General features: G+C 62.0%; 52 protein-coding genes and 1 pseudogene (2 of these 53 only partly in view). 32 read left to right on the top strand and 21 right to left on the bottom strand.

Going from position 1 to position 56,644, the window contains the following annotated elements; all coding sequences use genetic code 11:
• Positions 1–376, top strand: the final stretch of a protein-coding gene (locus RLCC275e_RS30210) for a methyltransferase family protein (RefSeq protein WP_130728452.1). 887 nt of this gene lie to the left of the window's left edge; 376 of the gene's 1,263 nt are visible here — the last part of the coding sequence; its start codon lies beyond the left edge, outside the window; its stop codon occupies positions 374–376.
• A 68-nt stretch (positions 377–444) separates the two neighbouring features.
• On the opposite strand, the gene RLCC275e_RS30205 is transcribed toward RLCC275e_RS30210, so the two are convergent.
• On the bottom strand, positions 445–2,052 hold the full coding sequence (locus tag RLCC275e_RS30205; RefSeq protein WP_033183856.1) for an NHL repeat-containing protein: 1,608 nt from the start codon (positions 2,050–2,052) through the stop codon (positions 445–447).
• A gap of 260 nt (positions 2,053–2,312) precedes the next feature.
• On the opposite strand from RLCC275e_RS30205, the gene RLCC275e_RS30200 reads away from it, so the two are divergent.
• The 8 genes from RLCC275e_RS30200 (at position 2,313) to RLCC275e_RS30165 (ending at position 14,034) form a co-directional block, all read left to right on the top strand.
• Positions 2,313–2,903, top strand: coding sequence for a hypothetical protein (locus RLCC275e_RS30200; protein ID WP_003553371.1), 591 nt, complete (start codon positions 2,313–2,315; stop codon positions 2,901–2,903).
• 290 nt (positions 2,904–3,193) lie between these two features.
• A complete protein-coding gene (locus RLCC275e_RS30195; protein ID WP_033183902.1) occupies positions 3,194–3,571 on the top strand; it encodes a hypothetical protein in 378 nt (125 codons plus the stop codon).
• 210 nt (positions 3,572–3,781) lie between these two features.
• Entirely contained in the window at positions 3,782–5,740 is a 1,959-nt protein-coding gene (locus tag RLCC275e_RS30190; RefSeq protein ID WP_033183857.1) for a DUF4384 domain-containing protein, read from the top strand.
• A 23-nt stretch (positions 5,741–5,763) separates the two neighbouring features.
• Entirely contained in the window at positions 5,764–7,380 is a 1,617-nt protein-coding gene (locus tag RLCC275e_RS30185) for a caspase family protein (protein WP_033183858.1), read from the top strand.
• Positions 7,377–9,908 (top strand): trypsin-like serine protease, encoded by a 2,532-nt coding sequence (locus RLCC275e_RS30180; protein ID WP_033183859.1) that lies wholly within the window; start codon positions 7,377–7,379, stop codon positions 9,906–9,908. Before RLCC275e_RS30185 ends, RLCC275e_RS30180 begins: the two co-directional genes overlap by 4 nt.
• 13 nt (positions 9,909–9,921) lie before the next feature.
• Positions 9,922–11,106: a serpin family protein gene (locus RLCC275e_RS30175; RefSeq protein ID WP_130708055.1), complete on the top strand. Its 1,185-nt coding sequence runs from the start codon at positions 9,922–9,924 to the stop codon at positions 11,104–11,106.
• Positions 11,107–11,148: 42 nt separating this feature from the next.
• Positions 11,149–13,554 carry a protein kinase domain-containing protein gene (locus tag RLCC275e_RS30170; RefSeq protein WP_033183861.1) on the top strand — a complete coding sequence of 802 codons (2,406 nt, stop codon included), beginning with the start codon at positions 11,149–11,151 and terminating at the stop codon, positions 13,552–13,554.
• 168 nt (positions 13,555–13,722) lie between these two features.
• Positions 13,723–14,034, top strand: coding sequence for a DUF982 domain-containing protein (locus tag RLCC275e_RS30165; RefSeq protein ID WP_011655309.1), 312 nt, complete (start codon positions 13,723–13,725; stop codon positions 14,032–14,034).
• A gap of 208 nt (positions 14,035–14,242) precedes the next feature.
• On the opposite strand, the gene RLCC275e_RS30160 is transcribed toward RLCC275e_RS30165, so the two are convergent.
• Positions 14,243–14,428, bottom strand: a complete 186-nt coding sequence (locus RLCC275e_RS30160) for a 4-oxalocrotonate tautomerase (RefSeq protein WP_003553363.1) — start codon at positions 14,426–14,428, stop codon at positions 14,243–14,245.
• A gap of 125 nt (positions 14,429–14,553) precedes the next feature.
• Between RLCC275e_RS30160 and RLCC275e_RS30155 the strand changes: the two genes are divergently transcribed.
• The 3 genes from RLCC275e_RS30155 to RLCC275e_RS30145 all read left to right on the top strand — a co-directional run bounded on the left by RLCC275e_RS30155 (position 14,554) and on the right by RLCC275e_RS30145 (position 16,965).
• Complete coding sequence (locus RLCC275e_RS30155; protein WP_033183862.1) at positions 14,554–15,438, top strand: LysR substrate-binding domain-containing protein; 885 nt, start codon at positions 14,554–14,556, stop codon at positions 15,436–15,438.
• 233 nt (positions 15,439–15,671) lie between these two features.
• Positions 15,672–16,514 carry a dienelactone hydrolase family protein gene (locus RLCC275e_RS30150; RefSeq protein WP_033183863.1) on the top strand — a complete coding sequence of 281 codons (843 nt, stop codon included), beginning with the start codon at positions 15,672–15,674 and terminating at the stop codon, positions 16,512–16,514.
• A 73-nt stretch (positions 16,515–16,587) separates the two neighbouring features.
• Entirely contained in the window at positions 16,588–16,965 is a 378-nt protein-coding gene (locus tag RLCC275e_RS30145) for a VOC family protein (protein WP_033183864.1), read from the top strand.
• A 200-nt stretch (positions 16,966–17,165) separates the two neighbouring features.
• Here the strand turns inward: RLCC275e_RS30145 and RLCC275e_RS30140 are convergent.
• The 3 genes and pseudogenes from RLCC275e_RS30140 to RLCC275e_RS30130 all read right to left on the bottom strand — a co-directional run.
• Positions 17,166–17,357: pseudogene (locus RLCC275e_RS30140) on the bottom strand (FHA domain-containing protein); the annotation flags it as partial.
• 210 nt (positions 17,358–17,567) lie between these two features.
• Positions 17,568–18,710: a helix-turn-helix transcriptional regulator gene (locus tag RLCC275e_RS30135; protein ID WP_033183865.1), complete on the bottom strand. Its 1,143-nt coding sequence runs from the start codon at positions 18,708–18,710 to the stop codon at positions 17,568–17,570.
• A 9-nt stretch (positions 18,711–18,719) separates the two neighbouring features.
• Entirely contained in the window at positions 18,720–19,613 is an 894-nt protein-coding gene (locus RLCC275e_RS30130; protein ID WP_033183866.1) for a helix-turn-helix transcriptional regulator, read from the bottom strand.
• A gap of 156 nt (positions 19,614–19,769) precedes the next feature.
• Here RLCC275e_RS30130 and RLCC275e_RS30125 point away from each other — a divergent pair, with 156 nt between their 5' ends.
• Genes RLCC275e_RS30125 through RLCC275e_RS30115 form a run of 3 tightly spaced genes read left to right on the top strand, consistent with a single transcriptional unit; the run spans position 19,770 to position 23,792 of the window.
• Positions 19,770–19,928 (top strand): hypothetical protein, encoded by a 159-nt coding sequence (locus tag RLCC275e_RS30125; RefSeq protein ID WP_165418943.1) that lies wholly within the window; start codon positions 19,770–19,772, stop codon positions 19,926–19,928.
• A gap of 56 nt (positions 19,929–19,984) precedes the next feature.
• Complete coding sequence (locus tag RLCC275e_RS30120; RefSeq protein WP_033183867.1) at positions 19,985–23,179, top strand: M10 family metallopeptidase C-terminal domain-containing protein; 3,195 nt, start codon at positions 19,985–19,987, stop codon at positions 23,177–23,179.
• A gap of 7 nt (positions 23,180–23,186) precedes the next feature.
• Positions 23,187–23,792 carry a LysE family transporter gene (locus RLCC275e_RS30115; protein WP_033183868.1) on the top strand — a complete coding sequence of 202 codons (606 nt, stop codon included), beginning with the start codon at positions 23,187–23,189 and terminating at the stop codon, positions 23,790–23,792.
• A gap of 125 nt (positions 23,793–23,917) precedes the next feature.
• Here RLCC275e_RS30115 and RLCC275e_RS30110 read toward each other — a convergent pair whose 3' ends face one another.
• The 11 genes from RLCC275e_RS30110 to RLCC275e_RS30060 all read right to left on the bottom strand — a co-directional run bounded on the left by RLCC275e_RS30110 (position 23,918) and on the right by RLCC275e_RS30060 (position 34,343).
• A complete protein-coding gene (locus RLCC275e_RS30110; RefSeq protein ID WP_033183869.1) occupies positions 23,918–24,796 on the bottom strand; it encodes an FHA domain-containing protein in 879 nt (292 codons plus the stop codon).
• A gap of 2 nt (positions 24,797–24,798) precedes the next feature.
• Positions 24,799–25,701, bottom strand: a complete 903-nt coding sequence (locus tag RLCC275e_RS30105; protein ID WP_171816986.1) for a type II secretion system F family protein — start codon at positions 25,699–25,701, stop codon at positions 24,799–24,801.
• The gene (locus RLCC275e_RS30100; protein WP_033183871.1) at positions 25,701–26,564 is read right to left on the bottom strand and encodes a type II secretion system F family protein; all 864 of its coding nucleotides are present in this window, start codon (positions 26,562–26,564) and stop codon (positions 25,701–25,703) included. Before RLCC275e_RS30100 ends, RLCC275e_RS30105 begins: the two co-directional genes overlap by 1 nt.
• 112 nt (positions 26,565–26,676) lie before the next feature.
• Positions 26,677–28,575, bottom strand: a complete 1,899-nt coding sequence (locus RLCC275e_RS30095; RefSeq protein ID WP_033183872.1) for a TadA family conjugal transfer-associated ATPase — start codon at positions 28,573–28,575, stop codon at positions 26,677–26,679.
• Between the two features lie 20 nt (positions 28,576–28,595).
• A complete protein-coding gene (cpaB, locus tag RLCC275e_RS30090) occupies positions 28,596–29,534 on the bottom strand; it encodes a Flp pilus assembly protein CpaB (protein WP_003553340.1) in 939 nt (312 codons plus the stop codon).
• Positions 29,531–30,469, bottom strand: a complete 939-nt coding sequence (locus RLCC275e_RS30085; RefSeq protein ID WP_033183513.1) for a hypothetical protein — start codon at positions 30,467–30,469, stop codon at positions 29,531–29,533. Before RLCC275e_RS30085 ends, cpaB begins: the two co-directional genes overlap by 4 nt.
• Position 30,470: 1 nt before the next feature.
• Entirely contained in the window at positions 30,471–31,151 is a 681-nt protein-coding gene (locus RLCC275e_RS30080; RefSeq protein WP_033183514.1) for a TadE/TadG family type IV pilus assembly protein, read from the bottom strand.
• Positions 31,123–32,763 carry a TadE/TadG family type IV pilus assembly protein gene (locus RLCC275e_RS30075; RefSeq protein WP_003553334.1) on the bottom strand — a complete coding sequence of 547 codons (1,641 nt, stop codon included), beginning with the start codon at positions 32,761–32,763 and terminating at the stop codon, positions 31,123–31,125. The genes RLCC275e_RS30080 and RLCC275e_RS30075 overlap by 29 nt, the downstream gene beginning before the upstream one ends.
• Positions 32,760–33,557, bottom strand: a complete 798-nt coding sequence (locus RLCC275e_RS30070; protein WP_033183515.1) for a TadE/TadG family type IV pilus assembly protein — start codon at positions 33,555–33,557, stop codon at positions 32,760–32,762. Before RLCC275e_RS30070 ends, RLCC275e_RS30075 begins: the two co-directional genes overlap by 4 nt.
• Positions 33,558–33,562: 5 nt before the next feature.
• Positions 33,563–34,126 carry an A24 family peptidase gene (locus RLCC275e_RS30065; RefSeq protein ID WP_033183516.1) on the bottom strand — a complete coding sequence of 188 codons (564 nt, stop codon included), beginning with the start codon at positions 34,124–34,126 and terminating at the stop codon, positions 33,563–33,565.
• A gap of 13 nt (positions 34,127–34,139) precedes the next feature.
• Positions 34,140–34,343 carry a hypothetical protein gene (locus RLCC275e_RS30060; protein WP_003548168.1) on the bottom strand — a complete coding sequence of 68 codons (204 nt, stop codon included), beginning with the start codon at positions 34,341–34,343 and terminating at the stop codon, positions 34,140–34,142.
• Between the two features lie 468 nt (positions 34,344–34,811).
• Here RLCC275e_RS30060 and RLCC275e_RS30055 point away from each other — a divergent pair, with 468 nt between their 5' ends.
• Complete coding sequence (locus tag RLCC275e_RS30055) at positions 34,812–36,125, top strand: TadA family conjugal transfer-associated ATPase (protein WP_245485088.1); 1,314 nt, start codon at positions 34,812–34,814, stop codon at positions 36,123–36,125.
• A gap of 22 nt (positions 36,126–36,147) precedes the next feature.
• On the opposite strand, the gene RLCC275e_RS30050 is transcribed toward RLCC275e_RS30055, so the two are convergent.
• The 4 genes from RLCC275e_RS30050 to RLCC275e_RS30035 are packed head-to-tail and all read right to left on the bottom strand — an operon-like array spanning position 36,148 to position 41,183.
• The gene (locus tag RLCC275e_RS30050) at positions 36,148–36,693 is read right to left on the bottom strand and encodes a sarcosine oxidase subunit gamma (RefSeq protein ID WP_033183518.1); all 546 of its coding nucleotides are present in this window, start codon (positions 36,691–36,693) and stop codon (positions 36,148–36,150) included.
• Positions 36,686–39,643 carry a sarcosine oxidase subunit alpha family protein gene (locus tag RLCC275e_RS30045; protein WP_033183519.1) on the bottom strand — a complete coding sequence of 986 codons (2,958 nt, stop codon included), beginning with the start codon at positions 39,641–39,643 and terminating at the stop codon, positions 36,686–36,688. Before RLCC275e_RS30045 ends, RLCC275e_RS30050 begins: the two co-directional genes overlap by 8 nt.
• Positions 39,640–39,921 carry a sarcosine oxidase subunit delta gene (locus tag RLCC275e_RS30040; RefSeq protein ID WP_033183520.1) on the bottom strand — a complete coding sequence of 94 codons (282 nt, stop codon included), beginning with the start codon at positions 39,919–39,921 and terminating at the stop codon, positions 39,640–39,642. Before RLCC275e_RS30040 ends, RLCC275e_RS30045 begins: the two co-directional genes overlap by 4 nt.
• An 11-nt stretch (positions 39,922–39,932) precedes the next feature.
• The gene (locus RLCC275e_RS30035) at positions 39,933–41,183 is read right to left on the bottom strand and encodes a sarcosine oxidase subunit beta family protein (protein ID WP_033183521.1); all 1,251 of its coding nucleotides are present in this window, start codon (positions 41,181–41,183) and stop codon (positions 39,933–39,935) included.
• An 87-nt stretch (positions 41,184–41,270) separates the two neighbouring features.
• On the opposite strand from RLCC275e_RS30035, the gene RLCC275e_RS30030 reads away from it, so the two are divergent.
• The 16 genes from RLCC275e_RS30030 (at position 41,271) to minE (ending at position 56,588) form a co-directional block, all read left to right on the top strand.
• Positions 41,271–42,230, top strand: coding sequence for a GlxA family transcriptional regulator (locus RLCC275e_RS30030; protein ID WP_033183522.1), 960 nt, complete (start codon positions 41,271–41,273; stop codon positions 42,228–42,230).
• A gap of 79 nt (positions 42,231–42,309) precedes the next feature.
• Complete coding sequence (locus RLCC275e_RS30025) at positions 42,310–42,993, top strand: helix-turn-helix domain-containing protein (RefSeq protein ID WP_033183523.1); 684 nt, start codon at positions 42,310–42,312, stop codon at positions 42,991–42,993.
• A gap of 88 nt (positions 42,994–43,081) precedes the next feature.
• Positions 43,082–43,990 (top strand): class II glutamine amidotransferase, encoded by a 909-nt coding sequence (locus tag RLCC275e_RS30020; RefSeq protein WP_033183524.1) that lies wholly within the window; start codon positions 43,082–43,084, stop codon positions 43,988–43,990.
• Between the two features lie 38 nt (positions 43,991–44,028).
• On the top strand, positions 44,029–44,715 hold the full coding sequence (locus RLCC275e_RS30015) for a GltB/FmdC/FwdC-like GXGXG domain-containing protein (RefSeq protein ID WP_003548139.1): 687 nt from the start codon (positions 44,029–44,031) through the stop codon (positions 44,713–44,715).
• A gap of 14 nt (positions 44,716–44,729) precedes the next feature.
• The gene (locus tag RLCC275e_RS30010) at positions 44,730–46,058 is read left to right on the top strand and encodes an FMN-binding glutamate synthase family protein (protein ID WP_003548137.1); all 1,329 of its coding nucleotides are present in this window, start codon (positions 44,730–44,732) and stop codon (positions 46,056–46,058) included.
• A gap of 83 nt (positions 46,059–46,141) precedes the next feature.
• Complete coding sequence (gene glnT, locus RLCC275e_RS30005; RefSeq protein WP_033183525.1) at positions 46,142–47,449, top strand: type III glutamate--ammonia ligase; 1,308 nt, start codon at positions 46,142–46,144, stop codon at positions 47,447–47,449.
• Between the two features lie 97 nt (positions 47,450–47,546).
• Positions 47,547–48,431 (top strand): formyltetrahydrofolate deformylase, encoded by an 885-nt coding sequence (purU, locus tag RLCC275e_RS30000; RefSeq protein WP_003548134.1) that lies wholly within the window; start codon positions 47,547–47,549, stop codon positions 48,429–48,431.
• 173 nt (positions 48,432–48,604) lie between these two features.
• Positions 48,605–49,738 carry an aminomethyl transferase family protein gene (locus RLCC275e_RS29995; RefSeq protein ID WP_011655280.1) on the top strand — a complete coding sequence of 378 codons (1,134 nt, stop codon included), beginning with the start codon at positions 48,605–48,607 and terminating at the stop codon, positions 49,736–49,738.
• Between the two features lie 11 nt (positions 49,739–49,749).
• Entirely contained in the window at positions 49,750–50,355 is a 606-nt protein-coding gene (locus RLCC275e_RS29990; protein ID WP_033183526.1) for a dimethylamine monooxygenase subunit DmmA family protein, read from the top strand.
• The gene (locus RLCC275e_RS29985; RefSeq protein WP_033183527.1) at positions 50,352–51,317 is read left to right on the top strand and encodes a PDR/VanB family oxidoreductase; all 966 of its coding nucleotides are present in this window, start codon (positions 50,352–50,354) and stop codon (positions 51,315–51,317) included. Before RLCC275e_RS29990 ends, RLCC275e_RS29985 begins: the two co-directional genes overlap by 4 nt.
• Positions 51,318–51,348: 31 nt before the next feature.
• On the top strand, positions 51,349–52,389 hold the full coding sequence (locus tag RLCC275e_RS29980; protein WP_033183528.1) for a heme-dependent oxidative N-demethylase family protein: 1,041 nt from the start codon (positions 51,349–51,351) through the stop codon (positions 52,387–52,389).
• Positions 52,390–52,439: 50 nt separating this feature from the next.
• The gene (locus RLCC275e_RS29975) at positions 52,440–53,777 is read left to right on the top strand and encodes a trimethylamine monooxygenase (protein WP_011655276.1); all 1,338 of its coding nucleotides are present in this window, start codon (positions 52,440–52,442) and stop codon (positions 53,775–53,777) included.
• A gap of 121 nt (positions 53,778–53,898) precedes the next feature.
• Positions 53,899–54,501 carry a methyl-accepting chemotaxis protein gene (locus RLCC275e_RS34610; protein WP_033183874.1) on the top strand — a complete coding sequence of 201 codons (603 nt, stop codon included), beginning with the start codon at positions 53,899–53,901 and terminating at the stop codon, positions 54,499–54,501.
• A gap of 209 nt (positions 54,502–54,710) precedes the next feature.
• Positions 54,711–55,430 carry a septum site-determining protein MinC gene (minC, locus tag RLCC275e_RS29965; RefSeq protein ID WP_033183529.1) on the top strand — a complete coding sequence of 240 codons (720 nt, stop codon included), beginning with the start codon at positions 54,711–54,713 and terminating at the stop codon, positions 55,428–55,430.
• A gap of 85 nt (positions 55,431–55,515) precedes the next feature.
• Positions 55,516–56,331 (top strand): septum site-determining protein MinD, encoded by an 816-nt coding sequence (minD, locus tag RLCC275e_RS29960; RefSeq protein ID WP_033183530.1) that lies wholly within the window; start codon positions 55,516–55,518, stop codon positions 56,329–56,331.
• A complete protein-coding gene (gene minE, locus RLCC275e_RS29955; RefSeq protein WP_003548116.1) occupies positions 56,328–56,588 on the top strand; it encodes a cell division topological specificity factor MinE in 261 nt (86 codons plus the stop codon). Before minD ends, minE begins: the two co-directional genes overlap by 4 nt.
• A 41-nt stretch (positions 56,589–56,629) precedes the next feature.
• Here minE and RLCC275e_RS29950 read toward each other — a convergent pair whose 3' ends face one another.
• Positions 56,630–56,644: the 3' end of a DUF6481 family protein gene (locus RLCC275e_RS29950; RefSeq protein ID WP_033183531.1), read on the bottom strand. The gene runs 366 nt beyond the window's last position; 15 of the gene's 381 nt are visible here — the last part of the coding sequence; its start codon lies off the right edge, out of view — the gene reads right to left on this strand; the stop codon is at positions 56,630–56,632.

The following is a 56,644-nucleotide window of genomic DNA, read 5'->3' as shown; positions in this document are numbered from 1 at the left end:
CGTCGCGACGCTGTTCTGCACCGTCATCTATGTCTGGGCGACCGTCGCTTTCGGGCCGCGATTTTCAAACCTCACGCATCGCGGCATCATCACATCGGGCCCCTATCGCTTCATGAAGCATCCGGCCTATGTCTCGAAGAACATCGCGTGGTGGCTGGTGGCGATCCCAGGCTTCCTCGCCAGCAGCCTTGCCGAGGGGCTTGCCCGGGCCGGCATGCTGGCGATCGTCAGTCTTATCTACCTGCTGCGCGCGCGAGCGGAGGAACGCATGCTGAGCCGGGATCCCGCCTATCAGGACTATGCCGAGCGCGTCGCGGCGCATGGACTTCTGGCGATGGCGAAGCGGCGGCTGGCGTCTACAGCGCCGCGCGTCTGAAAAAACGCGCAAAGGACGCAGTAGCACTTTGAATTATGTAGTGGGCGGCGGCGTGAGTTTCCCGCCGTTCAGCCATCCAGCCCCTTGAAGCGCACCGGCTGGTAGCCGCGCATCAACAGGCTGCCGAGCGAATAGGTATTGCGGCAAACCCGGCCTTTGCAGGCATTCGGCGAGGCCTCCATCACCTCCACCTTCTTGTCGGCCGTGAAGCGCATGAATAACAGCACATGCGAGCCGGGCTTGTTCAGCGCGTCGCCCGGCTGCATCGACCAGGGGTCGGAGAGGCGCTTGGTGATCCCGGGGATGGCGCGCGTCGAAACGTGCATCTTCAGGCCCCAGGCGTCGCTGACGAAACCGGAGCAATCGACGCCGAGGATGTTGGATTGCGGCGCGCTCTTGGTGCAGACATTGCCGGCGGTCTGGCCCTTTTCCACGCCGCCGACGAAATTTTCGAGCGGCGTCTTGCAGCCCCAGCAGTAGGGAACACCCTTGACCGTCTGGCCGCGCTTGCCGATCAGGTAGATCGGGCGGCGCAGCCGGCTCATGTTGACGCAGCCCGGGCCGGGATCCTTGCCATAGGCGGTTGACGTCACCAGCCAGTTCAGCGTCTCGAAGCCGATGGCCCGCTCGATGACGTCGCTACGCGATTTCGGCACGATCGCCACCTTCGGCGTCTTGCCGGGCTTGCCGGCAGCCGGCTGCTTGGTGGGCCGAGCGACGGCAAGTTTGCGGCCGGGCTCCCGACCGTCGAGCCGCAGCACCTGCGCCCGGCTTTCCTGCGAGCGGAGATAAAGCACGTCGCCGCGCGGACCGATCGCCACGAACCGCCTGGAAAATACCGTGCCCGGTTCGATCGGCAGGTCGTAAACCCGGTCCACAGCGCCGTTCGGCGTGAAGCGCACCACCAGCATGCCGGTGCGCTCGGGCCGGTCGGCGGGTACGAGCTCGACCAGCGCATAGGGCCTGCCTGTCGTGTCGATGTCGAGAAGTTCGACGGTGCCGATCCGCCCTTCCGAGGCGAGTTGCAGCGAAAGGAAATTCTCCTCCGAGCTGCTGCGCCGCAGCAGGATTTCCGCCTTGTCGTTTGCGGCAGCCGAGACCTCAGCAACGATATCGCCGAGCCCGCGGCTCGGCACATATTGAATGACCGGCGGGCGGGCCTCGGGCCGGCTGGTGCTGCGGCCGATCTCGTCGATGATGCTGTTCAGCGGCCCGGGTGATACCGAGCCCATCGAGGCGAAGACCGAGCGGGTATAGTCGTCAGCATCGCCGCCATCGACGGCGCGCAACGTCTGCGACCGGCCGTCGGCATCGGTGGAACGCTCGAGCGGCACGACGCCGTCGGACCAGAGGTAGAGTTCGTTGTGAACGACGGCGAGGTCCTCCGGCGTGGCATTTTCCGGCAGCGGCAGGATCTCAGGCTCGGCTTGCGAGCGTTCGGCGTCGATGGCGAGCACGCGGCCGTTGTTCTGGTCGAGGATGTAGATGGTGCCGTCGTCGCCAACGGTGATCGCCGCCGGCCCGGATGCCTCCGCTTCCTCGTTGGAAGAGATGATGCCGACCGAACGCGCGCCGTCGCCGCCGCGAAGCTCGATGATCGTCGTGTCTTTGCCAAAAACCGGCGAGGCGACCGCAAGTGCCGCGGCAAACAAAATCTGCGACCCAAAACTACGCATTGCCTCGACCCCCAGAACAGGATGATTTTAGGCCGATCCGGCCAAAAACCTGAATCCTGTTCTCAATTAAGGTTAGTGCATCATGTCGTCCGAAAACCGATCACACTTTTCGGCATCATGAACTGTTACCGTCACGCTTTTCAAAAATGGTAGGCTAGATATGACTTCTCAGCAAGCCGTTGCTTTCCAAACGATTTGGAGATCTGCGCCGGCGATAGTACAAGATCATCGTCTCGAAGATTTGTCGGCAGGAAATGCTTATGCTGGAATGGAACGGTGACGAACTGGCGCTCGATATAAGCTTGCTGGAGCAGGTGCGCGCGGCGAGGATAGGTTTCTCAGACCGCGTCTGCGCCGCCTCTGCCAGCAAGGACGACAAGCATCTGGCGCAGCTGCGCTCGGAGCCGACCTATCTGATGGCCGAGTTCCTCTATTCGATGAAGGTCTTCGGCATCAACACCGCCGAGGATATCGAACGCTTCGCCGATCTGCACAATGATTATGTGGTTTCACTCACGCGCGACCCGGCCAAACTGCAGCGGCTGGGGCTTTCACAGGATCGTGCGCTCGCCTCGATGTTCACCGCCGATACCAAGCCACGGCTGATCCAGAACTGGGCTGATAAATCAGGCGCGATCGACCAGTCCAATCTCGCCCGTTTCCTTGTCGCGGTGATGTCGAGCGAGACCTGCCGCAAGACGTTGATCGATTTTGAGACGGCGGGCTTCATGCAGCGCAAGCGCTCCCCCTACGGCACCATGGTCGTCTGGTCGACCGGAATGATCGAGGAGATCTTCGGCGAGATGCTGCGCGATCTGCGCCTTGGCCTGCAGCAATTGAAGATCCTCTAACGCATGTCGCCCGGAAGTGTGCAGCGGGGTCAACGACATGCATAAAACAAAGAGCCAAATCGCCGCTGCCAGCCGATTTCAACCCTCCCAATCGATTGGCACTGTGCGCCGTTGCCTTCCTTCCGGCCTCTCCCTATTCTCGGGGCGCTTATGCATGTCGCCGGAAGGGTGCAGCGGTTCCGGGAGAACGACGTGCATAAAAACAAAGAGCGAAAGCACGTCGCATGAATCAAGTTTAATGCGACGTGCTTTTGTCGCGCAGTGGCGCCAATAGGACGGATTTGACGACGATGACGAAATCCTGGCTCATAACCTTGTCGATCGGCCTTCTGCTGGCGCTGCAGACCCCGCGGCTTGCCTATTCCGGCCCGGCCGAAGACGCGCTTGCGGCGCGAAACCCCTCGCTTGCGGCGCTACGCCATCATGACGAAAAGGCCTTTGCTTCGGCAACTGCGATCATCGCCGAACACGAACGCGCCAAGGGGCTGGCGCCCGGCGTGGCGAAGCTGCCCGATGCGACCTCGCCCGGCCGCGACATGGGCTCAGGCCCCGGCAAGGAATTCACGGTCGACAATCCGGATATTCTCTGGCTCTACAATTCCTCGCCCGAAGGAATGAGCGACCTGATCTCGATTCTGAAATCAGCCGGGCAGAAACCCAAGAACTGAACGTCTTCTCGCAGTTGAACGGACTATAACAGGCCCCGGTTATTCCAGAGCGTGAGTCTTGCTCACGTCTTTGCCTTGCCCGATTCTTAGCGGCTCCAAATAATTTGTAACCCTCCCTCAAGCAAGACAGGCAAAGCCATCCCAATTTCGCCAGTCAGTGCTATTCTCATCTTCAACACAGTGTGAGATGTTCGAAGAGGAGGTTTTCCAATGCCGAACCGCAAAGCCATCTTGGCAGCAGCCACCTTTCTTTCGTTCTTGTCGGTGGTTCCCGCCGTCGAGGCGCAGAACGAACGCACATTGACCGAAGCGCCGGCGCAGACCGGGCCTGTCAGCATCACCTTCGATCGCGCTGAAGCCAAATACGCCATCGGCGAAGTTGTCGGCCTCTTCATCCAGTCGACCGAAAATGCCTATGTCACGGTGCTGAACGTCTCGCCGAACGGCTCGGTCGTGAAGCTTTTCCCGAACAAGTACCAGACCGACGCCCTTGTCGGCGCCGGCAAGCGTGTGCAGGTGCCGGATCCGGCAAGCGGCGCCAAGCTGCAGGTTTCAGGCCCGGTCGGCCAGGAGCAGATCAAAGTCTTCTATTCCTCCAAGCCGCTGACCATCTTCGCCGATCTCGGCGGCAGCGGCGGCGGCATGTTCCGCTCGATCGACGGCGGCATGGATGCCGTTTCCCGCAGCCTTGAAGATGCTCGCAGCCTCGGCACCAAGATCAGCAGCAAGACGCTGATGCTGACGACGGTCGATAGTCCGGCCGCCATTCCGCCCGTCGCAGCCGCCCCTGCAGCAAAACCGGCCCCGGTCGAACAGGCTGCAAAGCCGCCCGTTGCGCCGAAACCTGAAGCCGCTCCGAAGCCGAAGCCGGTAACGAAACAGGAAGTCGCCAAGAAGCCGGAAACGGTGGTGGAAAAACCGAAGCCGGCGGCCCCGAAAAAGGTCGCGCCGAAGCCCGTCGAGCAGGCAACCCAGCAGCCACCGAAGAAATACAAGATCGTCACCAATCTGGCGCCCGGACAGGAGCTTGCCGCCGATGAACTGGAGCTGATCGGCCCGGCCGATACCACCTCATCCACCCGGCCGACCCAGTATAAGCAGCCGACGACGCAGTATAAGCAGCCCACCCAGACGTCCCAGACGAAGATGCCGAAACTGCCGATGCCGCAGCTCAAGATGCCGCAATTCAAGCTTCCCGGCGGTTTCAGCATCAAGATGCCGCAGCTCAACCTCGGCCGTTCCGCCGAACCTGAGCAAGCCGGCGAAGAGATCGAGGTCGCAAATGCCGATACGCCTGTTTGCACCGCCCTTCTCGACAAGCTGAATACCGCCGTCGCCGCCAAGGATATCGGTGCCGCCGCGGCTGAGGCCGATGCGATCGCCGTCAGCGCCGATTGCGGCCAGTTCCAGGTGAACGCCCAGCGCCGCGTCGCCGCCCTCAGGCTTTCCGCCGCCCAGGAGATGATGGCCGCCAACCAGCCGGTCGCCGATTATGAGCCGCTGCTTGTCGCCGCCGACAGCCCGCAGGTGCTCTGGCAGGCCTCCGCCACGCTCGGCGAAATCTATTTCTCCTCACGCCGCTTTGCCGATGCCGCCGCCGATTACCAGCAGGCGATCGAGATCATCAAGAACGAGACCCGCACGCCGAAGGCGCCCCCCGCCGAGACGATCTCCGATCTCATCCAGCGCGCCGCCCAGGCCCGCATCCTTGCCGCCAACCCGACGAACGACAATCCTGAAGGCAGCTTCGTGCCGGCCGAGAAGGATCACCGCAGCGGCGTGCTCGGCGGCATCTATTCCGAGAATGTGCGCGGCATCGTGCCGGTTTCCATTCCGGTTCCGATCACCTTCGATTTCAACAAGTCGAGCTTCACCTCGATCGGCACCGAAGCCGCTGAGGAACTGCTGGAGGCGCTGAAAGAGCAGAAGCCCGGCCGCATCATCCTTATTGGCCATACCGACCGGCGCGGCGGCGACGACTATAATCAGAAGCTTTCCGAACGCCGCGCCCAGGCCGTCGCCGACTTCCTGAAGAGCAACGGCCTCGACGCGACAATCGACGCCGAAGGCCGCGGAGCTTCCGAGCCGGTGGACGTCACCGCAACCGCAAACCTCACCGAAGACGATGTCGATGCGCTGAACCGCCGCGTCGAATGGCGCCGCGAATAGGCCGGGCGAGGAGGAATCTGGCCATGACCGCATTCGTTTCCATGGCCGCAGCACTTGCCCTCCTCACCATGGCGGCCACCGACAGCCTGGCAAGGGTGATCGAGGCGCCCGAGCGTGGTGCGGTCAGGGCCGTGCTGATCGGCATCGACCTCTACCGCAACGTTCCCCCGCTGCACGGCGCCGTCGCCGATGCCGAGGATCTTTCGCTTTCGCTGCGTTCGGTCGGCGTCGAGGACATGACGCTCTTGAAGAATGGTGCCGCCGACCGCGAGGGCATCTTCCACGCCATCGAGGCCGTGACCGAAAGGGCAGGGCCTGGCGATCTCGTCGTGCTCGGCATCGCCGGCCACGGGTCGAGCGAGCCGGAGCGCGTCAAGGGCTCGAAACCGAGCGGCCGCGACGAGGTTTATGTGCTCGCCGGCTTCGACACCCGGCTGCCGGGATCGCGCGAGCGCATCTTCGGCGACGAATTCAAGGCGCTGATTCGCAATCTTGAGGCCAAGGGCGCGGATGTCGTCTTCATCGCCGATACCTGCCATGCCGGCGGCATGACCCGCGACGTCGATCCGCGCGGCGCCGAGATCACCTGGCGTCAGGCGCCTTCCTATACGATCGAGGAGGACGACCTCGCGCCGATTTCGACCACGGCGGACGCGCTGTCCACCGGCTTCGATTTCAAGCGGCTGACCTTTCTCGCCGCCGTGGACGAAAACACCAAGTCGCCCGAGATATCAATTCCAGGCATCCCGCAGAAACGCGGCGCCCTGAGCTATGCCACCGCTCGCGCTTTCGAGGGGGCGGCCGACCGCAACGGCGACGGCGCCGTCAGCCGCCGCGAACTGTTCGAATATGTGCGCCAGGCGGTCTACCAGTTCACCAACCAGCGGCAGAACATCTTTACCGAAAGTCCGCCCGGAATCGATCTCGATCGCGCGGTCGTCTACAATTACGAAGGGGCGGGGGCCCAGGCGGCGGCGGAGAAATCAAACACTCCGCTGCCCGCCGAGCTCGCACCGATCAACGTTGCCGCCCTCGGCTCCGATCCGGTGCTGCAGGGGATTGTATCAGCCGTCACGCCGTTCAAGCTGACGGAGGGTTCCGATGCCGAACTTGTCTTCGATCCTGAAAAACACGAGGCGATTGCCGGCGGCGATGTCGTCGCCTCCGCCATCGGCGCCGGCGACATGCCTTTCGTCGTCGACCGGATGGCCGCGCTCGATGCGCTGAAGCGGCTCTCCGAGACCAAACCGCAGACCGTGCGCGTGACGCCTTCCGATACCGTCCATCGTGAAGGTGAACGCGTCGGCGTCACCGTTTCGGATCTATCAGGCCGCAAGCTCGTACTCTTCGACGTCACCGGCGATGGCACCGTGCAGTTCCTCTATCCCAACGAAAAGGAGGTCGATGCTGCGATGTCTCAGACCTTCGATCTCGATCTTTCCGTCGTCTCACCTTTCGGCACGGACCTGCTCGTCGCCGTCACCTCTGAAACCCCGATGCCCGAACTTGTGGAGTTCCTGGAGCAGAACGACAGGCGCCGCACCGCCGGCAATATCGCCAAGCGCCTCGGCGAATTCCTGCCCGAGGGCGCGCGCGTCGGATTTACGGTCCTTTATACCTCCGCCGGAGCCAAGCTATGAGCACGTCGATCAGCAGGATCCTCAATATTGCGTCCGTCATGCTGCTTCTGGCCACTCCGGTGCTGGCGCAGCAGGATACCGATTTTGCCGGCGAGGATGGCGGGCGTGTCATCGGCGGCCAGGCGGCCAAGAAGGGCGAATGGCCCTGGCAGGTGAAGATCCTGGCGCCCGATCCCGAACAGCGCGGCCGTTTCGGCGGCCATTGCGGCGGCTCGCTGATCGCGCCCCGCTGGATATTGACCGCCGCCCATTGCGTCACCAGCGGCCGCTCCGGCAAGCAGGATCTCTTCGCCCGCGACCTGCTGATCGTCGAGGGCAAGTCGAAGATCGACAAGGTGATCGCGGTCGATGGTCCCGACAAACCCGGCCTTGCCGTGGAAGACGTGATCATTCACGAGGATTTCGACCGCAAGGTCTTCGCCAACGACATCGCCCTCATCAAGCTCAGCGAGCCGGCTAAATCGAAGCCGGCGATCCTTGCCTCGGCCTCCGACGACGAGGTGGAGGCCGCCGGCCACCCGGCTGTCATCACCGGCTGGGGTTACACCAAGGCCGACCACGGCTGGGACGACAAATATCTGCCGACCGAGCTGCAGGAAGTGGAACTGCCGATCGTCCCGCGCGAGGACTGCCGCGCCGCCTATCGCGACAGCTCGATGCGCATGAACCCGATCGACGAGCGCAATGTCTGCGCCGGTTATGCCGAAGGCGGCAAGGATGCCTGCCAGGGCGACAGCGGCGGGCCGCTCGTCGCCCAGCGTCCCGACAAGCGCTGGATCCAGCTCGGCATCGTCAGCTGGGGTGCTGGCTGCGCCGAGGCGGAGCACTACGGCGTCTATACCCGTGTTGCCGCCTTCCGCGACTGGATCGCCGCAAAGACCGAAAGCGACGTACCGAATGTTGAAGGGCCGAATGTTGAAGGGCCGACTGCCGACGATCAAGTCGCGTCCACCACGACCAGTGGCGGGACGAAGCAGAGGAAGTCCGGGCAGGAAGAGGCCAATCTCGCCATCACCACCCCGCCCGCCGGCGATACGGCGCCGGCCGGCACGACCGAAACGCCCGCCGGCAATATCCCGCCGGCTGACAAACCCGTCGCCGACGAACCCGCCGTTCAGCCGGCCGTCGTCAAGACGCCGGTGATCGAAAGCTCACCCGGCGATCGCGCCCTGTTGATCGGTATCGACGATTACGAGATGCGCGAGGCGAAGCTGACCGGTTCCGCCACCGATGTGAAGGCGATGCAGGTCTTCCTCGCCAAGACACTCGCCTATCGCCCGGAACAGATCCACACGCTGACCAACCGCAAGGCGACCCGCGAGGCGATCCTTGCCGAAATCGACGACTGGCTGGTGCGCCAGTCGACACCCGGAAGCCGCGTCTTCCTCTATTTCAGCGGCCAGGGCTCAGAAGAAATGGGCGCCGAGGAAACGACGAGCCCGACACTGGTGGCCGTCGATGCCCAGCTGGTGCGCGAGGGCGGCAAGGTGACCGTCACCAACCAGATCCGCGAAACCGAGATCGCCGCTCGGCTGAACAGCCTCAAGGATCGCCGCGTCACGCTGCTGATCGATGCCTGCCATGTCGGCCCCGGCAGCCGCAGCGCGGTGGCAGCACCCTCCGGCACCGTGCGTTGCCTCGGCCCGGCGCTGGCAGGGCTCGAACCGCCGAACAAATCGGGCAAGGAAGCGAAATTCTCCTTCGGCGGCGAAAACGCCATGGTCTGGTCGGCCGTCAACGCGGGGCAGTGGGCGCTCGTCGATAGCGAGGCCAAGCCGGCGCTGGGGGTTTTCACCCGCCGCTTCATCGAAGGGGTGCAGGATGGCGTGGCGCGCGCGGCCGACAAGCCGAATGTCAGCAATGCCGCTTTGCTCGATTATGTCCGGCGCAAATCGGACGAATATTGCCGGACACATGCGGGAGACTGCCGCTTCACCCCGGTGCCGCAATTTTATGGCCAGCCGGATGCGCTCGGCCGGGATGTCATCACCGGCGAGGAGGCGAAGACGCCGGTCGCCGCCGTCGAGAATACGCTGAAGAGCGATAATGAGGCGGGCGTCGCCGTCGACGTGCTGCCCGGCACCGCCGTCAGCATCGGCGACAAGGTGGCCATGCGTGTCTCCACCAAAAAGTCCGGTTACCTGATCCTTGTCGATATCGACGCCTCCGGCAAGCTGACGCAGCTTTACCCGAACAAGCGCTCGATGGGCCTGAAGCCGACTGCCAAAAGCGGTGACAACCGGCTCGATCCGGCCCGGCCGGTCGTCGTGCCCGATGCGCGCAATCCCTATACCGGCTTCGAATATGTGGTGGAGGGACCGGCCGGCGTCGGCATGGTCGTTGCCATCCTCAGCGACAAGCCGATCGAAGTGCTCGACCTGCCCGATGTGCCGACGCCGCTCGTCGGCCAGCGCGCCGCCTTCAACTATGTCTACGATCTCGCCCGAAGCCTCCGGATCGTCGGCGACGACGAGACCGGCGCCCAGGGCAAATGGTCGTTCGATTCCAAATTCTATCGCATCCGCTGAACAGGAGCGAACCATGCCGAAATCCACTCTGCTGGCGGGTCTTGCCGCTTCTTTGATGACGTTTGCCCCGGCCGCCCATGCCGGCAACTCCGGCGACAGCAAGGCGATGCTCGCCGCACAGGCGGGGCTTGCCGCCGAACTGATCGACCGGACGCTGGCAAAGGAAGGGGCGGCCAATATCATGGTGTCGCCGGCAAGCCTTGCCGCAGCACTCGGTCTCGCAGGCCTCGGCGCTTCCGAAGAGGGCAAGGCGTCGATCGCCAAAGGCCTCGGCTTCGGCGGCGAAGTGAAGGGACCGGAGACGGTGCTCGACGCCATGACGCCGGATAAGCCGGCAGCGGCGGATGCGCCGTTGACGACGGCGGTCGCGATCGTCTTCGACGACAAGTTGTTGCTCGTCCCCGATGCGCTTTCCATGCTCGCCGGCCACCGGATCAAGCCCTCGATCGAGGATCTCGACGGACCAAAATCGGTCGAGCACATCAACGGCTGGGTCAAACAAGCAACGCGAGGCGCCATTCCTGTCATCCTGGACTCACCGCCCGGCGGCGGCTTCGTCAGCCTCGGCGCGCTCTCCTTCAAGGCGCGCTGGAAGACCTCCTTTGAGAAGGAGAGCCCGGCAAGCCCCTTTCAGCGGCCGGATGGCTCGACGATTTCGGTGCCGATGATGCATCTTGCCGGCGATGGCCAGAAATTCCGCTTCGATGAGAAATTCACCGCCGTCGACCTTGCCTATGCCGGCGAGGGCTACAGCATGGTCGTGGTGGCGGCGCGCTCAGGCAAGGGGGTCGGTGGCGCGGACCTGAAAACGCTTGCTTCCTGGCTTCAGGGCGAGAAATTCGAAGCCGCCAAGGGCGAAATCTTCCTGCCCCGCTTTTCCCTGAACGACGGGCGTGATTTGATGCCGATACTCAATGCGATGGGCGTAGCGCCCGAGAAGGCCAAGGATGCGGGTTTCCCGAGTTTCACCAAGGAAAACATCCGCTTGTCGCGCGTCCTGCAGAAGACGATGATCAAGGTTGACGAAAACGGCACGGAGGCGGCAGCAGCCACGGCTGCTATCACGGAACGCAGCATCGATCCGACGCTCGTCCGCGTCGTGGCCGATGCCCGTTTTGCCTTCGCGCTTCGCGATACCAAGACCGGCCTGCTGCTGGCCGCAGGCCTGATCGGCGATCCATTACTGGCAGGCGAATAGAGTTCGGTTTCATGAATGTTATGAATGCAGGGGGACAAGTGCATGAGAAGTGATCTGATCGCCCGCTACACGATCGGCGAGCCGGTCTATGAGAACGAGTTCATCGTCTATCCGGCCCAGGACAAGCGGATGGACCATGCGGTCTTCATCGTCGCGCCCGATATGGCGCTGAAATTGGACAAGGCTCGTTTCGAGCGGGTCTGGACCTCCATCAACGAAGCCAAATCGCTGACGGCACGGCGCTTCGTCGAGATCGAGGACCTCATCCCGCCGTCGCCGGAAGACGACAATTTCTATATCGTCGAGAAGCGGCCGTCGAAAACGCTGCACCAATATCTCGATGAAACGGAAATGGTGGCTTACGAACGCGCCGTCGAAATCGGCCGCCACATCCTCGAAGGGCTGGCGACACTGCACGGCGCCGGTTACGCCCATAATGCCCTGACGGACCAGTGCATCTACGTCTCCGAGGATTATTCCGGCCTGTCGGTCCGGATCGGCAACCTGCACCTGATCTCGAAGATCGGCGAACACATCATCCCGCCCTATGTGCCGGAATTCGGCGCGCCGGAAATCTATGCCAGCGGCACCTTCTCCGCCTCATCGGCACTCGACATCTACGCCATGGGCATGATCGCCTACAAGCTCTTCCTGCCGCGGCAGACCTATGCCAGCGTCTTCGACAGCGTCATGGTCTGGGAAGACGAGCACCAGCGCGAGCAGAGCTGGAAAAACATCCATCTCGACCCTTCCAATATCTTTCCCCGCCTCGACGTGCTGATCCCAGGATTTCCCGAGGGTCTCGCAAGCCTGGTGGAAAGGATGCTGAGCCGCGATCCGAGCGCACGACCGCGCACGGGCGCCGATACGCTGGGCGAGTTCGCCCGGGTGACGACAGGCATCCAGCCGATGTCGTGGGATCCGCGCGGCGGCATGCAACAACAGCAGGACGCCCCGAAACCGAAAAAATGGACGCCTCTCAAGATCTCGATGATTGCAGCACTGCTGCTGATCTGCATCGGCGTCGGTGCCGTTACCATTCCGAAGCTACTCCGCCCGGATCCGAAACTCGTCGCCGATGTCGGCACCTGGAAGAAGGAGGCCGAAAGCCGCAAGCAGAAGGCGATTGCCGCCAAGGCGCCGGAACGCCCTTCCGGTGACCAGGCGAAGCTCGCGTATGATACCGGCGCCGCAGCGCTGACATCGGCCGATGCCCTGCTCAAGGACGAAGACTACGAAAAAGCGCTTCCGGGCTTCCAGACGGCAGCCATCAACCTCGGCAATGCGCTGATCGGCATCTCGAAGGAGAACGCCGAAAAGGCGAAGGCTGCCGCTTCGGCCGCCGGCGGCGAAAAGGCGCCAGGTTTTGCCGAGGCAGACGCCAAGATGAAGACTGCCGCCGACGCCGCCACCGCAAAACAGATGCATGCTGCGGTCGATGCCTACGACGCGTCGAAAACGACGTTTGACGATCTCGCCAAGGCGCTCACAGCACTGGCGGCAGCCGAAAAGGACGCGGCGGCAAAACGCGAAACCGTCAATCGCATCGGCGCCAGCGATAGCCCCGACGTCAAAAAGGCGAGCGGGCTGATGACCGAGGCCAAGGCCAAAGCCGAGCAATGGCAGATGCCGGCGGCAACCACAGGCTATGGCGACGCCGCCAAACTATTCGACGCCGTCATCGCCGACGTCATGGCGGCGAAGGATGAGGCGACGGCGCTGAAGCAGAAGGTCGCCGATCTCAGCGCCTCGATCGCGACCCGCGCCGGTGCTGCCGATCCGACGCTTGCCGCACTCGCCCCGAAGATCGACGAAGCCGACGGCCGCTACACCGCGGAAGCCTATAAGCTGGCGATCGTTGCCTACCAGCCGATCCTGGCCGATCTCGAAGCGCTGTCGGCACGCGGCTTCTGCCCGGTGTCGCAGACGCTTGCCTTCGAGACCGTCCCGGCGGGAAGTTATTCGCTGGAGAATGTCCGGCTGATGACCTCGTCGATGAAGGAGCTCGGCGGCATGCTTGGCGTTGCCAACGACGCCGTGAAGATCGACAAGTCCTTCTGCATGCAGACGAAGGCCGTCACCCGTGCGGAGATGGCGGAATATTACACCGCCAATTCCGATCCCGCCGCCGCACAGGCCTATGCCGACAATCCGCAGCAGCCGGCCGATGACGTGCCGCTCGCCGTAGCGCAGAACTATACGGCCTGGCTGTCGAAGCAGTTGAACGCGCCCGTTCACCTGCCGTCGGCGACGGAATGGATGGCGAGCGCGGCGAAGATCACGCCGGAAAAACTGCCCGACAACGGCGATATCATCCTGCAATGGAGCGCCACCCCCTGCGAAGCCGGCGGCAATGTCGCCTTCATGGCGCAGGAGGGTTCGACCTTCGTCGTCTGCTCGGATGCCTCCGCCGGCGGCATCTTCCGGGTTACTGCAGAATTGCGGTAAGCGCGGCGAAAAATAGGACCGAATAGGGAAGTGTGTGCGCCGTTTCTGCTTCATTCGGCAGCTCGCGCTCAAGCCGCATCATTCAACAAATTTCAATTCCAAATTTCAAAATACGCGCGTATATTGAACTGGGGACTGCAGTATCCGTGCCTTGAGGGGTCGAGGACAATGTGCTGGAACACATCATCAGCATTCACGCCGGTTGGGTTTGCTTTGCGAGGCCCGGCATCTCGCAAGATCGTATGGACGCTGGGCGACGCGGCGCGTCTCCTGATCAACGATTGGCCTTGCGATGACGGCGAGGAATATGTGGCTGCCGTGAAAGCCTGCGTCGACGCATTGAGCGGGAAGATCGCCCCGGAACAATTCCGCGAAGCGCTTCTGCGTGCGGCCGATGAAGCGGGTATTGCTGCACTATCGCTCGTCCGGCAGGGAGTGGGAGAGCGACGACCGGACCTTCCGTCAAGCGCGCAAAGATAGTCCGAATTTCGAGGGGCTACTCGGCTTTCGACGTCACGTTTGCTCCAGTTGCACACATCGTGGCGTCTCAAACTTTTTCTATTTCTCCGTCGATTTGACCACGACCGCCAGGGATATCGTCAATACGGGGAGCCGCGTGCCGGCTCCCTGTCCAGTATCATCGCGGCGGCGTCCCGAAGTTCGAGCCTTCGACGCTGCGGGTCGTCTCTCAGGCTTCAGATTTCAGCTTGCCACCGACCGCCCACGAATCCTTGGCGATCTCCGTTATCAGGATTTCCAGCGATTCCGGCGGGCACGCCAGGGTTTCGACGGCCGCCTTGGTCGCTTCGCGCGCGAAGGCGCGTTTCTGATCGTCGGTGCGGCCGGGATGCATCTGCAGGTGAAGAATAGGCATGGTTTCTCCTTGGTCAGGTTGGTGATGTCCGTCGTCTTGGCGCGGGCATGATGACCATGTTGTAAATGCTCCGGTTGATAAATAAGCTGTTGGTATCGTCATTCGAAACCACTTGGTAGGCAATCATGGACAAGCTGGCCGGCATGGCGATGTTCGTCAGGGTTATCGACAATGGCAGTTTCGCCGCCGCCGCCGAGATCGCGCAAGTGTCGCCTGCCATGGTTGCCAAGCACATCAAGACGATCGAGACCCGGCTCGGGGCGAAGCTGATCCATCGCACCACGCGACGCCATCAGCTCACAGAGGTCGGCCAGCTCTATTACGAGCGCTGCAAGCGCGCCCTTTCCGAAGTGGCGCTGGCCGAGGCTTCGGCGAGCGAGCTGCAATCGGCGCCACGCGGCCGGCTTCGGTTGGTGGCACCCGTCAGCTTCGGGACGCAGGTCCTGGTGCCGGCGCTGATCGAGTACCAGAACGCCTATCCCGACGTCAGCATCGAGCTATCGCTCGACAACAATGTCCATGACCTCGTCGGCGAGGGGTTCGAGCTCGGTATCCATATCGGCCCGATCTCGGACAGCAGCCTCGTCGCCCGCCCGCTGACGCCCTACCGGCGGATTCTCGCTGCCTCGCCGGACTATCTTGCCAGCCAGGGCCGGCCGGCCTCGCCGGAGGCCCTGACGAACCATCTCTGCCTCGGCCACGCCTATTGGCGCATGCGGGATCGCTGGCACCTGGTCGGGCCGGAGGGCGAAATACGCGATGTATCGATTTCCGGAAAATTCTCGACCAACCAGGGGGCAGCGCTTCGCATGGCCGCGCTCAGCGGCGCGGGAATCGTGCTGCAGCCGGAACTGCTGCTCGCTGCCGATATCGCCGAAGGACGGCTTGAGCAGGTGCTGCCAGAATGGTCCTACAAGCCTGTACCGATGTCCCTCATCTATGCGCCGAACCGTCGGCCGACAGCGATGTTGCGGACGGTGATAGATTTCCTGGTGGAACGGTTTGGCTGACAACGCTCGACCAAGGCCGATATCGCTATGCGGTTTAGCCTTGGCAGAAACAGCGCATCACGCACACCAGCCGCTAAAATAAATCCGACATCATAAGCCGCCAGATACTCCATTGGGGGCGGCTATTTGCCACGCCCCTTTTTAGCCTATGGACGTCGAAGTTTCCGCATCTAGATGATGATCGGTTGTGGATAGCGTTTGATCAACTGCCTGTCGCCCAGCGGAACAACTCAATGCAAATCACAAGGCTTGCTTTCGGACTTTTGCTCATCGCTATCGTGCAGCCTAACCCTGCGGCTCACGCTGACGAGTTGGTGCGGTTCGATAGCGCAGTCACAAAGCCAAGTCCATTCCTGGAACGCAAGGCGAAGGAACAAGGTGTCAGTCTCCCGCAGGCCCAAGCTACGCACTTGCTGGGATATCTGAGCCGACCAGAGGGAGATGGTCCCTTTCCGGCCGTCGTTGTCATGCACGGTTGCGGAGGTATTCGGCCGAATACCAAGACTTACTGGCCACAGCGGTTGACCTCATGGGGATACGTCGTGCTGGTGGTCGACAGCTTCACTACCCGCAACATTGACAACACTTGTGATCGCTATCTTCCCGACCGGGTGTTCGATGCCTACGGGGCTCTCGATTTCCTATCGACATACACCTTCGTTGACGCCCGACGTGTGGGGCTGATGGGCTTCTCGGCTGGTGGAATCGCAACACTGGAAGCCACGAAAGCCGAAGGCAACGAGCAGTTTATGGATCGAAAGTTCAAGGCTGCCGTCGGGTATTATCCAGTTTGCGCTCCGCATGAGGGCGATGCGACGGTGCCAACTTTGATCCTAAATGGCGAATTGGACGATTGGAGCCCCGCCGAAAGGTGTCGGCAGAGGGTTTCTCACCTTAGTGGCAAAGGTCCGCCAATCGAACTCAACGTCTATCCGGGTGCATATCATGATTTCGATTCCCCTTATGTCGCGGTGGCAAAGACGGCATACGGCCATCGCGAAGAATACAATGCGACGGCGGCCGAGCAGTCCTTTAGCAGCGTTCGAGCATTCCTGGACAAGTACCTCTCCAACTGAAGCCCGCCAGCGTCAGGCTCGTCTGCCCCTTCTGGCAACAGCATTCATTCTGAGCAAAAAAAGGAGGCACCAGTTGCAACTGAGTCTAGAGTTATTTGTCGAAGCGCCTGAGACATCGATTGGTTTCTATCGGAGGGTTCTCGGCTTTGAGAGCCAGGGCTCGTCGAGCACCGAATACACGATGTTGAAAAACGGTGATGCGGTGATCGCGATCAATTCGCGTAGCGTCCTTTCGACCGATCATCCGCTACGGATCAATACCGGCCAGAGAGCTGGCCTCGGCGTCGAAATCGTCTTGAAGGTCGCGGACGTCGAGGGTGCCTATCGCGCGGCAAAAGAGAGTGGCTGGACGGTCTCCGATCTTGCTCTACAGCCTTGGGGGCTGCGTGACTTTCGCCTTATCGATCCCGACGGCTATTATGTCAGAGTGACCAGCCGGCATCCGAGCTGATGTCCAGGCGTTTGAACAGTGGTTCATCCATCGGCGGCTCCAATTTTCTTCGACAGTCTAAACACACGGTCGACTCCGACTTTGAGATAAAGGTCATCGCCAGTATTCCGGCAAGTCCTTGACATCGCTACCCGGCTCGCGCGGCCTCGATGATGAAAAAGGCACATTGTATTCATCGAGCAGCGGTGCAGAACCGGCGATCAGCGCCGCCTCGGCGGCTTCGTGGCGGCGCGGCGCTGCAGCGCGAAACGCGCGGCTGAGCAGTTGACGTCGGGCACGAGATCGTAGGTCTGCTGGTAGAGGGTCTGCGCCAACGTATTGTTGCCGCGGTTTTCCGAGGCGAGGGCTGCGAGCGCCGTGCGCTTGTAGGCCTCGACGATCGGCTCGGCGGCATCTTCCGCGTCACCGCCGGATTGCCCTGACCGATCCGAAGTCTAGAGACCGGAAAGGGGAAGCGGTGTGCCGCTTGTCCGGTTTATTGCCCCAGAGTGGACCAGGGTTCGTACCTTCCACCGTGCGAGAAGGCAGTTTCCCCATAGCTGAGCGCATTTCGGCGCCGCTGGGCCGAGGCTTTCATGCAGGCGAGGCATTTCGATCGCCCCTCAAAGCAGCACGCGAAGCGAGGCGGCCATGCGGGCGAAATCGGCCTGCCGGCGCGTTCCCGTCTTGGCGAAGATATTGCGGACATGCGTCTTGACGGTGTTGGCGGAAAGGCCGAGCTGTTTGGCGATTGCCTTCGGCGTCTCGCCGTTGACGATCAGCTCAAAGATTCGGGTCTCCGCCGGGCTTAGGCCGTAGAGCTGCGTCACGGGTTCGCTCGGCAGCGGGGACTGGCTGCCGGCCGGCACCAGGAAGAGAGCGGCCGACGCCGGCAGGCAGAGCGCGCCGCGGCTCTGGCGCTGGCGCAGCGGCAGGACATGCACGACATAGGCCGCGCCGTCGGCATGGCGCACGGGAATGCCGGCGCCACCGCTTCGGCCTAGGGCTGCCTCGTCGGATGCGGCCTTGGCGATGGCCTGTTCGAGCGCTTCAGCACCCCCGGCCCTCACCGCCAGCCGGTTGCCGGCCGAGCGGAACGGACTGGGCTGGGACAGCAGGCTTTCGGCGGTCGGATTAGCATGGATGATGGTCATCAGTTCGTCCACGAGCAGCACGCCGACCGGCAGGCGCTCGACCACCGAGGCATAGGCGGATGCCGCGATCGACTGCAGCTCCAGCTGCTGGGCAATGGAGATGGCGCGGCGCAGATGCGGCGCGAGCAGACGAAGCAGGCCGAGTTCGCTTTCGCCCACCGGACCGGCCGAAGCGTGACGCCCGAGCGCCAGGCTGGAGACCATATGCGGGTTACGCTCCAGCCCTATCGCCACGGCGTCGATATAGCCCTGCGGCGCGAACCAACCGCTGTAATAGGGATTGGCCTTCAGCCGGCGGCCATCGGCGATCTGCGATTGCAGGATGGGTTCTTCCAGCGGGTATTGCTGGATCCGCGCGTCGCCGCCCCAGATTTCCATGATATCGGCCCAGTAGCCCGGCAGCCTTTCCATCCACGGCCCCTCGATGCCCACGCTGACGCCGAAGATGGCGTTGCCTTCGGGGAAAGCGCTGATGCTGAGCAGGCCATAGGAAAAATCCAGCTCACGCAGCAGCTCGCTGACGAAGGCCTCCCATTTTACCGGTTCGAGAACGCAGTCATAGATCATGCCGACGAGATGCGAGGTCAGTTGAAGCGGCGGATGAACATTCATGGGGAAGAACTACACCGGTGAGGACAGGGAATGGACGAGCCGCACGAGATCGGCTTGCCTGTTCGTGGAGGTTTTGGCGAAAATCCGCAGCAGATGCGTCTTCACCGTCGAGCGCTTCGATTGCAGAGTGCGGGCAATGTCGGCCAGCGTCGATCCCTCCCCCAGAAGCTGGAGGACGCGGGTCTCAGCCGGCGTCAAGCCGTAAAGCGCGCCCAGCGCCTTCTGCGGCGGCGAGCGCGTGGCCATCGGCGAGACCAACACGATGGCGACTGCTGATTGCCGCACGGGAAGCGGCGGCCTCAAATCCTCGCGCACCGCAATCACCTGGATCACAGCCGGAATGCCGGCGCCGTCGACAGCGATGAAATTGATCGGCGCCCCTGATGCGCCGGTTTCGGCGGTCGCCTTTGCCACGGCCTGCTCGAGCGCCTTCTGCGCCGAGGCCGGCCTGAGTTCCAGGCATCCATGCCGCAGACGCACCGGATTACCGCCTTCGATCATGCTCTCGCCGGCCCGGTTGGCGCGAATGAGGTAAAGCGCCTCGTCGACGAGAAGAACCCCGCTTTCCCAGCCATCCACATTGGCCTCATGCAGCTCGGATGCGATCGCCCGGTCGCGGGCGATGCGGCCGATCGCCGCAGCCCGCTCGAGGTGCCCGATCAGGATGGCATCGAGGGCCGGCCGGGTGGCGATCCCGATATCGCGGTCACCCCTGTTGCCCTGACCGGCAGCGTCGGCTGCCAATGCCGGCAGACAGGGCTGTTCGAAGTCTAGGCTTGAAATACCAGGTAAGAGGCGCCGGATAGTCTCGATTGTGGCAGGCCAGCGTTCCGGAAAGAGTACACATTCGTAAATCTGCCCAAGCACGGACGAAAATACATCCGGCGAAATATTTGATGCCATTTGCGATGCTCTTCGGACTTGCTGCAATGCAACAACGATAGTGCAGTCTAAAAATGGGCTCAAGCTGTTTCTCATCCCAATGGTGGACGCCGTTATTTGCAACCATCACTACAGTCGCGCCAGAATTCGCCCCGACGCAACTGGTGAAGGTACGACATGACGACGCCGATCACTCTCTCCTCGAACGCTGACGGCGAAGCCGGAGCAGTCACCCTTCTCCAGGGTGCGGCAGGTGCCGGGAACGCCAGCTTCACGCCGGACGGATCGAAGGCCACCTTCGTCCCGGCGGCAAACAATCTCGCTGTTTTGGCTTAGGCGCTGGAATTCGATGCACCGTTAAATTCTAAGACGTTGATTTGGAAGGATTTGTGATGTCTGACATAATTGAAGCCGCACTTACATCAGTCGAAACAGGTGATAGCGCAGACGTAAGCCCCTCGGGAAATCCAAATATCGACCCGCTTCTTTCGGGTACACGTTGGACGTCTGCGACCCTGACCTACAGCTTCCCTGCTCAAGGTTCTTCCTGTTCCTATTATCCGTCTGGCGGCTTCGAATATCCGGGCGTCGGACTTGGGCCCTGGTGGGCGCAGCATGTCGGCTTCACCGCCGCTCAGCAGGACGCGACCCGCTCCGCCCTTGCCATGGTCTCCTCTTACACCGGCCTCAACTTTACCGAAGTGACCGAAACGGCGACCGACCACGCCATTTTGCGATTCAGCCAGTTGAAGACCGTCTATGACAGCGACGCTCCACCCATCGAGAATTTCGATTCGACGATGTTCAATGCGCCCGGCCACACGCCCGAGGCGGGCGACGCCTGGTTCAGCCAGGATAATTTCTTCTTCGGCCAGCCGGTAAAGGGCAATTTCGGCTTTCTGGACATCATGAGGGGCGTGGCGCAGACCCTCGGCCTGGATCAGGGCGGGCACAGCGCCGACGATTCCATCTTCTTCGGAGCCGACCATTCGTTCGGCTATTACGCGGGAGACCAGTCGCAGCAGAGCTTCATGCCGGCGGATATCGCCGCTCTTCAATATCTCTACGGCCCCAACTTCACCACCAACGGCGGCGACACGACCTATTCATGGGACCCGACCACCGGCGAGCAATTCCACAACGGTGTCGGCCAGGGCGCGCCGGCGACAAACACGATCTACGGCACGGTCTGGGATGGCGGCGGCGTCGATACCTACGATTTGTCGAACTACAGCAGCGACCTCAAGATCGACCTCGCCCCGGGTGCGATGTCGACTTTCTCCGAAAGCCAGCTGGCCGTTCGCAATCTTTCGGCGAGCAACATCATCACCCCGCCCGAGGGTAATATCGCCAACGCGCTGCTCTACAATAACGATCCACGCTCGTTGATCGAGAATGCCAAGGGCGGATCCGGAGCCGATACGATACTGGGCAACATCGCTGCCAACACATTGAACGGCGGCGGCGGCAACGATGCGCTCTCGGGCAAGGAGGGCAACGACACACTGAACGGCGGAGCCGGCAATGACGGACTGCTGGGCGGGGCCGGCAACGACATCCTTCGCGGCGGCGCGGGCGCGGACGTGCTCTACGGCGACGACCAGCCTGCGGGCGTTGGCCTCGGCAGCGGCTCGGTGACGAAGCCTGTCGGCAACGCGATCTCGTCCTTCGCCACGGCGCTCGATATCTCCAACAGCTTCAGCGTCTTTGCCGATGCCAATGTCCAGGATTCGACCACGGTCCCGCATGTCACGATCAACCTGCCCGACGAAGAAGCCTACAGCGAAGGCTATTATCGCGTGCATCTCAACGCCGGGACGACGCTGACGCTCGATGTCGATGGCCTGCCTTACGGGACCTACAGCCAAGTCGGCCTCTACGACTCGGCGCACGCGCTGGTCGCCTTCAACAAGGCGATGGGTGGACAGCTCGATCCCGGCTCGGCCAGCGGGACCGACTCCTTCATCACCTTTACCGTCGCCACGACAGGCGATTATTACATCACGCATTCCGGCAACGGCAAAATGGCGCACCAGCTTCATGTCTCGGCGGATGGCCCGGTTTCGCCGATCGGCATGGGCAGCGGCGAGGTCGTCAAATCAGCCACGCTCGATCTTTCCTCCGCTGACAAGGCGCTCGATCTGACGGATCGCTTCAGCCTGGGCGCCAACGCCAACATCGCCAACGCCACCTCGCTGCCGCATGTGACGGTCGACGCCTCAACCGGTGAGAATGGCTTTGACTACTACCATCTCCGGCTCCTTGCCGGCACCACCGTTACCTTCGACATCGACAGCACGTCGCCGAGCGTGACCACGGACACGAACATCCGCCTCTACGCCTCGCGCGGGCTCGACCTCGCCTACAATGACGATATGACGGGGCCGCTCGATCCGGGATCGACGAATGTAAAAGATTCCCACCTGACGTTTACGGTCCAGAATACCGGCGACTATTACCTGGTGGTCGATAATTACTACAACAGGGCCTATGATTATCAACTGCACGTCTCGGTGGATGTGCCAAGCCATGGTGCCGTCGCTTCCGGCAATGACACCGCCTCCTATTCGGATGCGACGCAGGCCGTGACTGCCAGTCTCGCCGACTCCTCGGTCAACTCGGGAGATGCGGCGGGAGACAAGTATTTCTCGATCGAGAACCTCACCGGCTCCGACTACAACGACACCCTTATCGGCGACAGGCTCGCCAATATCCTGAGCGGAGGCAAAGGCGACGACCGGATGTCGGGCGGCGGCGGCGACGACATTTTTTCCGGTGGCGCTGGCGCCGACACGATCGTCTTCGCCGGCAAATACGCCGATTACCAATGGAATTCGGATCTTCACACCATTACCAGCACTGCGGAAGGCAAGGATACTTACGGCCTCGATGTTGAATTCGCGCAATTCTCAGATCGCACGATTGATCTCGGAACCGGCGAGCCGCCTCCGGTCAACACCGCTCCTACCAACATCCAGCTCTCCAAGATGGTTGTCGCCGAGGACACGCCGCAATGGACGACGCTCGGCCTGCTTTCGGCCTTCGACGGCGACGGCGACACGCTGAAATTCAAGCTCATCGACGACGCCGACGGGCAGTTCTCGCTGAAAGGTGACAGGCTGGTCACCGCCAAGGCCTTCGATTTCGAGGCGAAGAGTTCCTTCGCTATCACCGTCGAGGTCTCGGACGGCACAGTGTCGGTCGACAAGACCTTTGCCATCTCGGTCAAGGATGTCGCCGAGCCCGCAGTCAACACCGCCCCGCACGATCTCAAGCTCTCGCGCACGAGCATCAAGGAAAACATCAAGATCGGCTCGTCGGCCGGCCTGTTTTCAGCCACCGACGCCGAGGGCAATACGATCAAGTGGTCGCTGCTCGACGACGCCGATCATTTCAAGATCGTCGGTAACAAGCTGCAGACAACGGCGGCGATCGACTACGAGACCATTGCCGATCACGCCCTGACAATCACTGCCCAGGCCACCGACAGCCTCGGCGCATCGACCGTCAAGTCCTTCACCATCGACATCCAGAACGTCGCGGAGCCCGTCTTGGCGGTGGCAGCCCATCACGGAATGCTTATGTGAGGCGGCTATGCCGCTTCTCGCCTCGCTTGCTCTATCGTATGCATTGGTTTTGGTCGCGCCAGGGCCAAATCTGCTTATTGTGCTTCGCGTGGCCGTAAGGCCGTCCTGGGGTCGCTTGCTGAGCGTGGCCGCCGGGATTGCCTCCGGCGCCGCCATTGCCTCTTATCTCGCTGCGATCGGAGCAACGTCCCTTTACATGCTGGGTGACCTGGATATGTGGGCTTCAGTTGTTCTGTCCTCAATCCTGCTTTATTCGGCCGTGCGGCTTGCGCGCCGCCCTCTCGCGGGAGCGCCTCCTCAACAGCTTGGATCGGATAGCCTGAGCCTCAGGCTCTACAGCTTGGGTCTGGCAACAGCGCTCAGTAATCCCCTGTCCGTTCCCTTCTTCGTGGGCCTCTATCTCGCCCAGCCGGACTTCAGGACCGGTATGGGTGAAGCAGCTACCTGCATCATTTTCGTCATGGCCTTCTCCTGGTTTACCTTGGTTGGACTTGTTTTCTCCGTCCCCGCCATTCAACGGCTCGACACGATCTGGGCGAGGGCTGCCCGAACCGTCCTGGCAGCCGCCATGGGGCTGTATGGCTTAGCACTACTCTATGAGCATGTGCTTTGATCCAGTGGCCATATCGAATAGCTGTGCGAGAGGTGGCCAGAGGGCAAGGCAAGGCGAACTGCCTAGCCGGTCGATTTCAATAAAACGCTTGTCGAAGCGCGGCGGGCAGGTAGCAGGTCCGGCGATCAGCGGCGCGCCGGCGGCTTCACCACAGCCCGCCGCTGCAGCGCGAAACGCGCAGCCGAGCAGTTGACGTCGGGAACGAGATCGTAGGTCTGTTGGTAGAGGGTCTGCGCCAGCGTTTTGTTGCCGCGGTTTTCCGAGGCAAGGGCTGCAAGTGCCGTGCGCTTGTAGGCCTCGACGATCGGCTCGGCGGCCTTTGCCAGCGCGGCGTCGTCTGATGGCTCGGCTGCCAGCGAAAGGGCGGCATAGGTTGCGTCGCCATCCCTGCCGACACGTCCGCCGACTGCCCCGTTGAAGCTGGCCTCCGAAACCTGGCGCATGCGCCGGGCATTCTTGATGCATGTCGGAATGCGGGCGGCTTCCGCATTGATGCGTTCTGCCGTCGGGCCACCCTCCGCGGTGCCGCTGTCGGAGAGGATCACGTAGCCGATGATGCCGACGATGGCGAGATAGGCGACACCCATGCCGGCCAGAAAGGCCGGCTGCTTGAGCAGCGACTTCTTCGGCTTGTCGTCGCCGGCCTTGGAAGCCTCCTTCTTCGGCGCTTCCTTGGCAGCGGCCTTGACGACGAATTGGAATTCGACGTCCTTGCCGAGACGGAAGCTGTCGCCGGCTTTCAGCGACGCCGTCTGCAACAGCGCTTCGCCGCGCAGCATGATCGGGTTCAGCCCCATGCGGCGAATGATGAAGCCGCCGTCGCTCTGCCGCTCGATGCGCGCATGGATCGGCGCCAGGAATGGATCGTCGACGACGATATCGGCATTAGCGGCCCTGCCGATCGACATCTCCGGCCGGTCGAGCACATGGCTGCGGCTCTGGCCGCCGGGACCGGTCTGCAGAAGGCTTGGTTTGTTTCCGCGAAAGAAGGAAAAAAAGGCCATGATCAGAACATCCCACTCGACATCATCTCGACAATTGCAGGCGCCAGCACCAGAAGAAGGATCGATACGACGATCATCATCGCCGGCATGACGATCTTGGCTTTCAGCTTTTCACTGGCCCTGTCGGCCTTTTCCCAGCGGCGGAAGCGCAGGTCGCGCGCATGTTCGCGCAGCAACTCGACGCGGTTGCTGCCCTCGACTTCGCCCTGGATCACGGCGCGGATGACGCGGATGACCTCCTCGGCGGTCATGCGGCGCTCCAGGCGCTGCAGCGCCTCGATCATGCCGGTGCCGAGCGCCACGTCCTTCAGCGTCTGTTCGATCTCCTCGCTCATGACAGTGCCGGGTGCGGCTTCGGCATAAAGCCTCAGGCTTTCCGGCAGCGTCGCCTGCGCCTGCTGCGTCATGACGACCAGATCGAGGAAATAGGGAAATTCGCGCGAAATGCGTTCCTTGCGGTCCTGCGCCTTGTCGTCGGCGACGACCCAGAAATAGATCGCGGGGATCAGGCCGAGGATCAGCCCGGCCACAAGCCCGCCGATCACGCTGCCGCTGGCGATACCGAACAGCAGGCCGAGCACGATGAAACCGAACAGGCTTAAGACCACGAGAAGCGCGATATACTCCCGCCCCGTAACGCCGCCGAAGGGCCGGCCGCCATAGATCAGCTTCTGCTCCAGTTGCGCGCCGTAATCGGCCAGCAGCGGCTCGAAATGCGTCAGCACGAATTCGACCGGCGTGCGCATGCCGATGCTGTCGACGATATTCGGCGGCGGACCATCGCCGCCTGCGGACCGGCGCACCACCTGAATGCTGCCGAGCATATCGCCGATCCACCAGACGAACAGCGCAGCGGTGATACCGGCAAAGGTGATGGCGATCGGGGCGAGGGGTATCTGAGACATCAGACCGACACCTTCATCATCGAGCGCATCCAGAAGAAACCGGTCGCATAGAGGATGGCGCCGACGATCGCGATGACGATGCCGATGGCGTTGCCGAACACTTTGTCGATCAGTTCCGGCTGGCCGAAGAAGATCAGCAGCATCATGAACAGCGCGCCGCCGTTGACGACGCGAAAGTTCATGCGCGCCTGCGACGACGAGGTGGTGATCTTCTGATCGAGCTTCCAGATTTCCTTGAAGGATTTCGACATTTCCGTCAGCGGCTCGGAGATGTCGCCGCCCTGGCGGGCAAAGAGACCGAGTGCCGCATCGACCATCTTGAAGTGCAGGCTCGGCACATTGCGGCCATGGCGGTCGAGCGCCTCGACCAGGCCGATGCCGAGCTTCTGCTCGCGGGCGATACGCTCGAACTCGCGTGAGGCCGGCATCTGGCCGGTATCGGCCACCGCATTGACGGCGATGGCGAGCGGCTTGCCGGTGCGCACCGCCGAGACGATCTGGTCGACGGCATAGGGAAGCTGCGATTCGATCTGCAGCCAGCGGCGCTGGAGAAAGTAACGGATCATGCCCTTGGGGAGGAAGATGGCGACCGGGATGGCGATGACGAAGCCGAAGATCGGCCCGAAGATCAGCGAGATCACGATGAAGACGACGATCGCCGTGATGCCGTAGGCGAGGATCATCGTATAGGGCGGAACGGCATCGCGCCCGAAGACCTGCGCCGCCTCGCTGGCCAGCGCAATGTCACGTTCGGTGGCGCGCAGCAGCGGCGCCGGCCAGCGCACCGGCGCGCCCCATACGAGCAGTCCCGCCGTCACAGCGCCGAGGGCGACCGTAAAAATCTGCAGAATGCTGATATTCATCGTTTCCCCCTCAGAGCAATTCCAGGAAAAGTGCGAAGCGGTTTTCCGTCCGGAATTGCGTAAAAACAAAAGCTTAGAGCGGTTCTGCGCTTCCGCGAAAACCTGAACCGCTCTAGACGAACATGTCCAGTTTTTCGATCTCGCCGTCGTCGTTGAACTCGACGAGCTCGGCGACGAAGCTCGGCAGGTAGCCGGTGAAGGCATGCACGGCCTGGCCGCCGGCGCGGCCGACGAGATTGAAGATCGGCTCGACGATGATGAGGCCGGTATCCGGATCGATGCCGATTACCTCCGATATCTCGGTGACGGCGCGCCGCCCGTTCGCCAGGCGGTTCAGTTGCACGACGAGCTCGACGGCGGCAACGATCTGCTGGCGGATCGCCATGACGGGCAGCGAGCTCTGGCCCTGCAGCACCATCACCTCCAGGCGGGTCATCATGTCCTGCGGCGTGTTGGCGTGCGCCGTCGTCATCGAGCCGGCATGGCCGGTATTCATCGCCTGCAGCATGTCGATCGCCTCCGCGCCACGGCACTCGCCGACGATGATGCGGTCGGGCCGCATGCGCAGCGCGTTGCGCACGAGGTCGCGGATGGTGACGCTGGTCTCGGACTCCGCCGTCTTCGGCCGCGATTGCAGATAGACGACATGGATGCCGTCGAGCTGCAGTTCCGATGTGTCCTCAACGGCAACGACCCGCTCCCCGACGGGGATGAACTGCGACAGGCTGTTCAAGAGCGTCGTCTTGCCGGAGCCGGTGCCGCCTGAGACGACGATGTTCTTTCGTGAACGGACGGCCGCCTCGAGGAAGGCGCGCATCGGCTCGCTCAGCGCACCGGCGGTCACCAGCTTGCTGATGTCGAGCCGCGACTTGCCGCCGAACTTGCGAATGGTCAGGCAGGCGCCCTTGACTGCCAGCGGCGGAATGACGGCGTTGACGCGCGAGCCATCCGGCATGCGGAAGTCGGCCATCGCCTCGCTCTCGTTGATCGAGCGGTTGGAATCGACGGCGATGCGCTCGATCACCTTCATAAGCTGCCGCTCGTTGGCGAAGGCGAAGGGGTAACGCTCCAGCAGGCCGAATTTTTCGACGTAGATCTCGTCGTAGCGCGTCACCATGATTTCCGAGATAACGTCGAGATCCATCAGCTCGGAGATCGTCCCCCAGCGATACATCAGCTCCTCGATGCTGGAGCGCAGGTGCATATGGGCGATCTCGTAACGGTCGCCGGCGTTGAAAAGCGCCTGCCGGGACTGGAAGGCGGCGCTGAAACGGGTATCGAGCTGGGCAAAGTCCGAGCGGGTGGATTCAAAGTTCAGCTTGAGCTGAAGGGCCGAAATCAGTGCCTTGCCGACGTCGAAGAGGCGGCGGTTGTCCTGCTCTTCGCGCGACAGGCTTGCGGCATTCGACGAGCCGTCACGACGCCCAGTGCGGGCAATGCGTTTGGCCAGCCAGCGATAGACGGCGTTCTTGATGACAAGAATGACGAGATCCTGCGGTGCGGCGTCGAGCGCCTCCTTGATGAACATGTCGAGGCGTTCGCGGATGCGGCCGCGCGTCTCCTCGCGGCCGAAATCGGCGGATTTCACCAGCCGGTCATATTGTGTGTCTTTTAGCAATCTCTCATGTATTTCCATCTGCAGCGCCAGCACACGCTCCTGGTCCGGAAATTGCGTGACCACTTCGGCGGCCGCAGCCGGCTCGACGAGCTCGATCGTGACATTAGGCACCCAGATCGACATGCCGGCCGAGACCGCAACCGGCGTGCCGGCTCGAAGCGGCTGATCGTCGACGCGCGTCGGGTTCCGTCCGTGATGCTGCACCGACCAGCCCTGGCCCGACTTCCGCAGCACGAATTGCGGCGAGGAGACGTGGCTGCCGCGCAGCCGCACGACGCCCGCGCCGGCGGGCAGCGTCAGCGTGCTGCTTTCGCCGACGAAATAGGTCTCGTTCGCCGAGAGCGGGATGACCTCCCGACCGCTGCCGTCCTCATAGGAAATCTTCAACAGCATGGCTTATTCCCCCGCGCCGGTCACATGCGCGTCCAGTTGATGCTCGGCAGATCCTCGACGGTATTGTCGGCCGGATTGCGCAGCACGAGGTTCAGGCTGCCGTTCGACTGGCCCATGGCAAAAATCAGCATTTCGGCTTCCGACGGAGTCACTTCGACGGTCACATTGTTGTAGGTGCTGTTGGCCTTGGTGACCGCGCCCTCCGCCGTCGTCGCCGCGCCGACGGCCAGCACTTTGACATTCTGCAGGAAGGTGCGGGTGACGACGCGGGTGCGCGAGCTGATGCCGAGTTTATAATCCTGCGCCTGTTTGCGGTAGGCGTTGACATCGTTCTCGTCGGCTCCGGGGTACTGGGTGAGATAATTCTTCAGCATCTGCTCGACCGGCGACTGCGGCTGGGCTGGAGCCTGCGGCTGTCCGGCTGCGGCCGGTGCCTGGCCCGGGACCGCAGCGGGCTGGCCAGGGGCGCCCGGCTGGGCCGCGGCGGCCGGCGCCACGGGTTCGACCGGTTCGTCGACGGTGCCGAGGATATCGACATAGCTGCCCGGCTCGACGAAATGGCCGACGGCCGCGGCCGCGTTGACGGGCAGGGTCAGCGCCCGCTTGCCGGGCGCGATCATCGTCGTCAGGCGTCCGCCGTCGGTATCGTCGAAATACTGGAAGAGCAGCACTGAGCCGGCCGGAATGTCGCTCGCAGCCGTCCTGTCCTTCAGCCATTCCTGATAGGCGCTGGCGGCGGGAACCGCGAGCTTGGCCAGCGCCCCGAAGCTTTCCGGCAGCATCACCGGTTCGGCGAGCATGTCGGGCGTGATCGCCTGTCCTCGCGTGACCTTCCTGTCAGGCTGGAGCCGCATGAAGGCATAGGCCACCTGCTCGTTCTTGACGCTCTCGGTCCAGAAATAGAGGAGAACGCCGGTGATAAGCCCGACGATGACGGCCGCGATGAGCTTCCAGTTCATGGTGTTATTCCTTCGACGAAGGGTTGCCTGATTTGAATGACTTCGACGGTCCGGCCGTCGGTCTTGCTGCGGGTGTACAAAACATTGGCCTCAACGCTGCCGCGTCGGCCATAAAGCGCGGTGACTCCGCCGCGCTGCGCCGGCGGCGTCTCGATGGTAAAGCCGTCGCGGGCAAGCAGATCGGCACGCTGATCGGACCAGCGCACGGCCGACAGCGTGCCTTTCGACACGACCGTGCGCGACGTGTGGCCCTCGTCGCGATCGCCGATATCGCTCAGCACCTCGACACCGGCCGGCGGACGCAGCGACATCGGCAGCTTGCTGACATCGGCCGGAGCCGCGAAGGCCGGCAGCGTCGAGGCAACATCCTCGAAGCGGCTCATCAGCACCTCGGTCCTCGGCGCATCGGCGGGACGGCGGATCATGATCGAGACGCCCGGGATCGGTGCTCTTGCCGAAGGATTTTTAGGATCCTGCCGGCGGAGATAGTCGAGGGCCGCCTCACCGTCGCCGTCGAAGAAGCGCACCACCACGGCGAGATCGTCGCGGATGCGGCTCGTCTTCGGGACGATCAGCATGTTGGCGGCAATGACGGCGGTCAGTTCTTCCTTATTGTCGCTCCTGGGCAAGGCCGGCCTTGTATTGGCGGCCAGCACCCGCAGCCATTCGTCGGTGATATCGGAAATGCTGCGATCGCTCTGGTAGGGCGTGAATTCAAGCGGTTGGCCGTTGATGACGAGATCGCGCGGCGCCCGCTCTGGCGCGCCGAGAATGCCGGCCATCATCGAATTCAGCGTCACTCTGAAATCCTTGTAGATTTCGGCGCGAACAGGTGTGGCCATGGCGGCGGCAAGCCCGATCACAAGAGCCAAACCAGTGAGATGGCCGGCGAGGTGGCCGACGAGACGAAAGGAGATGCGCGCGCCCTGTCTCATCTTATTTCGCTCCCGGAAAGACGCCGTCGAACAGATCGCCGGAATCGCTGGCCACATCGCGGATTTCCCGGCGCAGCGTCGGATCGTAGCCTCGGCGCGTGGTATCGTTATTGTGCGAGGCAAACAGCGTTGAATCGTCGACCGTGAACGCGTCCTTCCAGCGGAGGCTCTTGATCGTATCGAGATCGTCGGAATCCCTGAACTTGTAGACCCGGTCGGCGGTCGCGGTGACTAGCTGCGGCTTCTCATTGGCGAGATCGCCGACCATGTCGCCGAAATCGCGGCCGTCGCTCTTCAAGGTATTTTGTACGTCGTCCCAGACAAAGGTGCGCTGAGGGTCGCCGTCGCCTTCATGCGATGGCGTGCGCGAGCAGCTCATGGCGTCGCCCCCGGGCAGTGCCGGCAAGGCCGGGATGGGGAAGACGTTCGAGAAATCCGACGTGCAGTCCAGCCCATTCGCCTCGGCGAAGGCGGCGTTGCGCATGGCAAGCATGGTTCCTACCTTTTTGGTGGAAATCTTGTTGGCGTGGATGACGAAAATCACGATCAGCAGGATAACCGGCGCGGCGAGCACGAATTCGATAGAGGCAAGGCCGCGCCTGTCGCGGTGCAGCCGCATCAGCAGCCCGCGGCCCGGAGGCCCGCCCATAGGCTCAGTGTGTGTTGACGGCAGCCCAGGCATTGGCTCCTCCTCGGTCGAAGACGCGGGTCAGGCCGGTAAAACTGTCGGCCGCCGGGCTCTGCTTGATGGTGTTCGAAACCTCGCCGATATCGTCGGCAAGCGTGGCGGGCGCAAGCGATGCCAGCCAGTCCTGCGTGTAGAGGTCGAAGGCCGTGTAATTGTGAACCCAGCTCTGCGCGAGCGCATAGGCGGACGGTGTCTTGTCCTTGAAGATGCGGATCTGCAGCCTGGCGCGCGGGGCGCGCGAAACGATCGCCAGCGTCTGGTAGTCGTCGAGTTGCTCGCCGCCGAAGGGCGTGAAGTTGAAAGGTGTGCGTCCCTTCAGCCAGTAGGGCTTCGGGAAGGAGACGACAGGCAGCGCGCCTGCCATCGAAATCGCAGCGCCCGCCGGGCTGCAGACCCCATCCCAGATCGTGTCGAACTTGCGGGTGAAATCATTCTCGTCCTTTGTCTGAGAATCAGAATAACGCGGCGGTACGTCGATCGGCAGCTGGAAGGGATTGGTGACGCCGAAGCCGACGCCGAAGACCTTGTCCGCGAGCCAGAAGCTGACGTCGAGCGCTGCTTCTTCCAGCCAGCTCAGATCGCCGGCATATTGCTCGACGATCGCCTTGAACGGCACCTTGCTCAGGTAAGCCGGGCCGAAGGCTTCATAAAAGATGTAAAAATTCACCAGCGCATCGTCGATGCCGCTTTCGTGGTTCACCCAGTCGCGAATATGGCTGCCGTCGACTCCGCCCGCGGTCAACGGACCCTTGCCGTTGGGGAAGCCGCGGTTGGCAAATTCACCGCGCATGAGAAACGGGTCCTGCCCCTGCGTACCGTAGGTCATCGCAATGCACATTTCAGCATAGGCCGAGGCGGGATTGATGCCGTCGCGATCGACCGGCAGGTTACCGCCAGCGCCTTCTCCAGCCTGGCCGCAGGATTCGCACGGCGGATGGAAGACGACGTGGTCCGACTTGTTCAGGCGCACCAGATGCAGGGCTTCGTTGCCGACGCGCTGGGGAAAGCTCTCGACGAGATAGTCGTTGAGGTCGTTCATGGCGTCGATGATGTCGCTGGACTTCACGATGAGGCCCCAGGGATCATAATCGAGTTGTGCTTTCACCGTATATCCAATCGCCAGGCCGGCTTCCGTCGCCCGGAATCCTTGGAAAGCCAGGCAAGCGCCGTAGATGATGCCACCGACGATCGGGACCTTCTGCCAGCCGGGGCAATAGGGCATCGGGGGAAGCGGCGGCAGCAGCGAGGCCGGCCCGAAGCCTTCGGTGAAGGAATATTCGGCAAGTTTCGCCAGAATGGCGGTCGAGCGCAGGGCCAGTTCCGCCGTGGTCAGCTGGAAGGCGACCGATGTTGCCATGACGACGGTTGCCTGTGAGGAGGCGACGTTGTTCATCGCCATGATGTTGAGATAGCGGGCTTCCCAGTCGGCATGGACGAGTGCTGCGGCATCGGCCGTGTCCTGCGTGCGCTGCTTGTCGTAGATCATCTGTCCCGTATTCAGGATCCAGACGATCATCAGGGCGAGCGCGATCGTCATGTAGAGAATGATCGGTGACAGGAAACCGCGTTCGTCGCGGTGCAGGCGCTTGATGAGGGTCGGTGTCATAGCAGGTTCACCTCCGCCGTCGAGATCGTGTAGTAGCGGCCGTCTTTCCTCTGGCCGCGGGCAAAGACCCAGCCGGCATATTCGAGCAGCAGGAAGCGCGCTTCCACCTTGGCGGTGACCGGCACATGCGGCGAGCGGTTGATGGCGGCATAGAGCGCCATCGGGGCGCGGTCGACGGTCACCGTGACGTTCTGCGGGTCGAACATGTAGCGAGCCTGGTTGCGCATCGCGCGCCAGTTCTTCGAAAGCCCGGAGGCATCGGCAAGGCTTTTCAGCGCATCTTCCGGCGGCTGGCAGGCACCGACGCATTTCAACTGGTCGTAGGGTGCGGCCGGGATCAGCGCCAGGCGGGCGGCAAGATCGGCCTTGCCGGCTGCAGCGTCGTCATCGCAGGTCTTGACGTCGATTAGGCTTCTAAGGGTGATCGGCAGGGCTGGGCAGAAATAGACGCGGGCGCTGCGGGCCGCCGTATAGGCGGCATAGTGGGTGAAGAGGTGGTTTTTTGCCAGGATGGTGAACTGGAAGACCACGAACATGAAGAAGACGAAGACCGGTGTCACGAGCACGAAATCCATCATCGTCGTGCTGCCGGAGATATCGTCGTGAAGCTCCGATATTCGGCGCCGGCGGGCGGAAAGCCGCGGCAGCAGCAGCATCGAGGCAAGCAGCATCATGGCGATCGCAAAGGTACCGAGGAGCGCGCCGTGATCCTCAGGGATCCAGAAGGTCCGTGAGTGCAGGATCGAACTCCAGAAGGCACCGTCGAAGATGGGGCGTTCGAGTTCCGCGCGCATTGCCGTTACCTCACGAATGAAAGAGGGGTGAAATCGGGCATGAAAAGGCACCAGAGAAGTCCGAGAGCGGCGGCAACGCCGAAGCGGACGGTATGATGGGTTTCGCGCGGCCTCAGCACGGAAGCGGCATCGCGGAAACCGGCAGGCAGGAGAAGCGCGAACAATCCGACCGTTCGGGCCAGCACGTTCCACTGAACACGCCGCGCCATGGAGAAAACGGCGATCACGCCGCCGACCATCAGCGATGCAAGGGTGACGTCGATGGCGGGCCAGAGACCAAGAATGGCGCCGAGCGCCGCCATCAGCTTGACGTCGCCGCCGCCGCAGCTTCCGGCTGCGAAGGCGATGAAAAAGATCAGGCCGGCTGCAAGGAGGCCTGCGAAGGCAAGCCCTATCCCTGCGAGACCGCCGCTGACTGCCGCCAACATGAACCCGCCAAGCAGGCAAGGATAGGTGACGGCGTTCGGGATATGACCGTGGCGATGGTCGAGCACCGCCGCGGTCATGGTGCAGGCGACGGCAAGAGCCGCCGCCGCAGGCATCAGGGTCAGATCATAGGTCGTATCCATGATCCCGACCCGCTTATTGACCCGGCTCAGGAATTCTCTCGGCATCCGAGAGCGCCGTGTTCTTTTCGTTGAACCATTCGCCGATCTGTTTGCCGAATGCGAGCAGGATCAGCATCAGCGGAATGACGATCAGGGCGACGGCCAGGACGATCTGGGCCATGTCGCCGCGCTCGTCCTTGTGAAGTGCAATTGCGAGAGTCTTGAGTTTACCAAACATGTGAGTACTCCTCATTCCCAGGTTTGTTTCGGATCTAAGCCGTGGTGAAGATGAACCAAGCATGCGCTATCGATCCGAACGAGTATGTTGCTCGTTCCAATGATATTTTCTGCTTCAGCTTTTCTTCCCCGGCGGCCAACGTTTGTTGAGCAACACCATTAAGACCCAAGAGTGCGCCCAAGGCCAGCCCTCCGTCAAGCAAACGAAACGAAGGGTTCCAATTGTCTTGGAGGCATCGGCTGCAAAATCGCAGTTGACGCCGGATCTTTTCAACTAAGCTTTTGAACAGGCTACAGTTTTACCGGCGTAGATGAAGTTTTTGACGGCCGCACGAGGCTTCGTCTACTGCTCCATAATTGGCCAATTCTTTCAAAGCGATAGAAGAAACGGCGTACCGCGGTCGGAATCGCTGCCTGCGCGGCGCCCGACCATGGCGTTGTTTGATGATCTGGATTAAGCTTTCGTCAAATGGTGGGTATCGCCCGCCAGTCGATCCGGAGAGAGAACGATGGAAACGATGAGCAGCATCTTAATACTTGGATTGGTCCTCATTCCATTGATGATGTTCTTTCCGACCGCGGTTCAGATGATGGCGACGCTGTTCGGCATGAGCACGGTCCTGGTCGGGATGCCGCTCTGATGAAGGCCGTTTCCGACGACGCCGCCGAACAGGCGACCTTCCAGGTCCTGACCCGGGCGCTGGACAAGCTGCTCGGGCCGATCCGTTTTCTCCTCGACGATCCGAGCGTGTCCGAAATCCTGATCAACGGCACATCCGACATCTTCGTCGAAAGGCGAGGCAAGCTCGAACGCGCCGATACGCGGTTCGCCAGCCGTGAAGACCTGGAATCGGCCGCGCGCAGCATCGCGCAGTTCTCAGGCAAGCGGTTGACGCCGGAGGAACCGAGCGTCGAGGCCCGTCTGCCGGATGGTTCGCGCGTGCAGATGATCCAGCCGCCCGCCTCCCGCACCGGGCTTTGCATCTCCATCCGCCGCTTTCTGAAAGAACATCGCAGCATCCACGATCTCGTCACCCAGGGCAGCCTGACCGAGCAATCGCTGTCACTGCTGCAGGCGGCCGTCGGGCTGCAGAAGAACGTCATCATCTCCGGCGGCACCGGCACCGGCAAGACGACGATGCTGAACGCGCTGTCGGAAGCCTTTGCCGACCACGAGCGCATCATCGTCATCGAGGACACGTCCGAACTGCAGATCCGCAAGGAACATGTGGTGTATCTCGAAGTGACCAAGCCCGACCGCTTCGGCCGCGGCGGCGCCAGCATCCGCGACCTGTTCCGCTCGTCGCTGCGCATGCGGCCCGACCGGATCATCGTCGGTGAGTGCCGCGGCGGCGAGGCGCTCGATATGATCCAGGCGATGACGTCAGGTCACAGCGGCAGCCTTTCGACGGTGCACGCGAACACGCCCTATGACTCCCTGCACCGGCTGGAAACGCTGGCGCTGATGTCTGATATCGACATGCCGCTTCGGCCGCTGCGCGCCCAGATCGCCTCGGCGGTCGACGTCGTCGTGCAGATCGCCCGCTTCAAGCGCACCGGAAGGCGCCGGGTGATCGAGATTTCCGAGATCAAGGGTCTGAACAATGACGGCCAGTATATCGTCGAAAGCATCTACAAGCTTGAAGGCGATGGTCATTCCAATCCGGATGGCGCACTGCTGTGGACCGGTGTCGTGCCGAGCTTTGCCGCCGATGCGGTCGAAGAATTGCAAGGCGCGGAGCGCCCCGAATGGGTCGGTGCCGCCGCGCTGCATACAGCTTAAAAACGATCGAAACCCGGCTCTATCAGACGCTATCCTTTTCAGCGCTCGCCGCCATATGCACGAGATCGTCCCAGAGGCTTTCGGCAAAACTGCGCAGAACCGTAAGCTCGAAGCTGTCATTGCCGGTGCGGGCGATCTGCACCGAGAGATGACCGACCATCGTCATGGCCGAATGGCCGTCCGGGAAGACGGAAGGATCGAGATCGACGGCGGTCCCCCTTGAGAGCAGCGCCCGCGAAGAACGGCCGGAAACGCCGATGCGCACGCGCCCGTGGCTCTGGTCCATGACGAAGGCCTTGCCCGCAAGCGCTGCCACAAGAGCATCGAGGCTGGCGGGAACTAGCGGCTCGTCGCCGGCGACGAACCATTGTCGGAAGCCCGCCTTACGGATCGAACTTTTCGCAAAGCCTGCTTTCACCAATTCCGCGGCGAGCGCGGTTGGCTCGATTGCGCCGAGCACATGCAGGAGATGGCCCTCCGGCAAAGCTTCCAGCCGGATGTCCGCCCCTGGGATGCCGTTATATGCAGCCCCGGCAAGAACCGGTTTGTGTTGCGGAAGATCACGCATGGAGCTTCTCGTTTTCGGGGTCGATGAAGACGGGATGGCAGAGCACCGCATCGGTGAATTCGTTGCGCAGGCCGTTCCAGACCGTCACCTTTTCACCGATGCGCTCCGGACCACGCCTGACGAGCGCCAGGCCGATCGTATGGCCGAGCCCCGGCGAAAAGGCGCTTGATGTGACATAGCCCTGGTCGTTTTCGAGCGTCGCGGCAACGCCGTCGGCAAGAATATGCGAGCCGGTGCGGAAGCCGCTTGCCGGATTGAGCGGCTTGACGCCGACAAGGCGCGGCCGCTCAGGATCCTGCAGTCCTTCGCGGGCAAGCATTGCCTTGCCGATGAAATCCGGCTTGGTTGATGAAACCATGCGGCCGAAACCGAGATCACCAGGCGTCACCGTGCCGTTGATCTCGGCATGGGTGACATGGCCCTTTTCGATGCGCATGACGCCGAGCGCTTCGGCGCCATAGGCGCAGATGCCATGTTTCTCGCCCGCCGACATGATCGCATCGGCAACACCTTCGCCGTAGCCGGCCGGTACTGCCAGTTCGTAGGCGAGTTCACCGGAGAAGGAGATCCGGAAGAGCCGGCCTTCGAGGCGGCCACCGAAGAGGGAGACCTTGCGGGCGCTCATGAAGGGGAAGGCCGCATCCGACAAGTCCTCGTCGACGATCTCCTGGAGAATGGTACGCGACTTCGGCCCGGCGACGGCCATCTGCGCCCATTGATCGGTCGAGGAGGCGAAGCAGACGTCGAGTTCCGGCCAGAGCGTCTGGGCGCAAAATTCGAGATGGGTCAGCACACCGGCGGCAAGTGCGGTCGTCGTCGTCATGAAGAAATGGTCGTCACTGAACCGGCTGGTGGTGCCGTCATCATAAATGAAGCCATCCTCACGCAGCATGATGCCGTAACGCGCCTTGCCGACGGCGAGCTTGGCGAAGCCGTTGCAATAGATGCGATCGAGGAAGGTCGCGGCATCCTTGCCTGATATTTCGATCTTGCCGAAGGTCGAGACGTCGCAGAGGCCGGCATTCTTCCGGATGTTCAGCACCTCGCGGTCGACGCTTTCGCGCCAGGTCGTCTCGCCGGGGCGCGGGAACCAGGCGGACCGGTACCAGAGGCCGGTTTCGACGAAGACCGCGCCGTTCTTCTCAGCCCAGCCATGCAGCGGCGATTTGCGGGCCGGCTGGAAATGTTTGCCGCGCGATGTCCCGGTCAAGGCGCCGAAGGAAACCGGCGTATAGAAGGGCCGGAAGGTCGTCGTTCCCACCTCGGCGGGCGACACGCCGCGCGCCTCGGCGAGAATGCCGATGGCGTTGATGTTGGAAAGCTTGCCCTGGTCGGTCGCCATGCCTGATGTCGTGTAACGCTTGGCGAGTTCGACATGGCCGTAGCCTTCGCGGACGGCGAGGCCCAAATCCTTGAGATGCACGTCGTTCTGATAATCGACGAAAGCCTTGCCCTTCGAACCCTTGATCGACCAAAGCGGCTTTGCCTGTGCAGCCGTCTCGGACGCCGCGGCAAAGGCCGGCTCCGCCGCTGCGAAACCGATCGCCTTCAGCGCCGCCGCTGCCTTTGCGGCGCCATCCCCGAGGCAGGTCGCCGTTTGCGCAAGGCCGGCGGCCGAGCCGGCAACGGCCAGACCTTCCTGCTGGACGGGCGCCAGAAACGCCGAGGCCTCGTCCGACCATTGCGGTTTTGCACCGCGATGGCAGGCAAGATGAATGATCGGGCTCCAGCCGCCCGACATGGCAAGCGCATCCGCTTCAATCCGACGGGTGCCGGTTGCGGTTTCGACGCTGACGCCGCGCAGGCGCTTGCCGCCAAACGCATCGATGAGCCTGGCGCCCTTCAGCACTTCGGCGCGGCCCTGCCAGCTTTCGCCTGCATCCACGCGGCTGTCGACGATCGCCGCAACTGCGAGGCCGGCGGCCTCGAGATCGGCGGCGGTGCGATATCCGGCATCGTTGGTGGTGAAGATGACCGTGCTTCTGCCGGGCGCGACCGCTTGTCGATTGAGATAGCTGCGCATGGCGCCTGCCATCATCACACCGGGAATATCGTTGCCGCCGAAGACGAGCGGCCGCTCTTCGGCGCCGGTCGCAAGGATCGCCTGGCGGGCGACGATGCGCCACAACCGTTCGACGGGGCGTTCCGGGTCGGGCATCGCCACATGCTTCTGCACCCGTTCGACCGCACCGAAGACATTGTCGTCGTACCAGCCGAACACCGTCATGCGCGGCAGACGGCGCACGTTCTCCAGGCTCGCCAGTTCGGCAAGCAGCTCGCCGAGAAGCGCGCCCGCCGGCTTGCCGTCGACGGTGCCGCTGTCGGAAAGCAGGCTGCCGCCGAGTTCGGATCCCTCGTCGGCGAGGATGACGCGCGCACCGGCGCGGCCGGCGGTGAGTGCTGCGGCAAGACCGGCGGGGCCGGCGCCGATCACCAACAGATCGCAATGCGCCCAGCATTTCTCGTAAGTGTCGGGATCGGCCTCGTAGGAGGCCCTGCCGAGGCCCGCCGCCTTGCGGATCACCGGCTCGTAGAGCTTTTCCCAGAGGGCTGCCGGCCACATGAAGGTCTTGTAGTAGAAACCGGCGCTGAGGAAAGGCGACAGCAGCCCGTTGACCGCTCCGACATCGAAGCTGAGCGAAGGCCAGCGGTTCTGGCTCTTTGCCGTCAGCCCCTGGTAAAGCTCGATCATCGTGGCGCGCGTATTTGGTTCTGTGCGCCCGCCGCTGCCTGTCGTCACCAGCGCATTCGGTTCGGCAGCCCCCGCCGTCAGGATGCCGCGCGGGCGGTGATATTTGAAGCTGCGGCCGACGAGCTGGACGCCGTTGGCAAGCAGCGCCGAGGCAAGCGTATCGCCCGGATGGCCTTCGAGTGGCCTGCCGTCGAAATTAAAGCCGAGCGTCGTGGCACGATCGATGCGGCCGCCGGAGGAAAGACGGAAGCTCGTCATGCCGGTTCTCCGCCGAGCTTGGAAAGGGCGGCATCCCTGACGCCGTGGACCACATGAGTGACGGTATCGCGTTCGACTATCAGCCAGCGGCGGCATCCGGAGGAATGGTGCCAGTATTCGCTGTGCCGGCCCCGCGGATTGTCGCGCAGATAGACATAATCGAACCAGGCCCCCGCACCGGCATCCGGCGCCGGCCGGGCAAGTCCCGCATCGCCGCGAATCGAAAATTCCTCCTTGGGTCGGGCGCCGCAATGAGGACAGGAAATCAAGCTCGCCATCTTAAATGTCCTCAGTGCAGATTGGGCTGGGCGCCGACGCCCTTTTCGTCGATCGGATAGCCGCGCGCGAAGCGGTCGAGCCGGAATGCGCGAGCGGTCTGATGCGGCGTATCGCGGGCGATCAGATGGGCGTAGCAGAAGCCGGAGGCGGGCGTGGCCTTGAAGCCGCCGTAACACCAGCCGGTGTTGAGATAGAGATTGTCGATATGGGTGCGGTCGATGATCGGCGAGCCGTCCATGCTCATATCCATGACGCCACCCCAGGAGCGCAGATAACGCACGCGCGACAGCGACGGGATCAGCGCCAGCCCGGCTTCGGCGACATGCTCGACCGAAGCGAGATTGCCGCGCTGGGCATAGGAATTGTAGCCATCGATGTCACCGCCGAAGACGAGGCCGCCCTTGTCCGACTGGGACGCGTAGAAATGCCCGGCGCCGAAGGTGACGACCGTGTCGATGAAGGGCTTCAGCCCTTCGGAAACGAAGGCCTGCAGCACATGGCTTTCGATCGGCAGGCGAAGGCCGGCCATATCGGCGACGACGGTGGAGTTGCCGGCTGCTGCGAGCGCCAGCTTGCCGCAGCCGATGAAGCCCTTGCTGGTCTCGACGCCGGTCACCTCACCATTTTCGCGGCGGATGCCGGTCACCTCGCACTGGGTGATGATGTCGACGCCGCGCTGATCGGCGCCGCGCGCATAACCCCAGGCAACGGCATCGTGGCGCACGGTGCCGCCGCGCGGCTGGAACAGGCCACCCATGATGGGGAAACGGGCATTGTCGAAATCGAGGAACGGCAATTTCTTGCGCACCGCCTGCCGGTCGAGAAGCTCGGCGTCGACGCCGTGCAGCCGCATGGCGTTGCCGCGGCGCGTATAGGCGTCGCGCTGCGCGTCGGAATGGAAGAGGTTGAGCACGCCGCGCTGCGAGACCATGGCGTTGAAGTTGAAGTCTTGCTCCAGCCCTTCCCAGAGCTTCATCGACAGCTCGTAGAAGGGATTATTACCAGGCAGCAGATAGTTCGAGCGGATGATTGTCGTGTTCCTGCCGATATTACCGGAGCCGAGATAGCCCTTTTCCAGAACGGCGACATTGGTGACACCGAATTCCTTGGCAAGATAATAGGCGGTGGCAAGGCCATGGCCGCCGCCGCCGACGATAATGACGTCGTAATGCGGCTTCGGCGCCGGATCGCGCCAGGCTGGCGCCCAGCCTTTGTTGCCGCGAAGGCCGTTCAGGAAAATCGAAAGAGCGGAATAGCGCATGGGTCAATCCGAAATGAACAGCTGCATGATGCCAGAAAGAAGCGGGCGGACTTGCACATTAGGGACATAAATCGCTAAGAAAGAGACATGTCCTCACTTGATAGTAGAAATGTCCAGACAATCGGCTTCATCCTTATCCCGGGATTTGCGCTGATGTCCTATGCTTCGGCGACCGAACCGCTGCGGGCGGCAAATCTCTTGGCCGGACGCGAGATCTATCGGCTGCAGATCTTCTCGCCGGATGGCGCGCCGGCGCTCTCCTCCTCGGGCACAAGCGTCCCCGCCGAACCTCTCCCGGTCAGGGGCTCCGGGCTTGGAACGGCCTTCGTCTGCGCCGGCGGCTTGCCCCGCGACTGGCGGTATCCCGGCGTGCTTTCCTGCTTGCGGCAGCTGTCGCGCGAAGGTGTGAGGATCGGTGGCATCTCGGGCGGTCCCTATCTGATGGCCGCCGCCGGACTGCTCGGCGGCCGCGACTTCACCATCCACTGGGAGCATGCGGCCGCCCTTCTCGAAGCCTTCCCGGCTCTCACGCCGCGCCAGGCGCGCTTCATGATCGACGGCAACAGGATTACCTGCGGCGGCGGCATCGCACCGCTCGACATGATGCATGTGCTGATCGCCGAGCGCATGGGGCCGGATTTCGCCCGCCGGGTCAGCGACTGGTATCTTCATACAGAGGTCAACGAACCCGCTGCACCCCAGCGCGCCTCGCTGGCGCAGCGTTACGGCGTCCATCATCCCGGCCTGCTCAGCGTTCTCGAACGGATGGAGGAGACGATCGAGATGCCGCTCGAGCGTTCCGCCATGGCGCGCATCGCCGGCGTCACCACCCGCCATCTCGACCGGCTCTTTTCGGCCCATCTCGGCATCACCTACCTTGATCAGTACCGCAGGATCAGGCTGCAGCATGCCCATCGCCTGCTGAAGCAGAGCCCGCTCTCCGTCTCGGAAATCGCGGTGGCTACCGGCTTTTCCAGTCTGAGCCATTTTTCCCGGATGTTTCGTGCCCTCTATGGCATCGCTCCGCGCGCGGCGCGGCGGGAATAGTTTTCTTCACGGTTGAGGAATTTTCACTATGACGATAGGGTTGCCTTCAGACAAAAGAGAAGGCGGCGGTGGAAAACCCATGAAATCCAAGCGTGAAGCGGCAGAGCAACCGGAACAGGCGCATGGCGGACGCGCTCCTTTTTCCCAGGATCCGCACGCCGTCCGCGAGCCGAAGGAAAACAACCTCGAAATGGCGATAGGCCATGAGGTGCGCGCCTACCGCAAGAAACTCGGCATCACGGTCACCGATCTGGCGGCCGCGACCGGCATTTCACTCGGCATGCTGTCGAAGATCGAGAACGGCAACATCTCGCCGTCGCTGACGACGCTGCAATCGCTGTCGCGGGCGCTCGGCGTACCACTGACGGCCTTCTTCCGCCGTTTCGAGGAACCGCGCAATGCCGTCTTCGTCAAGGCGGGGCAGGGCATCGAACTCGAACGGCGCGGCACGCGCGCCGGGCATCAATATAATCTGCTCGGCCATATCGACAACAATACCAGCGGCGTCATCGTCGAGCCTTACCTCATCACATTGACGGCCGATTCCGACACCTTCCCGACCTTCCAGCACGAGGGCATGGAATTTCTCTACATGCTCGAAGGCGTGGTCGTTTACCGCCATGGCGACCAGCTTTTCCAGATGGAGCCGGGCGACAGCCTGTTCTTCGATGCCGATGCGCCGCATGGGCCGGAGCAACTGGTGAAACTCCCGAGCAAGTACCTTTCGATCATCACCTATCCTCAGCGGAGCTCGAAAGCCTGACTTGCCTTAAAAGAAAAAATCTTTCTTGCGAGTTGAAATCCCCAAACAGACCTGCTAGTCCTTTCTCAACACGAACGGAGGTCTGGTCATGTGCGGAATTGTGGGTCTCTTCCTCAAGGATAAAAGTCTCGAACCGGAGCTCGGCGCACTGCTGTCCTCGATGCTGGTAACGATGACGGATCGAGGGCCGGACAGCGCCGGTATCGCGATCTATGGCGACGCCAGCGGCAACAATGCCAAGATCACCATCCAGTCGGCCAATCCGAAGAAGGATTTCGCCGGCCTCGAGGCCGAGCTCGGCCAGGCGGTTGGCGCACCGGTCGCCATCCAGGTTAAGAGCACGCACGCCGTCGTCACGCTTGCGAAGGATCTGCTCGATGCGGGCAAGGCAGCCGTTTCGGAATTGCGTCCGAACATCCGCATCATGAGCAGCGGCGATGCCATTGAGATCTATAAGGAAACCGGCCTGCCGAAGGATGTCGTCTCCCGCTTCGCGGTCAATTCAATGGCCGGCACCCACGGCATCGGCCATACCCGCATGGCGACGGAATCAGCCGTCACGACGCTCGGCGCCCATCCTTTCTCCACCGGCTCCGACCAATGCCTGGTGCATAATGGCTCGCTGTCCAACCACAACAATCTGCGCCGCGAGCTGAAGCGCGAAGGCATGACCTTCGAAACGGAAAACGATACCGAGGTCGCCGCCGCCTATCTGACGGCCGAGATGGCCAAGGGCAAGAATCTCGGACAGGCGCTGGAAGGCGCGGTGGATGACCTCGACGGCTTCTTCACCTTCGTCGTCGGCACGAAATCCGGCTTCGGCGTCGTGCGCGATGCTATCGCCTGCAAGCCCGCCGTCATGGCCGAAACGGACCAGTATGTCGCCTTCGGTTCCGAATATCGGGCGCTCGTCAATCTGCCCGGCATCGAGAACGCCCGCGTCTGGGAGCCGGAGCCTGCAACCGTCTATTTCTGGGATCACCAGAAGGTCGCTTGACTGGCGCCTCATGCGTATTCTCCAAGGGTTATCGAAACATGCCTGTCATTGATCTTGCCACTACGCCGTTGCGTGAACTCAACAGCGCCCTGCACAACATCCAGAACGGTTCGAACGATCTTTCCTTCGAAGTCGTCAATCCGCGCGGCAGCCATTCGGTTGCCGTCGGCATCGATGCGCCCGTCACCGTCGACGTGAAGGGATCCGTCGGCTATTATTGCGCCGGCATGAACGACGGTGGGACCGTCACCGTTCATGGTTCGGCAGGGCCGGGTGTTGCGGAAAACATGATGTCTGGAACAGTCGTCATCGAGGGCGATGCCAGCCAGTATGCCGGCGCAACCGGCCGCGGCGGCCTCCTTGTCATCAAGGGCAATGCGGCATCGCGCTGCGGCATCTCGATGAAGGGCATCGACATTGTCGTTCATGGCAATATCGGCCACATGTCCGCCTTCATGGGCCAGTCCGGCCACCTCGTGGTGCTCGGCGATGCCGGCGATGCGCTTGGGGATTCGCTCTACGAAGCGAAGCTCTTCGTGCGCGGTTCGGTCAAGAGCCTGGGTGCCGATTGCATCGAAAAGGAGCTGCGTCCCGAGCATCTGACGAAGCTGGCCGAACTTCTGGAAAAGGCGGGCGTGACCGAAGTACGGCCCGAGGAATTCAAGCGTTACGGCTCTGCCCGCAAGCTCTACAATTTCAATATCGACAACGCCGACGCGTATTAAGGCGAGGGACTATCATGAGCTATCACAACCCCTATACCCCGCCGCGCAAGTCCGCGACCTTCGACGATTACACGCTGGCGGAAATCCGCCGTGCTGCGGCAACCGGCATTTACGACATCCGTGGCGCCGGCACCAAACGGAAGGTTCCGCATTTCGATGACCTGCTGTTTCTCGGCGCATCGATCTCGCGCTATCCGCTCGAAGGTTACCGCGAGAAGTGCGACACGTCGGTCGTCCTCGGCGCACGCTTCGCCAAAAAGCCCATTCACCTGAAGACGCCGATCACCATTGCCGGCATGAGCTTCGGTGCGCTGTCCGGCAATGCCAAGGAAGCGCTCGGACGCGGCGCGACGATTGCCGGAACCTCCACCACGACTGGCGACGGTGGGATGACTGATGAAGAGCGCGGCCATTCGCAGACGCTGGTCTACCAGTATCTGCCGTCGCGATACGGCATGAATCCCAAGGATCTGCGTCGCGCCGATGCGATCGAAGTGGTTGTCGGTCAAGGCGCAAAGCCCGGCGGTGGTGGCATGCTCCTCGGCCAGAAGATCTCCGATCGCGTTGCCAACATGCGCAATCTGCCGAAGGGCATCGACCAGCGCTCGGCCTGCCGTCATCCGGATTGGACCGGCCCGGACGACCTTGAAATCAAGATCCTGGAACTGCGTGAGATCACCGACTGGGAAAAGCCGATCTATGTGAAGGTCGGCGGCGCGCGTCCCTATTACGATACGGCGCTTGCCGTGAAGGCTGGGGCCGACGTGGTGGTGCTCGATGGCATGCAGGGCGGAACCGCCGCGACTCAGGATGTCTTCATCGAGAATGTCGGCATGCCGACGCTCGCCTGCATCCGCCCCGCGGTCCAGGCGCTGCAGGATCTCGGCATGCATCGCAAGGTGCAACTGATCATCTCGGGCGGCATCCGTTCGGGCGCCGACGTGGCGAAGGCACTGGCGCTGGGTGCCGATGCCGTTGCCATCGGCACGGCAGCACTCGTTGCCATCGGCGACAACGATCCGCATTGGGAAGAAGAATACCAGAAGCTCGGCACGACGGCCGGCGCCTACGACGACTGGCACGAAGGCAAAGACCCGGCCGGCATCACGACGCAGGACCCGGAACTGATGAAGCGACTTGATCCAATCGCCGCCGGCCGCCGTCTTGCCAATTATCTGAAGGTTATGACGCTGGAAGCCCAGACCATCGCGCGCGCCTGCGGCAAGAACCACCTTCATAACCTGGAGCCGGAAGATCTTTGCGCGCTGACGATGGAGGCGGCCGCCATGGCCCAGATCCCGCTCGCCGGCACAAACTGGTATCCCGGCAAGGGAGGCTACTGATTTCTACTACCGGCCGGGCAAACGTCCCGGCCGTCTCGCATCCATAACCAAAGTGTCTCCAAGAAATCCAAAGGGGAACGAGAATGACACTGGACCTTGCTGCTTTTGCCAAAGACAAAGGCATCAAATATTTCATGATCAGCTATACCGACCTGTTCGGCGGCCAACGCGCCAAGCTGGTCCCCGCAGAAGCCATCGCCGATATGCAGAAAGATGGCGCCGGCTTTGCCGGCTTTGCAACCTGGCTCGATCTGACGCCTGCCCATCCCGACCTGTTTGCGGTTCCCGATGCTTCCTCCGTCATCCAGCTACCCTGGAAGAAAGACGTCGCATGGGTTGCTGCCGACTGCGTCATGGACGATCAGCCTGTCGAACAGGCACCGCGTGTGGTGCTGAAAAGACTGGTCGCCGAAGCTGCGAAAGAAGGGCTCCGGGTGAAAACCGGCGTGGAACCCGAGTTCTTTCTCATCTCCGCCGACGGCTCGGTGATTTCAGACCAGTTCGATACAGCCGAAAAACCCTGCTACGATCAGCAAGCCGTGATGCGTCGCTATGATGTCATCGCCGAGATTTGCGACTACATGCTCGAGCTTGGCTGGAAGCCCTATCAGAACGACCACGAGGACGCGAACGGCCAGTTCGAGATGAACTGGGAATATGACGACGCGCTTCAGACGGCGGACAAGCACTCCTTCTTCAAGTTCATGGTCAAGTCGGTCGCCGAAAAGCACGGCCTTCGCGCCACGTTCATGCCGAAGCCCTTCAAAGGCCTGACCGGAAACGGCTGCCATGCCCATATTTCGGTCTGGGACATCGATGGCAAGGTCAACGCCTTCGCGGACAAGGAAATGCCATTTGGGCTCTCGGCTCAGGGTAAAACCTTCCTCGGCGGCATCATGAAGCACGCCTCCGCGCTTGCCGCGATCACCAATCCGACGGTCAATTCCTATAAGCGCATCAACGCGCCGCGCACCACATCGGGCGCCACCTGGGCGCCGAACACCGTGACCTGGACGGGCAACAACCGCACCCACATGGTGCGCGTGCCGGGACCGGGCCGCTTCGAGCTGCGCCTGCCGGATGGTGCGGTCAACCCGTACCTGCTGCAGGCGATCATCATCGCGGCCGGCCTCGACGGCATCCGCAGCAAAGCCGATCCCGGCCGGCATTATGATATCGACATGTATGCCGAGGGGTATCTGGTGAAGGACGCGCCGCGCCTGCCGCTCAACCTGCTCGACGCGCTGCGCGCCTATGATGCCGACGAGGGCTTGAAGGAGGCAATCGGGGCCGAGTTTTCCGCCGCCTATCTCAAGCTCAAGCATCAGGAATGGAATGCTTTCTGCTCGCATTTCACCCAGTGGGAACGCGACAGTACGCTCGACATCTGAACGGACGGACGTTCTGAAGACACGCTGATGCGCCGGAGCCGACAAGCTCCGGCGTGATTTGGCCCTCTGCGCTTGGGATAGCGAAGGAAGAGACAGCATGAAGAACTTCGTACTCACCGTATCCTGCAAGTCGACGCGCGGCATCGTGGCGGCGATTTCGAGCTATCTGGCCGACAAGGGCTGCAACATCATCGACAGCTCGCAGTTCGACGATCTCGATACCGGCAAGTTCTTCATGCGCGTCAGCTTCATTTCGGAAGAGGGTCTTTCGGGCGCCGATATCGACACCGGTTTTGCAGCCGTCGCCGCTCCCTTCGAGATGGATTACGATTTTCACGACAGCGAGAAGCGCATGAAGGTGCTGCTGATGGTGTCGCGCTTCGGTCATTGCCTCAACGACCTGCTCTACCGCTGGAAGATCGGCGCCCTGCCGATCGATATCGTCGGCGTCGTCTCCAACCATTTCGACTACCAGAAGGTCGTGGTGAACCACGACATTCCCTTTCACCATATTCCGGTCACCAAGGCCAACAAGGTGCAGGCCGAGGCCCGCATCATGGAGGTGGCCGAGCAGACCGGCACCGAACTGATCGTGCTCGCGCGCTACATGCAGATCCTCTCGGACGAGATGTGCCAGAAAATGTCCGGGAAGATCATCAACATCCACCATTCCTTCCTGCCGAGCTTCAAGGGCGCCAATCCTTACAAACAGGCCTACGGCCGCGGCGTGAAGCTGATCGGCGCGACGGCGCATTACGTCACCGCCGATCTCGACGAAGGCCCCATCATCGAGCAGGATACGGCGCGCATCACCCATGCACAGTCACCCGACGACTATGTCTCGATCGGCCGCGACGTCGAAAGCCAGGTGCTGGCGCGTGCCATCCACGCCCATATCCATCACCGCACCTTCATCAACGGCAACCGCACCGTGGTCTTCCCGGCAAGCCCCGGCAGCTACGCCTCGGAACGCATGGGTTAGAGACGGGTTGGGGACGGCAAAAACGTAGCCGCATCCGTCATTCATTCGTTGAGGGCTGCAGCAAAGGCGCCGAAAGTTTTGGGAAATCCATGTCGGGCGGGCTTGCCACGGCGCGAAAGACGAATATAGTCAGGAAATAAATATTCCGTAGAGGAAACAAAAGGGAACGGACAATGGCTTTATCATGGCGTTTCTCCGTCTTGGCGGATCGGCATCGCGCTCTGGGATCGAAGCTCGAGGACTGGAGCGGCATGGGCACCGCCTGGACCTACGACAAGGACATGTCGGAAGAACATGTCGCCGTCCGCACCAAGGCCGGCATCATGGATGTCTCGGGCCTGAAGAAGGTGCACCTGGTCGGCCCGCACGCCATCGCCGTGCTCGACTCCATCACCACCCGCGACCTGACGAAGATCTACCCCGGCCGCTCGGTCTATGCGACGATGCTGAACGAGCGCGGCCACTTCACCGACGATTGCATCGTCTATCGCACCGGCCCGAATTCCTGGATGCTGGTGCACGGCTCCGGCTCCGGCCACGAGGAACTCGTCAAGCAGGCGGCAGGCCGCAATTGCGCGGTCCTCTTCGACGACGACCTGCACGACCTGTCGCTGCAGGGCCCGCTCGCGGTCGATTATCTCGCCAAATATGTGCCCGGCATCCGCGATCTCAAATATTTCCACCACATGCAGACGACGCTGTTCGGCGCACCGGTGATGATCTCGCGCACCGGCTATACCGGCGAACGTGGCTACGAGATCTTCGTGCGCGGCCAGGACGCCGTCATGGTCTGGGACCGGATCGTCGAGGAAGGCAAGGAGATGGGCATCATCCCCTGCTGCTTCTCCGTTCTCGACATGCTGCGGGTCGAAAGCTATCTGCTGTTCTACCCCTACGACAATTCGCAGATGTATCCCTTCGCCGACCAGGCGCCCGGCGACAGCCTCTGGGAACTCGGCCTCGACTTCACCGTCAGCCCCGGCAAGACGGGCTTCCGTGGCGCCGAGGAACATGCCCGTCTCAAGGGTAAGGAACGCTTCAAGATCTTCGGCATGCTGATCGATGCCGACGGACCGGCCGATCTCGGCGACGAAGTCTTTGCCGACGGCAAAAAGGTTGGCGTCATCACCTGCCCGAGCTATTCATCGCTGACGCAGAAATCCATGGCGATTGCCCGTCTGGACGTTGACAAGGCGGTGCATGGGACGAAACTCGAAGTCCGCGGCAAGACCGTGAAGGCAGGCGCCACCGCCCACACGCTTCCTTTCGACGATCCGGAGAAGAAGAAGAGGACCGCCGTAGGTTAAGGAGCACGCGAATGCTCGTTGCAGGCATCAAAAGCCGACCAGTCTACACGGGCCTGACCATCCAGCCGCGCGCCCGGCGGCACATTTTCGCGCTCGAAGGGGAGGGCGCCAAGGCTCTCCTCGATCAGCAGCCGGCGCTTGACGAAACGGCGCTTTCTCGCAGCGAAATCCTCTATGTAGCCCGCGGCTCACAGGGTACTGGCCTGGACGAGGCGCTGCGCCGCCTCGGCGCCGACATGTTCTTCACGGCCCCGACCATCGCAACGCTGCTCTTCCGATTGAAGGGGTCGCTTGCCACCGCTCATATGGGCACGCGGCTTTATCTATCGGGCACGGAAGGCTTCATCGGCCAGGCAATGCTCGTGGCGCTCGATTACGGCATGGACCATGCCTCCGTCATCACCGAGCATCGCGGCTCGCTGGCCAGGCGTGTGCAATGCGTGCATTGCAAGGGCGTCACCGACGACGTCACCACCAGCCCGTTTGCCTGCAGCCATTGCGGGCTGACGCTTTTGGTGCGCGACCATTATTCGCGCCGGCTCGCCGCCTTCCAGGGCGTCAATATCGATGCGGAAGAACCGGGCAGCGCGCCTGATCCGGAGGAGTTGTTCCTTTGAGCGGTGGCACTGAAATTCCTGTCCGCGTGACGCGGATCACGCCGATCGCCGAGCGCGTCAAGCGCTTCCGTTTCGAGCGCCTTGACGGCAAGCCGATGCCTTATTTCTCCGGCGGCGCCCACGTCATCGTTTTGATGAACGATGGCGGCCATATGCGCCGCAACGCCTATTCGCTGATGTCGCCGCCGCATGATTGCGCAGCCTATGAGATCAGCGTGCTGCACGTCGAGGATTCGCGCGGCGGCTCCACCTTCATGCATGAGAAGCTCAGCGAAGGCGACGAGTTGACGGTCAGCTATCCCGTCAACCTCTTCCAGCCGGACTGGCGCGGGCGCAAGCACCTTCTGATCGCCGGCGGCATCGGCATTACCCCCTTCATTGCAATGATGGAGCAGTTTTCCCGCGAGGGCGCCAATTTCGAGCTGCATTATGCCATCCGCACGCGCGACCGCGGTGCCTATTGGCAGCAACTTGTCGAGCGCTATGGCGGACATCGCATCAAGATCTATTGCGATGCCGAAGGCGGCGCCATCCCCCTGACGCGCCTGCTCGGCACCCAGCCGCTCGGCACGCATCTTTATGTCTGCGGCCCATCCGGCATGATCGACGGCGTGCTGAAGGCGGGACTAGACGCCGGCTGGCCGGAGCAGAACCTGCATTCCGAACGGTTCCTGTCGTCTCTACCAGGCAAGCCCTTCTCGATCGAGCTCCTGCGGTCCGGCAAGACCGTGAAGGTCGGCCATCACGAAAGCATGCTGGAGGCGATCGAAGCGGCGGGCGTCGACGCGCCCTTCCTCTGTCGCGGCGGCGCCTGCGGTCAATGCGAGACCGGCGTCGTCACTTGCGACGGCAAGCTGCTGCACCATGACGTCTATTTGACGAGCGAAGAAAAAGCATCCGGCCGCAAGGTGATGATCTGCGTTTCCCGCTTCGAGGGAAACACGCTGCATCTTGATCTCTAGCGGCATTGGAAGCGGAACAAGGAGACCGGACATGGCAATCGTCTTCAAGCAGGAAACCTTCCGGAACGATTTCAGCTATCGCAACAGCCCCGAGAACATCCGGCGTTTCCCGTTTCCCTTCGACCGCGACGAATACATGTATTCCGTCAATATGGAGCCGCACGTGCACGGCCGGGCGGGAACCGTCTACGAAAGCCTGATCGACGTCGACGAGCATTACGTCGCCGAGATGCACGATCGGGCGCTGGTCCTGAAGGAAGATCCGCTGCGCTATCAGGCGCTGCCGCACATGATGAGCGCCCAATGGGACACGCTCGAACTTTTGATGGAAGAGCAGGCGGCAGGGTACCCCGATCATTTCACGCTGATCCGCAACGGCGACCAGTGGCGCTGGATCAATCGCCCGCTCGGCATCGACGACAGCTTCACCTTCGGCGATGCTTCGACGCTGCCCTATGAGCCCTTCGAATATATCACCCGCCAGGCCCAGGGAGACTTCTGCATCGTCGACCAGCGCGACAGCAATCTCTGGATGGATGCCGGCATGGTGACGACTCAGGCCGACTGGTCGCTCGATTTCGATATCGGCATGAACTTCATGGAATGGCACGGGCCGGTGCCGCTCGCCCACCAGATCGGCGTCTTCGACAGGGCGCTGAAATTCCTGTTGAACCTGCAGCAGGGCAAGCCGACACGACGCTTCAACTGGACGATGACGATCAATCCTCGGCTCGACACCAGCCCGGAGAATTATCACAAATGGGGTCCTGACCGCACCACGGTGACGCCGGAGAATGTCGGCGAGAAGGTGCATCTTCGTGTCGAATTGCAGAGCCTCTGGCGCCTGCCGCGCTCCAACGCCATCCTCTTCGTCATCCGCTGCTACCTGATGAATATGGAAGAGCTCGTCACCGTGCCGAAATGGGCGCGCCGCTTTCCGCGCGTACTGAAGACGCTGCCGCCCGAGCTCATCGACTACAAGGGCCTTACCCGCTTCCGCGAGACGACGATCGAGTGGCTTTCAAAATACGACGACGGGGCGCCGACCAGCCCCGGCATCTATCCGGACTGAGGCGCGGCGATGCACCAGATAAAACGACATAATCAAGAGGGGAATGCTTCATGACAAGAGTAGCCGTCATCGGTGCCGGTCCTTCCGGGCTGGCGCAGCTGCGCGCCTTTCAATCGGCCGCCCAGAAGGGCGCCGAAATCCCGGAGATCGTCTGCTTCGAAAAGCAGTCGGATTGGGGCGGGCTCTGGAACTATACCTGGCGCACCGGCCTCGACGAATATGGCGAGCCGGTCCATGGCAGCATGTATCGCTACCTCTGGTCGAACGGCCCGAAGGAATGCCTCGAATTCGCCGATTATTCCTTCGAGGAGCATTTCGGCAAGCCGATCGCCTCCTATCCGCCACGCGCCGTGCTCTGGGATTACATCAAGGGCCGCGTCGAGAAGGCGAACGTCCGCCACTGGGTGCGCTTCAGCACACCGGTGCGCATGGTTCGCTTCGACGATCAGACGAAGAAATTCACGGTGACGGCGCATAACCGCATCGAGGACCGGATGTATGACGAGGAGTTCGACTATGTCGTCGTGGCATCAGGTCACTTCTCGACGCCGAACGTGCCCTATTTCGAGGGCGTGAAGACCTTCAACGGCCGCGTGCTGCATGCCCATGATTTCCGCGACGCGCTGGAGTTCAAGGGCAAGGACATCCTGCTCGTCGGCCGCAGCTATTCGGCCGAGGACATCGGCTCACAATGCTGGAAATACGGCGCGAAATCGGTGACGACGAGCTACCGCTCGAAGCCGATGGGCTTCAAATGGCCGGAGAATTTCGAAGAACGGCCGCTGCTGACCAAGCTCGAAAACCGCACGGCGCATTTCCTCGACGGCTCGACCAAGGAGGTCGATGCCGTGATCCTCTGCACCGGATACCAGCACCATTTCCCCTTCCTGCCCGACGATCTCCGGCTGAAGACGGCCAATCGCCTCTGGGCCGACAGCCTCTACAAGGGGGTGATCTTCGACAAGAACCCGCAGCTTTTCTATATCGGCATGCAGGACCAGTTCTACACCTTCAACATGTTCGACGTGCAGGCCTGGTGGGCGCGCGACGTGATGATGGGCCGCATCACCCTGCCGCCGGAAGAGGAGTTGAAGGCCAATTTCGACATGTGGCGCGCCCGCGAGGAGACGCTCGAGGATGCCGAGCAGATGATCTGGTACCAGGGCGACTATGTGAAGGAACTGCTCGCTGAAACCGACTATCCCTCCTTCGACATCGAGGGCACCAACCAGACCTTCATGGAGTGGGAACATCACAAGGCCCATAACATCATGGGCTTTCGCGATCATGCCTACCGATCGCTGATGACCGGCAACATGTCGCCGACGCACCACACCCCCTGGGTCGAGGCGCTCGACGATTCCATGGAGGAATATCTACGCAACTGATGAGGCGGACCTGCATTGCCGGAGGAGGGTGCTCGCGCTCTCTTCCGGCATTGTGACGTGCGCCATTTTAAATGAGACGACATAAATCCATCTGCAACTCTTCTCTTCGAATGTGGCCTTCATGGATTTTCAAACGAGCGTTCTCGGGCGCATGAGCGGTTTTCTCTATCGCTGCCGTGCCGATGAAAACTACACGATGCTTGAGATGACCAATGGCATCGAGCGCATCTTCGGTTATCCCGTCGACGAAATCATCGGCAACCGCACGCGGACCTTCACCTCGATCATGTACGAGGAAGACGTGCCTCTGATGGACGAGATCGTCGGACGGGCGCTGGAGAAGCGCACGGACTGGACAATGGAGTACCGCATCCGTCACGCCATGGGCCATCTCATCTGGGTCACCGAGACCGGCGGCGGCATCTGGGACGAGAAAGGTGAGCTTCTCTATCTCGAAGGCAGCATCATCAACATCGAATCGCTCTATCAGCGAATTGACGAACAGACCTCCGGCATGCGCATCACCGCCTCGAAGACCAATGAGATCCTGCAATCGCTGCGTTACCTGAAGCTGCTCGCCGTCAATGCCGGCATCGAGGCCGCCCGCGCCGGCACGGCCGGATCGGGCTTTGCCGTGCTGGCCGCCGAGATGCGCACGCTTGCCAACTCCTCGGAGGAGGCCGCACGCGCCATTTCCAACGCACAACGCAAGGCCGAAGGCTGAGCTTTACCCCAAGCAGCGGCAGATTTGCGGCTCAGGTCGAAGCGGCAATATTAACAGTGCAGCGCTTCCGGCGATAGCAACGCTTTTCCAATAACTTGCGGTAATTCTGCGCTTAAAAAATCTCAGGTGATTGTGGGTGTTATTAAGGCCGCGTTAACTTTTTGTTAACCATAGCAGCGGTAGACATGGTCAACGATTTCTTCACATAGATGACCAAAGTGCTAACAGACGCTCGCTCTATCCGCATCAAGGGCCGCTCTTTCCTCGCGGTCATGCTGTCTCCGGATCTTCCCATCGATGATTGGTTGATCCGGCTGGACGATCTGGCTGCGCGTTCGGCCGGCTTCTTCCTCGGACGGCCTGTCGTGCTCGACCTGACGGACCTGCAAATCGACCGGCCACAGCTGAAGGACCTGATTGCCGAACTTGCCAAGCGCAATGTCAGCATCATGGGCATTGAGGGCGCACGGCCTTCGATCCTCGGATCCGGCATGCCGCCGGCACTCAAAGGCGGTCGGTCGGTCTCCGACATCGAAGTTCAGGCAAAGGAGCCTGCCGATCTACCCGGCAAACCGGCAGCGGCGGAACCCCGCCCGGCCATGCAATCGATCGTCATCCGGGAACCGGTGCGCTCGGGGCAATCGGTAATCTTTCCGGAAGGCGACGTCACCGTCATCGGTTCGGTCGCCTCGGGTGCCGAGGTCATCGCCGGCGGGTCCGTCCATATCTATGGCGCCTTGCGTGGCCGAGCCATGGCGGGATCCATCGGAAACGCATCGGCGCGGATCTTTTGCCGCAAGCTCGAGGCCGAGCTGGTTGCAATCGACGGCATCTACAAAATGGCGGAAGACATGGCGCCCAATCTTCGCGGACAGGCTGTTCAGCTCTGGCTCGAAGACGACGCGATCATGGCAGAGAAACTGATCTGACGACAGCGCCGCGCGTCTCATCGAGAACCGCAAAGGGCGCTACAACGTTTTGAATTACTGGGGCCACGGCAAAGGAGAGACAATGATGGGGAAAGTGATCGTCGTCACGTCAGGCAAGGGCGGGGTTGGCAAGACGACCTCGACCGCCGCATTGGGAGCGGCGCTGGCGCAACGCAATGAGAAAGTCGTCGTCGTCGATTTCGACGTGGGCTTACGCAATCTCGACCTCGTGATGGGCGCCGAGCGCAGGGTCGTCTACGACCTGATCAATGTCATCCAAGGCGACGCCAAGCTTACCCAGGCGCTGATCCGCGACAAGCGGCTGGAAACGCTGTTCCTGCTGCCGGCCTCGCAGACGCGCGACAAGGACAATCTGACGGCCGAGGGCGTCGAGCGCGTCATCAACGACCTGAAGCGCTATTTCGACTGGATCATCTGCGACAGCCCCGCCGGGATCGAGCGCGGCGCAACGCTCGCCATGCGCCACGCCGATGTTGCCGTGGTGGTTACCAATCCCGAGGTCTCGTCGGTGCGCGATTCCGATCGCATCATCGGCCTGCTGGATGCCAAGACCGCCAAAGCCGAGCGCGGCGAGCGGATGGAAAAGCACCTGCTGCTCACCCGCTACGACGCCAACCGCGCCGAACGCGGCGACATGCTCAAGGTCGACGACGTCCTGGAGATCCTGTCCATCCCGCTGCTCGGCATCATACCCGAAAGCATGGATGTTCTGCGGGCATCCAACATCGGTGCGCCGGTCACGCTGGCAGACAGCCGCAGCTCGGCTGCGATGGCCTATTTCGATGCCGCTCGCCGGCTCGCCGGCGAGACGGTGCCGATCGCCATCCCAGAGGAAAAGAGGAATATTTTCGGTAAGATCTTCGGACGGAGGGCGGCATGAATATTTTCCGTCTTTTCAACAAACAGAGAACCGCACCGGCCGCCCGCGAACGGCTGCAGGTCCTTCTCGCCCATGAACGTTCCTCGGCGGGGTCGGACCTGGTCACCCTGCTGCGCGAGGAAATCCTGGCGGTGATCGCAAAGCATGTACAGCTCGACCACGACAAGGTGCAGGTGACGATCGATCGCAACGAATACGTCTCGACCCTTGAGATCGACGTCGAAATCCCGCTGAATGCAGCCGTGCAGGCCGCTTGAAAGAGAGCGCTGCCTGTCCTGACGACAGGCGGCGCTGACGATCAGGACTTCCTGGC

Origin of the sequence: Rhizobium brockwellii, from assembly GCF_000769405.2 — a bacterium.
Lineage (GTDB): Bacteria > Pseudomonadota > Alphaproteobacteria > Rhizobiales > Rhizobiaceae > Rhizobium > Rhizobium brockwellii.
This window is presented reverse-complemented; position numbering and strand designations above follow the sequence as displayed.

What these genes read in the sequence shown, in the direction of transcription:
- RLCC275e_RS29990 (WP_033183526.1), top strand. Translation starts at nt 49,750, where the DNA reads ATGCTCGTTGCAGGCATCAAAAGCCGACCAGTCTACACGGGCCTGACC.
- RLCC275e_RS30050 (WP_033183518.1), bottom strand. Translation starts at nt 36,693, where the DNA reads ATGCGTGATCTTCCGCAACACAAACCGGTTCTTGCCGGGGCTGCATAT.
- RLCC275e_RS30075 (WP_003553334.1), bottom strand. Translation starts at nt 32,763, where the DNA reads ATGACACCGACCCTCATCAAGCGCCTGCACCGCGACGAACGCGGTTTC.
- RLCC275e_RS30055 (WP_245485088.1), top strand. Translation starts at nt 34,812, where the DNA reads ATGGTGGGTATCGCCCGCCAGTCGATCCGGAGAGAGAACGATGGAAAC.
- RLCC275e_RS29980 (WP_033183528.1), top strand. Translation starts at nt 51,349, where the DNA reads ATGGCAATCGTCTTCAAGCAGGAAACCTTCCGGAACGATTTCAGCTAT.
- RLCC275e_RS30080 (WP_033183514.1), bottom strand. Translation starts at nt 31,151, where the DNA reads ATGCCTGGGCTGCCGTCAACACACACTGAGCCTATGGGCGGGCCTCCG.
- RLCC275e_RS30180 (WP_033183859.1), top strand. Translation starts at nt 7,377, where the DNA reads ATGAGCACGTCGATCAGCAGGATCCTCAATATTGCGTCCGTCATGCTG.
- RLCC275e_RS30170 (WP_033183861.1), top strand. Translation starts at nt 11,149, where the DNA reads ATGAGAAGTGATCTGATCGCCCGCTACACGATCGGCGAGCCGGTCTAT.
- RLCC275e_RS30125 (WP_165418943.1), top strand. Translation starts at nt 19,770, where the DNA reads ATGACGACGCCGATCACTCTCTCCTCGAACGCTGACGGCGAAGCCGGA.
- RLCC275e_RS30085 (WP_033183513.1), bottom strand. Translation starts at nt 30,469, where the DNA reads ATGAGACAGGGCGCGCGCATCTCCTTTCGTCTCGTCGGCCACCTCGCC.
- RLCC275e_RS30095 (WP_033183872.1), bottom strand. Translation starts at nt 28,575, where the DNA reads ATGCTGTTGAAGATTTCCTATGAGGACGGCAGCGGTCGGGAGGTCATC.
- RLCC275e_RS29995 (WP_011655280.1), top strand. Translation starts at nt 48,605, where the DNA reads ATGGCTTTATCATGGCGTTTCTCCGTCTTGGCGGATCGGCATCGCGCT.
- RLCC275e_RS30040 (WP_033183520.1), bottom strand. Translation starts at nt 39,921, where the DNA reads ATGGCGAGCTTGATTTCCTGTCCTCATTGCGGCGCCCGACCCAAGGAG.
- RLCC275e_RS30185 (WP_033183858.1), top strand. Translation starts at nt 5,764, where the DNA reads ATGACCGCATTCGTTTCCATGGCCGCAGCACTTGCCCTCCTCACCATG.
- RLCC275e_RS30110 (WP_033183869.1), bottom strand. Translation starts at nt 24,796, where the DNA reads ATGGCCTTTTTTTCCTTCTTTCGCGGAAACAAACCAAGCCTTCTGCAG.
- RLCC275e_RS30025 (WP_033183523.1), top strand. Translation starts at nt 42,310, where the DNA reads ATGAAATCCAAGCGTGAAGCGGCAGAGCAACCGGAACAGGCGCATGGC.
- RLCC275e_RS30100 (WP_033183871.1), bottom strand. Translation starts at nt 26,564, where the DNA reads ATGAATATCAGCATTCTGCAGATTTTTACGGTCGCCCTCGGCGCTGTG.
- RLCC275e_RS30015 (WP_003548139.1), top strand. Translation starts at nt 44,029, where the DNA reads ATGCCTGTCATTGATCTTGCCACTACGCCGTTGCGTGAACTCAACAGC.
- RLCC275e_RS30175 (WP_130708055.1), top strand. Translation starts at nt 9,922, where the DNA reads ATGCCGAAATCCACTCTGCTGGCGGGTCTTGCCGCTTCTTTGATGACG.
- RLCC275e_RS30200 (WP_003553371.1), top strand. Translation starts at nt 2,313, where the DNA reads ATGCTGGAATGGAACGGTGACGAACTGGCGCTCGATATAAGCTTGCTG.
- RLCC275e_RS30160 (WP_003553363.1), bottom strand. Translation starts at nt 14,428, where the DNA reads ATGCCTATTCTTCACCTGCAGATGCATCCCGGCCGCACCGACGATCAG.
- RLCC275e_RS30065 (WP_033183516.1), bottom strand. Translation starts at nt 34,126, where the DNA reads ATGGATACGACCTATGATCTGACCCTGATGCCTGCGGCGGCGGCTCTT.
- RLCC275e_RS30035 (WP_033183521.1), bottom strand. Translation starts at nt 41,183, where the DNA reads ATGCGCTATTCCGCTCTTTCGATTTTCCTGAACGGCCTTCGCGGCAAC.
- RLCC275e_RS30120 (WP_033183867.1), top strand. Translation starts at nt 19,985, where the DNA reads ATGTCTGACATAATTGAAGCCGCACTTACATCAGTCGAAACAGGTGAT.
- RLCC275e_RS29975 (WP_011655276.1), top strand. Translation starts at nt 52,440, where the DNA reads ATGACAAGAGTAGCCGTCATCGGTGCCGGTCCTTCCGGGCTGGCGCAG.
- RLCC275e_RS30155 (WP_033183862.1), top strand. Translation starts at nt 14,554, where the DNA reads ATGGACAAGCTGGCCGGCATGGCGATGTTCGTCAGGGTTATCGACAAT.
- glnT (WP_033183525.1), top strand. Translation starts at nt 46,142, where the DNA reads ATGACACTGGACCTTGCTGCTTTTGCCAAAGACAAAGGCATCAAATAT.
- RLCC275e_RS30115 (WP_033183868.1), top strand. Translation starts at nt 23,187, where the DNA reads ATGCCGCTTCTCGCCTCGCTTGCTCTATCGTATGCATTGGTTTTGGTC.
- cpaB (WP_003553340.1), bottom strand. Translation starts at nt 29,534, where the DNA reads ATGAACTGGAAGCTCATCGCGGCCGTCATCGTCGGGCTTATCACCGGC.
- RLCC275e_RS30060 (WP_003548168.1), bottom strand. Translation starts at nt 34,343, where the DNA reads ATGTTTGGTAAACTCAAGACTCTCGCAATTGCACTTCACAAGGACGAG.
- RLCC275e_RS30010 (WP_003548137.1), top strand. Translation starts at nt 44,730, where the DNA reads ATGAGCTATCACAACCCCTATACCCCGCCGCGCAAGTCCGCGACCTTC.
- minC (WP_033183529.1), top strand. Translation starts at nt 54,711, where the DNA reads ATGACCAAAGTGCTAACAGACGCTCGCTCTATCCGCATCAAGGGCCGC.
- RLCC275e_RS30030 (WP_033183522.1), top strand. Translation starts at nt 41,271, where the DNA reads ATGTCCTCACTTGATAGTAGAAATGTCCAGACAATCGGCTTCATCCTT.
- RLCC275e_RS30045 (WP_033183519.1), bottom strand. Translation starts at nt 39,643, where the DNA reads ATGACGAGCTTCCGTCTTTCCTCCGGCGGCCGCATCGATCGTGCCACG.
- RLCC275e_RS30150 (WP_033183863.1), top strand. Translation starts at nt 15,672, where the DNA reads ATGCAAATCACAAGGCTTGCTTTCGGACTTTTGCTCATCGCTATCGTG.
- purU (WP_003548134.1), top strand. Translation starts at nt 47,547, where the DNA reads ATGAAGAACTTCGTACTCACCGTATCCTGCAAGTCGACGCGCGGCATC.
- RLCC275e_RS30135 (WP_033183865.1), bottom strand. Translation starts at nt 18,710, where the DNA reads ATGAATGTTCATCCGCCGCTTCAACTGACCTCGCATCTCGTCGGCATG.
- RLCC275e_RS30070 (WP_033183515.1), bottom strand. Translation starts at nt 33,557, where the DNA reads ATGCGCGCGGAACTCGAACGCCCCATCTTCGACGGTGCCTTCTGGAGT.
- RLCC275e_RS30190 (WP_033183857.1), top strand. Translation starts at nt 3,782, where the DNA reads ATGCCGAACCGCAAAGCCATCTTGGCAGCAGCCACCTTTCTTTCGTTC.
- RLCC275e_RS34610 (WP_033183874.1), top strand. Translation starts at nt 53,899, where the DNA reads ATGGATTTTCAAACGAGCGTTCTCGGGCGCATGAGCGGTTTTCTCTAT.
- minE (WP_003548116.1), top strand. Translation starts at nt 56,328, where the DNA reads ATGAATATTTTCCGTCTTTTCAACAAACAGAGAACCGCACCGGCCGCC.
- RLCC275e_RS30105 (WP_171816986.1), bottom strand. Translation starts at nt 25,701, where the DNA reads ATGTCTCAGATACCCCTCGCCCCGATCGCCATCACCTTTGCCGGTATC.
- RLCC275e_RS30130 (WP_033183866.1), bottom strand. Translation starts at nt 19,613, where the DNA reads ATGGCATCAAATATTTCGCCGGATGTATTTTCGTCCGTGCTTGGGCAG.
- RLCC275e_RS30195 (WP_033183902.1), top strand. Translation starts at nt 3,194, where the DNA reads ATGACGAAATCCTGGCTCATAACCTTGTCGATCGGCCTTCTGCTGGCG.
- RLCC275e_RS30205 (WP_033183856.1), bottom strand. Translation starts at nt 2,052, where the DNA reads ATGCGTAGTTTTGGGTCGCAGATTTTGTTTGCCGCGGCACTTGCGGTC.
- RLCC275e_RS30165 (WP_011655309.1), top strand. Translation starts at nt 13,723, where the DNA reads ATGTGCTGGAACACATCATCAGCATTCACGCCGGTTGGGTTTGCTTTG.
- minD (WP_033183530.1), top strand. Translation starts at nt 55,516, where the DNA reads ATGGGGAAAGTGATCGTCGTCACGTCAGGCAAGGGCGGGGTTGGCAAG.
- RLCC275e_RS30020 (WP_033183524.1), top strand. Translation starts at nt 43,082, where the DNA reads ATGTGCGGAATTGTGGGTCTCTTCCTCAAGGATAAAAGTCTCGAACCG.